50 protein-coding genes and 1 pseudogene (1 of these 51 cut by a window edge) are annotated in these 56,482 nt (G+C 64.4%); 12 read left to right on the forward strand and 39 right to left on the reverse strand.

Annotated features, from left to right (window positions below):
- The first annotated feature begins 39 nt into the window (after positions 1-39).
- Positions 40-1,476: a pyruvate kinase gene (gene pyk, locus EHH60_RS08865; RefSeq protein ID WP_124159094.1), complete on the forward strand. Its 1,437-nt coding sequence runs from the start codon at positions 40-42 to the stop codon at positions 1,474-1,476.
- Positions 1,477-1,625: 149 nt separating this feature from the next.
- On the opposite strand, the gene EHH60_RS08870 is transcribed toward pyk, so the two are convergent.
- Positions 1,626-2,306, reverse strand: a complete 681-nt coding sequence (locus tag EHH60_RS08870) for a TetR/AcrR family transcriptional regulator (RefSeq protein ID WP_124159095.1) — start codon at positions 2,304-2,306, stop codon at positions 1,626-1,628.
- Positions 2,307-2,592: 286 nt separating this feature from the next.
- Here EHH60_RS08870 and EHH60_RS08875 point away from each other — a divergent pair, with 286 nt between their 5' ends.
- Entirely contained in the window at positions 2,593-4,104 is a 1,512-nt protein-coding gene (locus EHH60_RS08875; RefSeq protein ID WP_124159096.1) for a hypothetical protein, read from the forward strand.
- 234 nt (positions 4,105-4,338) lie between these two features.
- Here EHH60_RS08875 and EHH60_RS08880 read toward each other — a convergent pair whose 3' ends face one another.
- Positions 4,339-4,503 carry a Flp family type IVb pilin gene (locus EHH60_RS08880; protein WP_124159097.1) on the reverse strand — a complete coding sequence of 55 codons (165 nt, stop codon included), beginning with the start codon at positions 4,501-4,503 and terminating at the stop codon, positions 4,339-4,341.
- A 389-nt stretch (positions 4,504-4,892) separates the two neighbouring features.
- Between EHH60_RS08880 and EHH60_RS08885 the strand changes: the two genes are divergently transcribed.
- Positions 4,893-6,395 (forward strand): hypothetical protein, encoded by a 1,503-nt coding sequence (locus EHH60_RS08885; protein WP_124159098.1) that lies wholly within the window; start codon positions 4,893-4,895, stop codon positions 6,393-6,395.
- Between the two features lie 7 nt (positions 6,396-6,402).
- On the forward strand, positions 6,403-8,211 hold the full coding sequence (locus EHH60_RS08890) for a hypothetical protein (RefSeq protein ID WP_124159099.1): 1,809 nt from the start codon (positions 6,403-6,405) through the stop codon (positions 8,209-8,211).
- Positions 8,212-8,340: 129 nt separating this feature from the next.
- Here EHH60_RS08890 and EHH60_RS08895 read toward each other — a convergent pair whose 3' ends face one another.
- The gene (locus EHH60_RS08895; RefSeq protein WP_124159100.1) at positions 8,341-9,624 is read right to left on the reverse strand and encodes an APC family permease; all 1,284 of its coding nucleotides are present in this window, start codon (positions 9,622-9,624) and stop codon (positions 8,341-8,343) included.
- Positions 9,625-9,633: 9 nt separating this feature from the next.
- A complete protein-coding gene (locus EHH60_RS08900) occupies positions 9,634-10,473 on the reverse strand; it encodes a universal stress protein (protein WP_124159101.1) in 840 nt (279 codons plus the stop codon).
- A 410-nt stretch (positions 10,474-10,883) separates the two neighbouring features.
- On the opposite strand from EHH60_RS08900, the gene EHH60_RS08905 reads away from it, so the two are divergent.
- Entirely contained in the window at positions 10,884-11,750 is an 867-nt protein-coding gene (locus EHH60_RS08905) for an alpha/beta fold hydrolase (protein ID WP_199751366.1), read from the forward strand.
- 272 nt (positions 11,751-12,022) lie between these two features.
- Here EHH60_RS08905 and ftsH read toward each other — a convergent pair whose 3' ends face one another.
- The 11 genes from ftsH to EHH60_RS08965 form a co-directional block, all read right to left on the reverse strand.
- Positions 12,023-13,945: an ATP-dependent zinc metalloprotease FtsH gene (gene ftsH, locus EHH60_RS08910; RefSeq protein WP_124159103.1), complete on the reverse strand. Its 1,923-nt coding sequence runs from the start codon at positions 13,943-13,945 to the stop codon at positions 12,023-12,025.
- A 277-nt stretch (positions 13,946-14,222) separates the two neighbouring features.
- Positions 14,223-15,311, reverse strand: coding sequence for a tRNA lysidine(34) synthetase TilS (tilS, locus tag EHH60_RS08915; protein ID WP_124159104.1), 1,089 nt, complete (start codon positions 15,309-15,311; stop codon positions 14,223-14,225).
- 169 nt (positions 15,312-15,480) lie between these two features.
- The gene (gene ybgF / locus EHH60_RS08920; protein WP_199751367.1) at positions 15,481-16,539 is read right to left on the reverse strand and encodes a tol-pal system protein YbgF; all 1,059 of its coding nucleotides are present in this window, start codon (positions 16,537-16,539) and stop codon (positions 15,481-15,483) included.
- A gap of 187 nt (positions 16,540-16,726) precedes the next feature.
- Positions 16,727-17,215 carry a peptidoglycan-associated lipoprotein Pal gene (pal, locus tag EHH60_RS08925; protein ID WP_035704649.1) on the reverse strand — a complete coding sequence of 163 codons (489 nt, stop codon included), beginning with the start codon at positions 17,213-17,215 and terminating at the stop codon, positions 16,727-16,729.
- Between the two features lie 244 nt (positions 17,216-17,459).
- Positions 17,460-18,221, reverse strand: a complete 762-nt coding sequence (locus EHH60_RS08930; RefSeq protein WP_124159106.1) for an N-acyl amino acid synthase FeeM domain-containing protein — start codon at positions 18,219-18,221, stop codon at positions 17,460-17,462.
- 158 nt (positions 18,222-18,379) lie between these two features.
- Positions 18,380-20,710: a putative bifunctional diguanylate cyclase/phosphodiesterase gene (locus EHH60_RS08935; protein ID WP_124159107.1), complete on the reverse strand. Its 2,331-nt coding sequence runs from the start codon at positions 20,708-20,710 to the stop codon at positions 18,380-18,382.
- A gap of 257 nt (positions 20,711-20,967) precedes the next feature.
- The gene (gene tolB, locus EHH60_RS08940) at positions 20,968-22,311 is read right to left on the reverse strand and encodes a Tol-Pal system beta propeller repeat protein TolB (protein WP_199751368.1); all 1,344 of its coding nucleotides are present in this window, start codon (positions 22,309-22,311) and stop codon (positions 20,968-20,970) included.
- 41 nt (positions 22,312-22,352) lie between these two features.
- Complete coding sequence (tolA, locus tag EHH60_RS08945) at positions 22,353-23,312, reverse strand: cell envelope integrity protein TolA (protein ID WP_124159109.1); 960 nt, start codon at positions 23,310-23,312, stop codon at positions 22,353-22,355.
- A 3-nt stretch (positions 23,313-23,315) separates the two neighbouring features.
- Positions 23,316-23,765 (reverse strand): protein TolR, encoded by a 450-nt coding sequence (tolR, locus tag EHH60_RS08950; RefSeq protein ID WP_124159110.1) that lies wholly within the window; start codon positions 23,763-23,765, stop codon positions 23,316-23,318.
- Positions 23,766-23,910: 145 nt separating this feature from the next.
- Complete coding sequence (gene tolQ, locus EHH60_RS08960; RefSeq protein ID WP_028180156.1) at positions 23,911-24,627, reverse strand: protein TolQ; 717 nt, start codon at positions 24,625-24,627, stop codon at positions 23,911-23,913.
- A gap of 453 nt (positions 24,628-25,080) precedes the next feature.
- Positions 25,081-25,602, reverse strand: a complete 522-nt coding sequence (locus tag EHH60_RS08965) for a flavodoxin family protein (protein ID WP_158626724.1) — start codon at positions 25,600-25,602, stop codon at positions 25,081-25,083.
- A gap of 249 nt (positions 25,603-25,851) precedes the next feature.
- Here EHH60_RS08965 and EHH60_RS08970 point away from each other — a divergent pair, with 249 nt between their 5' ends.
- Positions 25,852-26,370, forward strand: coding sequence for a DUF2231 domain-containing protein (locus tag EHH60_RS08970; protein ID WP_124159112.1), 519 nt, complete (start codon positions 25,852-25,854; stop codon positions 26,368-26,370).
- Between the two features lie 7 nt (positions 26,371-26,377).
- On the opposite strand, the gene EHH60_RS08975 is transcribed toward EHH60_RS08970, so the two are convergent.
- The 5 genes from EHH60_RS08975 to EHH60_RS08995 all read right to left on the reverse strand — a co-directional run bounded on the left by EHH60_RS08975 (position 26,378) and on the right by EHH60_RS08995 (position 29,674).
- A complete protein-coding gene (locus EHH60_RS08975; RefSeq protein ID WP_124159113.1) occupies positions 26,378-27,142 on the reverse strand; it encodes a serine acetyltransferase domain-containing protein in 765 nt (254 codons plus the stop codon).
- A gap of 232 nt (positions 27,143-27,374) precedes the next feature.
- Positions 27,375-27,866: a DUF2852 domain-containing protein gene (locus tag EHH60_RS08980; RefSeq protein WP_124159114.1), complete on the reverse strand. Its 492-nt coding sequence runs from the start codon at positions 27,864-27,866 to the stop codon at positions 27,375-27,377.
- A gap of 121 nt (positions 27,867-27,987) precedes the next feature.
- Entirely contained in the window at positions 27,988-28,728 is a 741-nt protein-coding gene (locus EHH60_RS08985) for a TetR/AcrR family transcriptional regulator (RefSeq protein ID WP_124159115.1), read from the reverse strand.
- A gap of 128 nt (positions 28,729-28,856) precedes the next feature.
- On the reverse strand, positions 28,857-29,222 hold the full coding sequence (locus EHH60_RS08990; protein WP_124159116.1) for a YciI family protein: 366 nt from the start codon (positions 29,220-29,222) through the stop codon (positions 28,857-28,859).
- A gap of 47 nt (positions 29,223-29,269) precedes the next feature.
- A complete protein-coding gene (locus EHH60_RS08995) occupies positions 29,270-29,674 on the reverse strand; it encodes a YciI family protein (RefSeq protein ID WP_124159117.1) in 405 nt (134 codons plus the stop codon).
- A gap of 260 nt (positions 29,675-29,934) precedes the next feature.
- On the opposite strand from EHH60_RS08995, the gene EHH60_RS09000 reads away from it, so the two are divergent.
- The 3 genes from EHH60_RS09000 (at position 29,935) to EHH60_RS09010 (ending at position 32,100) form a co-directional block, all read left to right on the forward strand.
- Complete coding sequence (locus tag EHH60_RS09000) at positions 29,935-30,723, forward strand: SDR family NAD(P)-dependent oxidoreductase (protein WP_124159118.1); 789 nt, start codon at positions 29,935-29,937, stop codon at positions 30,721-30,723.
- A gap of 124 nt (positions 30,724-30,847) precedes the next feature.
- Entirely contained in the window at positions 30,848-31,285 is a 438-nt protein-coding gene (locus tag EHH60_RS09005; RefSeq protein WP_124159119.1) for a hypothetical protein, read from the forward strand.
- Positions 31,286-31,749: 464 nt separating this feature from the next.
- On the forward strand, positions 31,750-32,100 hold the full coding sequence (locus EHH60_RS09010; protein WP_124159120.1) for a hypothetical protein: 351 nt from the start codon (positions 31,750-31,752) through the stop codon (positions 32,098-32,100).
- Positions 32,101-32,213: 113 nt separating this feature from the next.
- Here the strand turns inward: EHH60_RS09010 and EHH60_RS09015 are convergent, their stop codons facing one another.
- From EHH60_RS09015 to EHH60_RS09030, 4 genes are all read right to left on the reverse strand, one after another.
- The gene (locus EHH60_RS09015) at positions 32,214-32,627 is read right to left on the reverse strand and encodes a VOC family protein (RefSeq protein ID WP_124159121.1); all 414 of its coding nucleotides are present in this window, start codon (positions 32,625-32,627) and stop codon (positions 32,214-32,216) included.
- A gap of 30 nt (positions 32,628-32,657) precedes the next feature.
- Positions 32,658-33,197: an SRPBCC family protein gene (locus tag EHH60_RS09020; protein ID WP_124159122.1), complete on the reverse strand. Its 540-nt coding sequence runs from the start codon at positions 33,195-33,197 to the stop codon at positions 32,658-32,660.
- Positions 33,198-33,390: 193 nt separating this feature from the next.
- The gene (locus EHH60_RS09025; protein ID WP_124159123.1) at positions 33,391-34,692 is read right to left on the reverse strand and encodes an RNA polymerase sigma factor; all 1,302 of its coding nucleotides are present in this window, start codon (positions 34,690-34,692) and stop codon (positions 33,391-33,393) included.
- Entirely contained in the window at positions 34,689-35,057 is a 369-nt protein-coding gene (locus EHH60_RS09030) for a YciI family protein (protein ID WP_124159124.1), read from the reverse strand. Before EHH60_RS09030 ends, EHH60_RS09025 begins: the two co-directional genes overlap by 4 nt.
- A gap of 140 nt (positions 35,058-35,197) precedes the next feature.
- On the opposite strand from EHH60_RS09030, the gene EHH60_RS09035 reads away from it, so the two are divergent.
- On the forward strand, positions 35,198-36,163 hold the full coding sequence (locus tag EHH60_RS09035) for a 2-hydroxyacid dehydrogenase (RefSeq protein ID WP_124159125.1): 966 nt from the start codon (positions 35,198-35,200) through the stop codon (positions 36,161-36,163).
- A gap of 63 nt (positions 36,164-36,226) precedes the next feature.
- Here EHH60_RS09035 and EHH60_RS09040 read toward each other — a convergent pair whose 3' ends face one another.
- The gene (locus EHH60_RS09040; protein ID WP_124159126.1) at positions 36,227-36,871 is read right to left on the reverse strand and encodes a TetR/AcrR family transcriptional regulator; all 645 of its coding nucleotides are present in this window, start codon (positions 36,869-36,871) and stop codon (positions 36,227-36,229) included.
- A gap of 104 nt (positions 36,872-36,975) precedes the next feature.
- Here EHH60_RS09040 and EHH60_RS09045 point away from each other — a divergent pair, with 104 nt between their 5' ends.
- Positions 36,976-37,620 carry a glutathione binding-like protein gene (locus EHH60_RS09045; RefSeq protein WP_124159127.1) on the forward strand — a complete coding sequence of 215 codons (645 nt, stop codon included), beginning with the start codon at positions 36,976-36,978 and terminating at the stop codon, positions 37,618-37,620.
- An 83-nt stretch (positions 37,621-37,703) separates the two neighbouring features.
- Here the strand turns inward: EHH60_RS09045 and EHH60_RS09050 are convergent, their stop codons facing one another.
- From EHH60_RS09050 to EHH60_RS09105, 12 genes are all read right to left on the reverse strand, one after another.
- Positions 37,704-38,471 (reverse strand): substrate-binding periplasmic protein, encoded by a 768-nt coding sequence (locus EHH60_RS09050; protein WP_124159128.1) that lies wholly within the window; start codon positions 38,469-38,471, stop codon positions 37,704-37,706.
- Between the two features lie 39 nt (positions 38,472-38,510).
- Positions 38,511-38,789, reverse strand: a complete 279-nt coding sequence (locus EHH60_RS09055) for a c-type cytochrome (RefSeq protein WP_124159129.1) — start codon at positions 38,787-38,789, stop codon at positions 38,511-38,513.
- A 140-nt stretch (positions 38,790-38,929) separates the two neighbouring features.
- On the reverse strand, positions 38,930-40,648 hold the full coding sequence (locus EHH60_RS09060) for a pyrroloquinoline quinone-dependent dehydrogenase (RefSeq protein WP_124159130.1): 1,719 nt from the start codon (positions 40,646-40,648) through the stop codon (positions 38,930-38,932).
- Between the two features lie 325 nt (positions 40,649-40,973).
- On the reverse strand, positions 40,974-42,278 hold the full coding sequence (locus tag EHH60_RS09065) for a TRAP transporter large permease (RefSeq protein ID WP_124159131.1): 1,305 nt from the start codon (positions 42,276-42,278) through the stop codon (positions 40,974-40,976).
- A 31-nt stretch (positions 42,279-42,309) separates the two neighbouring features.
- Positions 42,310-42,903 (reverse strand): TRAP transporter small permease subunit, encoded by a 594-nt coding sequence (locus EHH60_RS09070; RefSeq protein ID WP_124159467.1) that lies wholly within the window; start codon positions 42,901-42,903, stop codon positions 42,310-42,312.
- Positions 42,904-42,913: 10 nt separating this feature from the next.
- Positions 42,914-43,915, reverse strand: a complete 1,002-nt coding sequence (locus EHH60_RS09075) for a TRAP transporter substrate-binding protein (RefSeq protein WP_124159132.1) — start codon at positions 43,913-43,915, stop codon at positions 42,914-42,916.
- Positions 43,916-43,954: 39 nt separating this feature from the next.
- Positions 43,955-45,613 carry a hydantoinase B/oxoprolinase family protein gene (locus EHH60_RS09080; RefSeq protein ID WP_124159133.1) on the reverse strand — a complete coding sequence of 553 codons (1,659 nt, stop codon included), beginning with the start codon at positions 45,611-45,613 and terminating at the stop codon, positions 43,955-43,957.
- Between the two features lie 2 nt (positions 45,614-45,615).
- Positions 45,616-47,700 (reverse strand): hydantoinase/oxoprolinase family protein, encoded by a 2,085-nt coding sequence (locus EHH60_RS09085; protein WP_124159134.1) that lies wholly within the window; start codon positions 47,698-47,700, stop codon positions 45,616-45,618.
- Between the two features lie 140 nt (positions 47,701-47,840).
- Positions 47,841-48,647 carry an NAD-dependent protein deacetylase gene (locus EHH60_RS09090; RefSeq protein WP_124159135.1) on the reverse strand — a complete coding sequence of 269 codons (807 nt, stop codon included), beginning with the start codon at positions 48,645-48,647 and terminating at the stop codon, positions 47,841-47,843.
- 37 nt (positions 48,648-48,684) lie between these two features.
- Positions 48,685-50,487 carry a cation:proton antiporter domain-containing protein gene (locus EHH60_RS09095; protein WP_124159136.1) on the reverse strand — a complete coding sequence of 601 codons (1,803 nt, stop codon included), beginning with the start codon at positions 50,485-50,487 and terminating at the stop codon, positions 48,685-48,687.
- A 132-nt stretch (positions 50,488-50,619) separates the two neighbouring features.
- Entirely contained in the window at positions 50,620-51,456 is an 837-nt protein-coding gene (locus EHH60_RS09100; protein ID WP_124159137.1) for an SDR family oxidoreductase, read from the reverse strand.
- Positions 51,457-51,527: 71 nt separating this feature from the next.
- A complete protein-coding gene (locus EHH60_RS09105) occupies positions 51,528-52,841 on the reverse strand; it encodes a solute carrier family 23 protein (RefSeq protein WP_124159138.1) in 1,314 nt (437 codons plus the stop codon).
- Positions 52,842-52,984: 143 nt separating this feature from the next.
- Between EHH60_RS09105 and EHH60_RS09110 the strand changes: the two genes are divergently transcribed.
- Positions 52,985-54,313, forward strand: coding sequence for a dicarboxylate/amino acid:cation symporter (locus EHH60_RS09110; protein ID WP_124159139.1), 1,329 nt, complete (start codon positions 52,985-52,987; stop codon positions 54,311-54,313).
- Between the two features lie 147 nt (positions 54,314-54,460).
- Here the strand turns inward: EHH60_RS09110 and EHH60_RS09115 are convergent.
- Positions 54,461-56,073: pseudogene (locus EHH60_RS09115) on the reverse strand (ABC-F family ATP-binding cassette domain-containing protein).
- 171 nt (positions 56,074-56,244) lie between these two features.
- Positions 56,245-56,482, reverse strand: partial view of a RidA family protein gene (locus EHH60_RS09120; RefSeq protein ID WP_124159140.1) — the 3' portion only. 110 nt of this gene lie beyond the right edge of the window; 238 of the gene's 348 nt are visible here — the last part of the coding sequence; its start codon lies beyond the right edge, outside the window; the stop codon is at positions 56,245-56,247.

Consider the following 56,482-nt stretch of genomic DNA (forward strand, 5'->3'; position numbering starts at 1 on the left):
CCTCCCGCCAGCGCCCTCGCCCCCGCCTGGGAATAAGCCATGAGGCGTCTTCGCCGTATCAAGATTCTCGCGACCCTGGGACCGGCCTCTTCAGACCTCGCGATGATCCGCCGCCTGTTCGAGGCCGGCGCCGACCTGTTCCGCATCAACATGAGCCACACCCCGCATGACAAGATGCGGGAGCTGGTGGCGACGATCCGCAACGTCGAGAGCAGCTATGGCCGGCCGATCGGCATCCTGGTGGACCTCCAGGGCCCCAAGCTCCGGCTCGGCGCCTTTGCCGACGGCGCGGTCCAGCTCCAGAACGGACAGACCTTCACGCTGGATTCCGACAAGACGCCGGGCGACGCCACGCGCGTCAATCTCCCGCATCCGGAGATTCTGGCTGCGCTGCGGCCGGGCCATGCGCTGCTGCTCGACGACGGCAAGGTGCGGCTGATTGCGGAGGAGACCTCGAAAGAGCACGCGGTGACCCGTGTCGTCGTCGGCGGCAAGATGAGCGACCGCAAGGGCGTCAGCCTGCCCGACACCGATCTGCCGGTCTCCGCCATGACGCCGAAGGACCGCGCCGACCTCGAGGCGGCCCTCGTCACCGGCATCGACTGGATCGCGCTGTCCTTCGTGCAGCGGGCTGACGACGTCATCGAGGCCAAGAAGATGATCCGCGGCCGGGCCGCCGTGATGGCCAAGATCGAGAAGCCGCAGGCGATTGATCGCCTCGCCGACATCATCGAGGCCTCCGACGCGCTGATGGTGGCACGCGGCGATCTCGGCGTCGAGCTGCCGCTCGAACGTGTGCCGAGCCTGCAGAAGCAGATGACGCGGATGGCGCGCCGCGCCGGCAAGCCGGTGGTGATCGCGACCCAGATGCTGGAATCGATGATCCAGTCGCCGGTACCGACCCGCGCCGAGGTCTCCGACGTCGCCACGGCCGTCTACGAGGGGGCCGACGCCATCATGCTGTCGGCGGAATCGGCGGCCGGCAAATTCCCGGTCGAGGCGGTCTCGACCATGAACCGCATCGGCGAGGAGGTCGAGCGCGACCCGACCTATCGCTCGGTGGTCACGGCCCAGCGTCCCGCGCCGGAATCCACCGCGGGCGATGCCATCGCGGATGCCGCCCGGCAGATCGCCGAGACGCTCGATTTGCCTGCCCTGATCTGCTGGACCAGCTCGGGCTCGACTGCCGTGCGTGTTGCGCGGGAGCGGCCGAAACCGCCGATCGTGGCGATCACGCCGAACATCGCCGCCGGCCGCAGGCTCGCGGTCGTCTGGGGCGTGCATTGCGTGGTGGCGGAAGATGCGCGCGACCAGGACGACATGGTCGGCCGCGCCGGCCAGATCGCGTTCCGGGACGGCTTCGTGCGCGCCGGGCAGCGTGTGATCATCGTGGCCGGGGTGCCGCTCGGCATCCCCGGCACCACCAACATGGTGCGCATCGCCTCGGTCGGCCCCGAGGGCGACGCGAACATGTAGGCCGCCAGGCCACGCCAAACAAAAACGCCGAAAACAACCCCATGCACAGTAGCCGAGGCTTCCGGCGAGTTCGCTGCGGTTTTGCGAAAAGGCCCGCTCAGTCAACGACCTGAGCGAGGTCAGGGCGCCACCTCGGCCGCGCGGCGATTTTACGCCCCCACCAGCGCCTTCGTCGTCGGCAACAGCGTCTGCTGCACCACGAGGCCGCGGGCGCGGGCGTCCATCACGCCGACCGCGCGCAGCGCCAGCAGCGTCACGGTCTGCACCGCGTCGCGCATCTTGACGGGATCGTCGAGATTGTCGGGCGCGAGCGGCCCGACCAGTGCCTCGTGCAGCGCGCCGAGCAATGCGGTGGCGGCGAGCGCGGTGTCCTGGGCCGGCAGGTGACCGGCGCGCACGGCGGCATCGATCCGCGTGGCGATTTCGCCCGCGATCTCGCGCCGGCTGGCAAGGCGCGAGGCACTGACATCGACGTCGACAGGCTCGGCCAGGATGCCCCAGGCCAGCCTGCGCTGCGACAGGGTATGGACCGCCACGGTGGTCACGGCCGCCGCCAGCGCCGAGGACGGCCCCGGCGCGGCGTCGGCTGCCCTACGGATCGCCGCGAGCTCGTCGCGGGAGACCTCGGCAATGAGCTCGGAGATCAGGTCGGCCTTGGAGGGGAAGTAGCGGTAGACCGTTCCGGCCGCGACGTTGGCCCGGACCGCGACGGGCGCGATCTGCACCGCCGCCATCCCGCCTTCCGCCGCCGCCTCCCGCGCCGCCGCCAGAATCGCACTGCGCCGCGCCGCAAGGCGCTTAACCACTTGATGCGTCCGCCGATAAACCATGGCGCGCTTCCTGTCCCACACGCCGGCCGCACGCCCTGCGGCCCAACGCTTCGTCACGTCAAAGATGCAAATCGCCCCGCAAGGACTGAACAACTATTCAGAGTGAATGACAAGATGCAAATGCGTATGCAAGCGCAACGCAACCACGAGCTGCATGTGAGCAGATAGTAAATGCATCATTGCACCGCCTGGTGCGGAAAACCGGTGCGATTTACCCCAGCTTAAAGGCGATCATGCTCAGGTCCCGGTGCGCTGTTGTGCGTGGTCGTTCAACTCCGGGAGTGCAATGTCGATTTCCGTCACCAGCAGCGTTCCGGTCCGCGGCATTGCGCGCTGGGTCATGCCGCTCTGTATTGGCGCCATCGTCTACGTGTTCTTTCTGGGCATCGGCGACATCATGCTGCGCGATTCCGATACGCTGTGGCAGATCAAGATCGGGCAGTGGATCCTCGAACACCGCGCACTGCCCTACAACGACATCTATTCGTTCACGCGAGCCGGCGAGGCCTGGATCTCGAGTTCATGGCTGTCGCAAGTCCTGTTCGCCCTTGTCTACGAGCCATCGAACTGGTCGGGCCCCGTTATCCTGACATCGCTCGCGATCGGCGTGACTGCGGCGATTTTCGTCTACCGGCTCGAGCCCTATCTGGAACCTGCGCGGGCCTTTCTGCTCCTGACCCCGCTGCTCGCGATGTCGGTCGGCCACGTTCTCGCCCGTCCGCACATGCTGGCGCTGCCCGTCATGCTGGCCTTTGTCGGCGGGCTGCTGGCGGCCGCCGATCGGCGTGGCGCGCCCTCCTGGCTGTTGCTGCCCTTGATGGCGCTGTGGGCCAATCTTCACGGCGGCTTCGTCATGGGCCTGGCGCTGATTGGAGCCATTGGCCTTGATGCGATCGCGGCCGCCGATCGCAAGGACCGGCTTGCACTGGCGGCGCGCTGGGCCGTGTTCGGCCTTGCTGCGCTCGCCGCAAGCTGCTGCACGCCCTATGGCTGGAACACGCTCCTGGCGTCGACGAAGATCCTCAGCCTCGGCAAGCTGCTCTCGCTGATCTGGGAGTGGATGCCGGCCGACTTCAGCTCGCTTGATCTGTTTGGAGCCAGCCTGCTCGGCTTGATCGCCATCGGCTATTGCAGCGGGGTGGTGCTGTCATGGACCCGTATTTTTCTGCTGCTCGGGCTGATCTGGGCGGCACTCAACCACGTCAGAAACATCGAGGTCTTCGCGCTGGTGACGCCCCTCGTGCTGGCAAAACCGCTCGCCGAACATTTCGGAGTGACGAGAGCGCTCGCGCTGAAGGGAAGCGAGGCGCGGCCCTCCTTTGCCCTGACCGCAATCGCGGCGCTTGCCATCGTCGCGGCCGGCTGGAGCATCACGCGTTCTTATGCGACGCCGTACCGGTATGCCTTCATTGGCAATCAGAGCCCTGCCGCTGCAGTCGACCTGCTCGAAAAACGGCACGCGCAACGGATATTCAGCACCGCTCCGATCGGCGGTTATCTGATCACGCGCAACATCAAGAGCTTCATCGATGGCCGCGCCGAGCTGTATGGCGAGCAGTTCGTGCTCGACTATTTCGATGCCGTCGAGGGCAAGAACGTGGACACCCTGCTGCGGCTGCTCGAGACCTACCGGATCGACGCGACGTTGCTGAACACCACCATTCCCGCAGCCAGGATCATGGACCATCTGCCGGGCTGGAAGCGGCTCTATGCCGATGATATCGCCGTGGTTCACGTCCGCGACGACGCGCCGGCGCAACTGCCTTCCGCGTCCGGTGAACCAAAACCAGGCCGTTAGCTTCTCGCCGGCCTTCGCGTACGCAAAGCTTGCCTTGAGCCATCCTTCGCGGCATCCGGCTGCGACGGACTCTCAGGCGCTCTTGCAGCGGGACATCCGAGGCTCATCGCGAGGCGGCTGCCAAATCGCACGTCTTGAACCACGCACCTCAACCGATCGTTCGGTGCAGGCGCCCATACGAAAAAGAGCCCCGCCACAGACGGGGCTCTCAAGAAATTCGCAGTTCGTCCAGTCTTACTTGAGGCTGGTCGAGATCGAGCCGAACTTGCCGTTCAGCGTGGTGCCGAGATTGTTGACGACGGTGATGATCGCCAGCGCGATGCCGGCGGCGATCAGGCCGTATTCAATGGCGGTGGCGCCGGATTCATCCTTCACGAAACGCGCGACGAGGTTCTTCATAGAGTGCTCCAAATGGGTACACGAGGCTTACAACTGATCTGGTCTTTTCGGCTTCCCAGCGCCGCCCGACCATGGAACCGAACGTAGAGGCAAAGAATTGCGCCGCAGTTAATTCGACTGCGTAAACATCGAGCGGCTTGCGTGTATCGGCCCATGGTAAATCGAAACCCACAACAATCCATTAAATTGTCTGGACACGAAGCCGGCCCGGCCGGTTTACCCGAAGTTATGACCACCGTGGTCCAATGCCGCCCGCTCGGGCCGAAGCCGATGAGATGAATCGTTCATCGCGCTTCGCGTCTGTTCGAGCATGATCTTCTCGGAAATACCGCTACACGATTTTCCGGATCATGCTCGGCCCGACGAGAACAACAGGACGACGAGGCGGCATGTCCCTTTCCCTTGCCAACAGCATCGCGGTTCAGAGCCACGCGCGGGCTCTGGTGCCGCTGTGCGTGGGTGCCGGCGCGTACCTGTTCTTCCTCTATCTCGGCGACACGCTGCTTCAGGATTCGGACTCGTTCTGGCAGATCAAGATCGGGCAATGGATCCTCGACCACCGCGCCATGCCCACCACCGACTTCTATTCCTTCACGCGAACAGGCGCGCCGTGGATCTCGACGTCCTGGCTGTCGCAGGTAGCGTTCGCCTTCTCCCATGCGCAACTGGACTGGGCAGGTCCGGTCATCCTCACCGCGGTCGCCGTCGCGCTCGCGGCCGCCATCTTCGTCCATCTGCTCGACGCGCAGATCGGGGCTCCGCGCGCCGTGCTGTTCGGGATGCTGGCGCTGCTGCTGTCGATCCATCACGTGCTGGCACGTCCGCATATCCTGGCGCTGCCCGTCATGGTGGCGTGGGTCGGCGTGCTGATGACGGCCGCCGACCGCAAGAGGGCGCCGTCCTGGACCTGGCTGCCGCTGATGGCGCTCTGGGCGAACCTGCATGGCGGCTTCGTGCTGGGCCTCGCGCTGATCGGTCCGATCTCGCTCGAGGCCGTCGAGCACGCCGAGAAGGGACGGCGGCTTGCCCTGTTCATGCGCTGGGTGCTGTTCGGGATCGGCGCGCTGATCGCGAGTTGCTGCACACCCTATGGCTGGCGGACGCTGCAGGGTGCGACCAACATCCTCAGCCTCGGCGAGCTGTTGTCGCTGATCTTCGAATGGATGCCGGCGAACTTCGCCACGTTCACCTCGTTCGAAGGCGCCCTGCTCGCCCTGATCGCATTCGGCTATTATCGGGGCCTCGTACTGTCGGCGCCCCGGATATTCCTGATCCTGTTCCTGACCTGGAGTGCACTGACCCATGTCAGAAGCATCGAGGCATTTGCGTTCCTGGTGCCGCTGGTGCTGGCAAAGCCGCTCGGCGAGATGTTCCCGCGCCCGGCGCTCGAAGGCGCCGGTGCCGACCGCTGGCCGGCCCGCTATGTCACCGCGGCTGGCGCGCTGATGATCGTGGCGGCAAGCTGGACCTCGACGTCGCTCTATCTGGGGCACCACCGCTTCTCTTTCACGATGACGCAGACGCCGGTCGCGGCGGTCGACCTGCTCGAGCAACGCAAGTCGCAGCGCATCTTCAACGCCTACCAGTTCGGCGGCTATCTGATCTCGCGCGATGTCCCTGTCTTTGTCGACGGTCGCGCCGAGCTCTATGGCGAGAAGTTCGTCATGGACTTCTTCAAGGCGACGGAAGGCAAGAAGCCCGAGCTGCTGCCGCGCTTGTTGGACGAGTACAAGATCGACGCGACACTATTGGTGGCTGACGCGCCGGGCCCGCAGATCCTCGACCAGCTCAAGGGCTGGAAGCGAATCTATGCGGACGACATCGCGGTCATTCATATGCGGGACGACGGGCAGAGCGCGGCTGGCGGGTCCACCCCCGCAGCATCAAATTGAGGGCAGTATGATGTCTTCCCCCGTCCTGCCGACCGAGCGAGGATTCACCGCTGCTCCGAATCCTGCGATCGTGCTCACGATCACCTGGGCGGCGATCGTGGCTACGCTCGGGTTTCCCGCGATCAAGACGGGGGTGTTCGACGCGCTGTCGACCGACGACGCGATGCGGCTGGTCGAGGTGCGCGATCTCCTGGCCGGCCAGGGCTGGTTCGACCTGACGCAATACCGGCTCGATCCTCCCGGAATCGCGATGCACTGGTCCCGCATCGTCGATGCGCCCCTGGCCCTGTTGATCCTCCTGTTTCGGCCCCTGCTCGGCCAGCACGCTGCCGAAGCGCTCACGCTGGTCGCATGGCCCTCGCTGCTGATGGGCGCCGCGCTCTGGCTCGCAGCGACGATCGCAAGTCAGGCGAGCGCGCCGGCCGACCGCGCGCGGATGCGGCTCGCCGCGATTCTGGTCACCGCGTTGTCGATCCCTGCCCTGATCCACTTTCGCGCCGGCGCGATCGATCATCACAATGTACAGATCGTGCTGCTGCTCGGCTTCGTCCTCTGCATCACCAGTCTTGAATACTCTGCAGCCAAGGCGGCTCTGGCCGGGTGTCTCGCTGGGCTGTCGCTGGCGATCGGGTTGGAAATGCTGCCCGCGATCGCCGTGGCAAGCGCGGCCGTGATGGGACTGCTGATCTGGAAGGGCACTGAAGCCCTGCGCGCAGCCTGCGCTTTTGGTGCGGGCCTCGCCGGGTCGTCGCTGCTGCTGGCACTGCTGCTGCTCCCGCTGAACAGTCTTGCCAGGCCGGTCTGCGATGCCTTCGGCGGTCCCATCCTGCTGTTGTCCGCGGGCGGCGGCATCGCGCTGCTTGCGGTGGCCGGCGTCAGCTGTCTCCGCCGGTCCATCTGGATGCGGCTCGCCGCGGCTGCGCTCGCCGGTGCGCTCCTGCTGGGCGCGTTCTTCAAATCGTATCCGAGCTGCGTTGCCTCGCCCTATGCGCAAGTCGATCCCCTGCTCGTCAGCTTCTGGCTCGAGCGGGTCAGCGAGACTATCTCGGTGACGGAGCTGGCGCGGATGCAGCCGCAGAAGCTGCTCGCGTATTATGCGTTTCCGTTGCTGACGCTCGGTCTCTGCCTTGCCGCCATCACCCGCGACACGCCGCAGACGCGCTTTCGCTGGATCGTCTCGACCGTCACGCTCGCAGCGCTGTTCGGCGTCAGCCTGTGGGAATTGCGCGGGGGCGCCGCCGCCAACATCGTCGCGGCCCCCCTCTGCGTCATGGCAATCGCGGCGCTTCGCACGGGTGCCGCGGCCAATTGGGGGCTGTTGCGTGCCGCACTGCTCGTATCGCCAGCCACGCTTGGCGGCGTCGGCTTTGCCATCTGGCCGGCATTCGCCGCGGGAACGAGCGGCCACGAGATCGCGATGCCCGACCCCAACGTGTCCTGCCAGACCGTCTCCAGCGCAGCTCCGCTCGCCGCGCTGCCGCCCGGGCGGGTGATGGCGCCGATCGACTCCGGTCCTGCGATCCTGGCTGCGACGGGTCATTCCGTGTTCGCCGGCCCCTATCATCGCAACAACGACGGCAACCTCGTCATGGTGCACACGATGACGGCAACACCGGAAGCCGCGCGCGCAATGCTCCGCGCCCGGCAGGTCGACTATATCCTGACCTGCAACCGCTCCGCCGATCAGGGGGACCTTGTCCGCATCGCGCCGGAGGGCCTCGCCGCACGGCTCGGCCGCGGTGAAGCTCCGGATTTTCTGGAGCCGGTCGAAGCGATGTCGAAACCCGGCTGGACGGTCTGGCGCGTGCGCAAGTGAGAGCGCGCGAGCCGCGCCCAAGCTGCAAATCCAGTCGATGATCTTTTCGGAAACCGCTGCACACTTTTCCGGATCATGCTCCGGAAGCGCACCCACGATTTCAACCCACTTCGGGCTGCTCGCCCGAACTCACGGCGCGCGCCAGCCGACGAGATCGATCAGGAGCAACGCGACGCTTGTAAATAGCCCCGCGACCGGCACCCACGCAGGCGCCAGGAACACGCCGGCAGGCGGCTTCGGTTCGCTCGCCTTGATCCGAAGAAGCGCGAGGTTGACCAGGGCAAAGACTCCAAGCGTCAGCCGCGAAGTCCATTCGGCCAATCCGGTCAGCGGAATGCCGAGCGCGAGGATCAGAATGGCGCCGACCCCAAAGAGGGTTGCAACCACCGGAGCACCGCTTTTGGCATTCACCCTCGCGAGAAGAGACGGAAGACTGCCCCGATCCGCCAGGCCGTACAGGACACGCCCGATCATGATCATGTGAACGATGATGCCATTGAGCGTCGCCACCACCGCAATCGCGCTCAGCACCGAGAGAGGAAGCCCTGTCAGCCGCTGAAATACCAGGGCAAGAGGAGCCGATGAGCGCGCGAGCTCGGCCGGCGGCATGGCGACCACCGCAATCCAGACGACAGCAAAGTAGAGAAGCGCCGTCACGCCGAGGGTGATGAAGAGGGCCCAAGGCAGGGTCCGAGAAGGATTCTTCATTTCCTCGGAGATGTTCACCAAATGCTCGAACCCGATGAACGCAAATACGGCGAGCAGCGCGGTCTGTGCGATCCCCGTCCAGGCTGTCACGTCGGTCATGGGGGCCCACAACTCGGGCAGCCGCGAGACCAGGGCATCGCCCTGGAAGAGGCCGGCTGCTCCGATAATGAGGATCAATCCTCCGATTTCCACGACCGTCATCAGCCCAGCGAAGCTGATGGACTGAACCGCGGACAGGCAGGCGATCGCTCCCATCGCAAGCACGACGCCGGCGACGATCCAGGCCGAAGGCAGCGGCAAGAATACGCCGATATAGCCGGCGCTCCCAACGGTAATGGTTGCACCTGAAATCGTCGCTGCGGCGACCACGAGCAGCCCCGTGGCACCGCCGAGCCATTTGCGGTGAAATGCGGCCTGGACATAGGCCGCCTCGCTCGCCGCAACCGGCAGTCGGGTGCCCAATTCAGCAAAGGTGCCCGCGGTCAGGCCCATCACGACCGCAGCAGCGAGAAACGCCAGAGGCGCGTGCATCCCGCTCCGCGCGGCGGACGCCCCCACTAGGACGTAGATTCCGGCGCCGATCGTCACGCCGAGCCCGTAGAGCACTGCGTGTGTGAGCGTGAGCGATCTGATCAGCTTTGTCGAACCGGGCGACACTCTCCTGATGGCAGGTTGCTGATTGGCATCTATTCCGACGTCCTGCATGGCCAGGCGTCAATGCGAAAACAGAATCGGGATCGGCGGCTTGGCCAGCAGGCCCCTGGTCGCGCCGCCGAGCACGAATTCCCGCCACCGCGGCGTTCCGTACGCGCCCATCACGAGGACGTCGATGCCGCGAGACAGCACGTAGGCCTCGAGGACCTCGGCAATCGGCTTGCTGCCGGCATCGATCTCGTCCAGGACAACCTCGATGCCGTGACGAGCCAGGTTCTTCGCCAGTTCTTCGGCGGAATGTCTGGAATCCAGAGCCTTTTCATTCGTGACAGTCACGACGCGCACATATTTCGCCCTTTCGAGCAGAGGAAGCGCGTCGGAAACCGCTCGCGCAGCGGCGCGGCTGAAGTCCCAGGCCACGCTGACAGCATCGAGCTGGAACGGACGCGATCGCACGGCAGTGGGCAGGATCAGCGTCGGCCGCCCGGACTCGAAGATCACCTCCTCAGCGTGCCACCGATCATGGGATTCCGGCACCGCCATGATCGTGAGATCGCGATGCCTTGCATAGTCGACCAGCAGTGCCGCCTCGCTGTAGGTTGTACATTGCTCGAAGATGGTCTCATGCCGAACGCCGGATTTCACGGCCGACGCTTCGAAGGCCGCGAGCAGCGCTTTTACATTCTGGCGGCTCTTGGCGGCCTCGCGCGCAACAAGGGCGGGTATGTCCAAGATGACATCCCCGAGCAAGCTCCCGCGCACTTCCGCATGGACTTCGCAGGAAATGGCTGCGAGGTGCGCATCCAGGACGGCGGCTATCGAAACCGCATGGTCGATCGCCGAGACCGGCGTCGGTTCCGGATAGCTCGCCAGGGTCAACAGAACATCCTTGAAAGCCATGTATCCTCCTTTGACGAGCCGGAAGCCTAACGCCGTGAAGATCCCCTATCTTGATCGACCGCAACCGATTCAGCCGAGATGGGTGTGGCAAAACGGCCTAGGCTCGAACGATGCCCCCGGAACGGAAGTGCCCTGGTTCGGCGCTGCTCGCTTTGCATGAGGGAGCCAGCGGAATGCCGGCTCGCGAATGCGCGCTTGGCCCATAAAAAGGCGTTGCCGCCGCGTTCTTCAATTCGGTTTGCCGTTTGCGATCAGGCCTGCGGCTGCGGCTCCAGGCCGGGATCCGGATCGGGCCGCGGCCGCCGGCCTGAGCGCAGGGGATGTTCACTTCTCGGTGCGAACTAACTTGCGAGCCGGCACGCCCGTTCTGCCATACGGTACTGTCCGATGCTCGAAGAGGAAGGTGTGTCATGCTGCTTCGCAAGCTCTTCATCGCACTTCTCGTAACGGTCTCGATCACCACGGCGCACGCGGCGCCGCGATGGCTCGGCCTGCCGCCGACTCCAAGCCTGCCCAAGGCGACGCAGAGCGGCTTCGCTCCCGTCAATGGCATCAAGGTCTGGTATGCCGTATTCGGTCGCGGCCAGCCCGTTCTGTTGCTGCATGGCGGCCTCGCCAACGCCAACTACTGGGGCCACCAGGTCCGCGCGCTGCAACGGCATTACCAGGTCATCGTCATGGAAAGCCGCGGCCATGGCCGCAGCAGCCGCAACCAGGAGCCGTATGGCTACGATTTGATGGCTTCGGACGTGATCGGGCTGCTCGATCATCTCGATATCAGGAAGGCCGCTATCGTCGGCTGGAGCGACGGCGCGATCATCGGCCTCGATATCGCCATGAAGCATCCGGAGCGGGTGAGCAGGCTGTTCGCCTTCGCGGCGAACTCGGACCCGTCAGGCGTCGCGGATATTGCGTCAAGCGACGTCTTCAATGCTTACATCGCCAGGGCCGGAGAGGAGTACAAGCGCCTTTCGCCGACCCCGACCGAATATAAGGGGTTCGTCGCGGAGATCACCAAGATGTGGGAGAGCCAGCCGAAGTGGACGGCTTCGGACCTTGCGACGATCAAGGTGCCGACCTGGATCGTGGACGGCGATCACGACGAGGCGATCAAGCGCGAGAACACCGAGTTCATGGCCGCGAGCATTCCGGGCGCCGGCCTCTTGATCCAGCCAGATGTCAGCCACTTCTCGTTCCTGCAGGATCCAGAACAGTTCAACGACGACGTGCTGCGTTTCCTCGCCCGTGGCGCCAAGCCCGGAGCGGCGACGAAGTGAGGAGATCGCAGGCGGGGCAAAGCGGACTTGTCCCGCCGTAGCTCTAGAGCCTTTCCCGTTCCGACCGAATCGGAACGGGGCTCCAGATTCCTGTCTTGACGCGTTTTCTTGACGCGAACCGGCGTCCACTTCGCTCGAAAACGCTCTAACAGCGAAGGTAGAGCCGCGCTGCCTCCGGGGCACGGGATTGAACTTCGAGGCGCAGATCGCCGCCGCCCCAAAAAAAACGCGGCGTTGCCGCCGCGTTCTTCAATTCGGTTTGCCGCTTGCGATCAGGCCTGCGGCTGCGGCTCCAGGCCGGGATCCGGATCGGGCCGTGGGCGCGACTTGCCGGCCGGGGGCACGGCGGAGGCGCGCGGCGTGGCGGGCTCGAGTACGGATTCGCGGTTCGGCTTCTTGCCCTTGAGCAGATCGACGATCTCGTCGCCGGTCAGCGTCTCGAATTCGAGCAGGCCCTTGGCGAGCGCTTCGAGGTCGGCGCGCTTCTCGGTGAGGATGCGGGTGGCTTCCTGATAGCCCTCCTCGACCAGGCGCTTGATCTCGGAATCGATCTTCTGGACCGTCGCCTCGGACGCGTTCTGCGTGCGCGACACCGACATGCCCAGGAAGACTTCGTCCTGGTTCTCGCCATAGGAGACGGTGCCGAGCTCTTCCGACAGGCCCCAGCGCGTCACCATCATGCGGGCAAGGCGCGTGGCCTGCTCGATGTCGGAGGCGGCGCCAGAGGTCACCTTCTCGCGGCCGAAGATCAACTCTTCGGCGACACGGCCGCCCATCATGATGGCGAGCCGCGAGGTCATCTGCTCCAGGGACATCGACAGCTTGTCGCGCTCCGGGAGCTGCATGACCATGCCCAGCGCACGGCCGCGCGGAATGATGGTCGCCTTGTGGATCGGATCGGTCGCGGGCACGTTGAGGCCGACGATGGCGTGGCCGCCTTCGTGATAGGCCGTCAGCAGCTTCTCTTCCTCGGTCATGACGAGCGACTTGCGCTCGGCGCCCATCATCACCTTGTCCTTGGCCTCCTCGAACTCGGCCTGGGTCACCATCCGCTTGTTGCGGCGGGCGGCGGTGAGCGCAGCCTCGTTGACGAGGTTCATCAGGTCGGCGCCGGAGAAACCCGGGGTGCCGCGCGCGATGGTCTTCAGGTTGATATCCGGCGCCAGCGGCACCTTGCGGACGTGAACCTTGAGGATCTGCTCGCGGCCGACGACGTCCGGATTTGGCACCACGACCTGGCGGTCGAAACGGCCCGGACGCAAGAGCGCGGGATCGAGCACGTCGGGGCGGTTGGTCGCCGCGATCAGGATCACGCCCTCGTTGGCCTCGAAGCCGTCCATCTCGACCAGCAGCTGGTTCAGCGTCTGCTCGCGCTCGTCATTGCCGCCGCCGAGGCCGGCGCCACGGTGACGACCGACGGCGTCGATTTCGTCGATGAAGATGATGCAGGGCGCGTTCTTCTTGGCCTGCTCGAACATGTCGCGGACGCGGCTCGCGCCGACGCCGACGAACATTTCGACGAAGTCAGAACCGGAAATGGTGAAGAACGGCACGTTGGCTTCGCCCGCGACCGCACGCGCGATCAAGGTCTTGCCGGTGCCGGGAGGGCCGACCAGCAGCACGCCGCGCGGAATGCGGCCGCCGAGGCGCTGGAATTTGCCGGGGTCACGCAGGAATTCGACGATCTCCTGCAGGTCCTGCTTGGCTTCGTCGACGCCGGCGACGTCCTCGAAGGTCACGCGGCCATGGGCCTCCGTCAGCATCTTGGCGCGCGACTTGCCGAAGCCCATCGCCTTGCCGGCGCCGCCCTGCATCTGCCGGGACAGGAAGATCCAGACGCCGATCAGCGCGATGAAGGGCAGCCAGGAGACCAGCAGCGAGACGAACCAGGGCACGTTGTCGCCCGGCGGCTTCGCGGTGATCTGCACCTTGCTGTCATAGAGGCGCTTCACCAGCGTCGGGTCGTTCGGCGCATAGGTCTGGAAGCTCGAGCCGTTGGTGAAGGTGCCATGGATGTCAGGCCCCTGGATCACGACGTCGCGCACATTGCCGCGGTCAACTTCGCTCAGAAGCTGGGAGAAGGCGATGTCCTGCGAGGATGCCCGCTGACCCGGATTCTGGAAGAGCGTGAACAACGCCAACAGCAGCAAGACAATGATGACCCAGAGGGCGAAATTGCGCAGATTGGCGTTCATCGATCTTCCTTCGTGGTCGCGCGGATCGCGACCCTGATCCTTGGGCAGTGGCTTTGGTCAATGCGAGGAAATCCCAAGGAATCCTCATCGTTAGACGGATACAATTTAGGTGCCGCCCCGGTCGCTGCCAAGGGAACGAGGTGGGACTATTTATCCCATCTTAGCGCGATTCCCGCGCAAATAATGGCGCCCGATCGGGGGTTTTTCCGGCCTGGTTAAGGTGGCCTGACGCTGCGGAGGCGAAACGGCCGGTGTCATGATCCGCCCTCATTCGTGCTCACCTCCCGGTGCGCCGCCGGGCCGGTGCCGGCGCGATGTGGATACGCCCGCCGGCAAGGCTGATCAAGGCTCCCGCGAGGGTCTGCTTCAGGGCCGGCCGGCCGGTCGCGCGGGCGCGGAGACTTGCCGCCATGTCCTGGTTCAATATGTCCTGGTCCAATATGGCCTGGTCCAATGCGGACATCAGGGTTTCGACCTTGCCGAGTTCCGCCGGCCCCTCATGTCCGAGCGCGTTGATGGCCCGCAGCAGGAGCCGCAGCCGGACCTCTTCGGGCAGAGCCGCAAAAGCCGAGGCCTCGAAGCTTCGGACGCCTTCTTGCGGCGCAACGCCGCGATCCCGCAAACGGAGGAAGCGCTCGGCGCCGTCGGCCAGCACCTCGACCGCAGCATTGGCCCGCGCCAGCCTTGCCGCGAGCCGCGCCAGATTTCTGCTATCGCCGCCCTCCGCCGCGAGAAGCGGCAGCAGCGCGCGCAGCCGCGGCCGGGTGAAGGCGGTGTCCCGGTTGGTGGGATCCTCGGCAAAGCCGACCTTCGCCCGCCTCAGGGTCGCGATCAGCTGCGACTTGGGAACATCGAGCAGCGGACGTGCCAGCACGATTCCGTCGCGCTCGCTGAGGGGAGCCATGGCCGACAAGCCGGCAAGCCCGCTGCCGCGGAACAGGCGCATCAACAGCGTCTCGGCCTGGTCGTCGCGGGTGTGGGCGGTCAGCACGTGGCTCGCACCGGCGGCACGCGCGGCCTCGGCGAGCAGGCGGTAGCGGGCCTCGCGCGCTGCCGCAGGCAGCCCCGTCTTCGGCTTTGCGCCGCGCCAGCGCAGGGTCCGGTGAGGCAATCCGAGTTCGGCGGCGAGTCGCTTGACCTCGCGCGCCTCGCGCGCCGCCTCTCGCCGCAGGCCGTGATCGATCGTGACGACGGTGAGAAGCGGGCCGCGCGCGAGGCTGCGCCGCCAGCGTGCCGCAAGCCACATCAGCGCGACCGAGTCCGGCCCGCCGGACACGGCGAGCACCAGCGCGGGCGTAGCTTTCAGGCCGGCGAAGAGCCGTCTCGCCTCGCGCGCCGAGATTGGAGAATTGTCGTCCTCTGACATGACGCGGCCCTGACAGTCGCAGACTGTTTAGCGCAGGGCGATGCGCATTGTCAGCGCCTGGACGCGGCATCGGCACGGGGTAAGCCTTGGTCGGATCGACCCGAGCCGATGGTTCACCTCTCCGGGTGGGGAGAGCTGAAACTGCGGACAGCCGGCGGCGCTCAACTTTCTAGCACTTCACCCGCTTCTGCTCGCGATCGACCGCCGCTTTGACGCCGGTGGAGGCGCGCGGATATTTGCGGCCGACCTCGCCGAAGGCGGCGCAGGCGGCCTCCTTCTCCTTCAGCGCGGCGAGCGACTGGCCGAGCCGCAGCAGCGCATCCGGCGCCTTGGCCGATTTTTCGTATTTGGTGGTGACGGCGAGGAAGGCTTCCGCGGAGTCGCGATATTGCTGGCGCTGGAAGTAGCTCTCGCCGAGCCAGTATTGCGCATCCCCGACGAGCGGGTCGCTCGGAAATTTCTGCGCAAAGTTCTTCATGGTCTGCTCGGCAAGCGCATAGTCCTTGCGCTGCATGTAGCCGATGCCGAGGTCGAACTCGTCGCGCGGCGTCGCCGAGGGCGGCAGGGTGGTCAGGCCGGCGCCGCCGGCCGGCGCAGGATAGCCGGATTGGGCCGGCGGATAGCCGGGCTGCGCGGCTGGCGGCACGCCTTGCTGGTAGCGGGGGCTGGTGTTGGCGAGGTCGAGCGGCTCGCCCGGGTTGCGGCCGCCGGCACCGGCTCCCGCCGGCAGCGGCTGCTGTCCGCCGCCGAGCGCGCGCGGCGCGCCCGGCGCGTTCGGGTTCTGGCTCGGATCGAACGCATCGCCGCGCCGGCGCATGCCGGGTGCACCGGGCACCGGCTGCTCCTGAAGGATCGGCGCCGGGGCGGCGATCTGCGGCTGCTCGTAATTCGGCTGCACGGCCGGCTGCTGCTGGCGATAGCCCGGCGTGGCCTGGGTTGGTGCGATTTGAGCGGGCGGCATCGCTGCAACGTTCGGCGCCTGGGCGGGCGCGCCTTGCGCGCCGCCTTCGAGCGTCCGCAGCCGCTCCTCGAGCTGGCGATTGCGGTATTGGAGCTCCTCGTTCTGTCCGGTGAGCTGGCGGAGCTGGTTCTCCAGCCGCTCGATCCGCATCTCGGGGTCGGCATCATCCGACTGCGCGAAGACCGGCTGCGCAAGTGCGGGCGAGCACAAAGAGAGCAGCGCGGCGGTCGCCACGGTGCCGGTAAAGACCTTGAATCTGGATGACATCTTGCCCTGACGACAAAAGCGAAATGGCCTGCGACGGAACATTCGACGCACCCCACATTGAAGTGGAGTACGCCAAAAATGTGACTGGTACAAAGCGGTTTCTGTCACAGAATCCTGAAACGAAACCGGCGCCCGAGAGGGCGCCGGCATAGTCGATTTCCGAAGCTGAACGGCGCCTGACTGAACGTCAGGAGCTCGCGTTGAGCACCGTGACGGCGCGACGGTTCTGCGACCAGCAGGAGATGTCGTTACAGACGGCGACCGGCCGTTCCTTGCCGTAGGAGATCGTGCGCATGCGGTTCGGATCGATGCCGCGCGAGGCCAGGAACGAGCGCACCGACTGGGCCCTCCTTGCGCCGAGCGCGATGTTGTATTCCCGGGTGCCGCGCTCGTCGGCATGACCTTCGATGGTGAAGCTGTAGCGCGGATAGGTCTGGAGCCACTGCGCCTGCTTCTCCAGGGTCACGATCGCTTGCGGGGTCAGGTCGGTCTGGTCGCTTTCGAAGAACACGCGGTCACCCACGTTGACGACGAAATCCTGCTGGCTGCCGGGCGTCGCCGCATTGGCCATCGCATCCGTCGCGGCATTCTTGTTGGCGCAGGCGCCCATCGACAGCGCGACGGCAAGCACCGCGACCAGCTTCAATCCCTGGAGGATACGCATAGGATGTTTCATTCCGGAGCCTCCACGCTCACGTTTAGTCCACTGCTGTCCGGTCTACAGGGGGTTGGTTAAGCGAACGTTCCGTCAACCTTGACGGAACCTTGCCTCAGCCGCTCAAATGCCCCCAATCAGCGAAAAGCAACCGCCATGGTTAATGAGTTGTAAATGTGGCGCGAGGGTGAAGGCAAGCCGTGCCGGCCGGCAAAAACGCCGGCTTCTGCTGGAATTTTGGGCCGAGACGAGAAGAGTGGTCGCCCTAGTAGGCCGAACCAACTGCTGGAGCCACCACATCCAGGTTCCGCGACGTGGCCAGCAGCGCCGGCCGCGTAGCAACCTGGCGAGGGGTGCTGCGCGTAAACAGCATGCGCCGCTCAAACGCGCTGGAGCGCATGATCGGAAAGCGCGTCAGGATCTTTTCCCGGACCTTGGGATAATCCGAGGCCATGAGCACGGCCTTCTTCGTCGGCCAGCCCGGAAATGAACGCGGCTCAGTGAGCGTCTCGGACAGGAACACGCGGCGGTAGAACGCCTGATGATCGGTCCGCACCATCGAGAGCCCGACATCGGCATTGAAATGCTCGCAGGCAACGAAGGGAAGCCGGACAGTCAGATAAGGCAGTTCGGGGAATCGCTGCTGCATTTCGGGATCGGCAACGAATCGACACGGATCGACAAAAACCTCGCCCCGGTCCAGGCGAGGGTGCAGGACGTCGCCGAACACCTCCGTGGTGTAGGACATCCGCCATTCGGACGTCAGAACGTGGATGCGAACGGCACTGCAGAGTTCGTCGTCGACGTAGACGCCGAAATTCCAGACGTTGGGCGCGTCGTCGAAACGGTCCGTCACCCGCTCCGACTCCGACGGAGGGATCAGTCCGGCCTGCAGATAGGCGCGGTAGCGCATCAGGTACAGGCTGTCTTTGTCCTCGGGAGTTTCGATGAGTCGGTAATCGATGCGGTCAAACAACGCGGCGCCGCGTGGAAGGAGCGCCGCGCTCGGTTCGGCTCCGGACTTCATCTGCTACCTCTACTCCAAGCAACTTCCGCGAGTAGCAGCAGATTAATGGTTCGTTAACGAAATTGCAAAGCCTTAGAATTATTAGGGTTAACTTTACGGGCCCGCATAACTACGGAGCCGCCGAGAACCGACTGCGATGAAGAAGCCGCCAGAAGGGATCAGGCCGATCGCGACGACGCGATGGCGAGCTGGTCGTCAGGCATACGACGGCCATGCGAGGCATTGAGCAATTGGCGGACGCGAACCGCCGGAACGGGCCGGCTGAACAGATAACCCTGCCCTTCGGTCACGGTGCCGTCGGCGCTGATCAGCTCGAGCTGTTCGTTGGTCTCGATACCTTCGACCACCACGGCCATTCCGAGGTCGGCGGACAGCCGCGCGACGCCGCGCAGGAGCGTCAGCGGCCGGTCGGTATCGATGCCTTCGAGGAAGGAGCGGTCGATCTTCACTTTCTGCATCGGAAAATTGTGCAGGTAGCTGAGGCTGGAATAGCCGGTGCCGAAATCATCGAGCGAGATACGCACGCCGAGCGCGCGTAGTTGCGACAGGATGTCGTGGGTGAGCTGGGTGTTGCGCAGCAGCGATGACTCGGTGATCTCGATCTCCAGTCGATGCGCCGGCAGGCCCGACACTTCGAGCGCGTAGCGGATTTCGCTCAGAACGTCGCGTTGGTGGAATTGCTGCGGCGATAAATTGACGGCAACGCTGACGCCGTCCGGCCATTTCATGCATTCCATGCAGGCGCGGCGCAGTATCCAGCGCCCGAGATCGACGATCAGACCCATGTCCTCGGCGACCGGGATGATGTCGACCGGCGACACCGTGCCGCGCACCGGATGATTCCAGCGTAGCAGCGCCTCGCACGTGGTGATCTTGCCGGACTTCAGATTGACCAATGGTTGGTAGAACAGCTCGAATTCCTCGTTGGCGAGCGCCTTGCGCAAGTCGAGCTCGAGGATACGGCGGGCCTCGACGGTCGCCGCCATCTCGTCGCGGAAGAAGCAGAAGGTGCCGCGGCCGTCGGCCTTGGCTCGATACAGCGCCATGTCGGCATTCTTGAGCAGCGTATCGGCGCTGACCTCTCCCGGGGAGGTCAGCGCGATGCCGACGCTGGCGCCGATCTCGACCAGATGATTTTCGATACGATAACGTTCGCTCAGCCGCTCGACGATGCGGCGGGCAAGCGCCGCGGCGTCCTCGGGCGAAGAGATGTTCTGCTGGAAGACGACGAACTCGTCGCCGCCGAAGCGGGCGACGAAATCCTCGGGGCGCAGCATCTCGCGCAGGCGGTTGGCGACCGCACACAGAAGCTGATCGCCGCAGGGATGACCCAGCGTATCGTTGACTTGCTTGAACTGGTCCAGATCGACGAAGAGCAGAGCCGACAGACCTTCCGAATGCCGCGCGATTGCGAGCAAACGTTCGATCTCGTCCCGAAAATTGACACGGTTCGGCAGCGCCGTGAGATCGTCGTAGCGGGCCAGATGGCTGATCCTGGCTTCGGCGTTGCGACGCTCCGTGATGTCCTCGAGCAGCAAGACCGCACCGCCATCGGCCATCGGCTGGACGGTCCATGACAGCGAACGATTTCTGTGCGGATCGGGGTCGGTGGTGATGATTTCGTTCGCCCGCGCGGTTTCGATGTCGGCGATGATCGCCTCGCCGCTGGCAGCCGAAATCGACCCCGCTTCGACGCACGCGGCGATGATGTCGCGCGCAGTCGTGCTGTTCTGGGTGAGATTGTCGGGTAGATTCATCATCGCGCCAAAGCGGTGGTTCATCACGGCAAGCTGGCCGTCGATGCGAAACATGCAGAGCCCGTGCGGCATGTTGTTGAGGGCCGTGTCGAACTGGCCAGCGAGCGCGGCCTCGCGCTCGCGTGCGACAACAGCGCGCAAGAATATCCTGTGCAGGTTGCCGGAGAGGCGCATGACCGAGATGAGGAACGCGGCGCACACTACCGACATCGCCACGTAATAGGGTGTAGCGTGCAGCGCCAGCGCGATCACGGCCGGGCCGAATATCAAGGTGGCTTGCAGACGAAATATCCACTGCCGTCCGTAGGCTCTCCCCGCTCCTCCCGCCACGATTCCGGTAGTGACCGAGAGGGCAATCATGTGAGCGATGGCATCCTCATTGCTCAACAGGGTCGTGGAGCACCATAGACCGATCACCGCGGCCTGGATGAGCGCTCCAATTTGGTAGCGCTGCTGCCAGCGCGCCGCTTGTTCTGCGCTCAGAACCGACTTTCTGGCCTGGTACCGGCTCAGATCGAAGGCGCGTATGGCTCCCGCAAGAATGAGCAGCGGGACGAATACCCAAAGCAGCGTCTGTCCCGTCTTGAGCGCCGTCAAGGAGGCGGAGAACGCCGAGAACACTATGCCGGTAAGTACCGTGCCGGGCGCCTCGAACAGCGAATCGGTCAGCGCCGCCGAAATCGTCGGCGAGGCCTGTTCGTCCTGCTCTCCGCTCTGGCTAGCGAACTGCATCTTGGTTTACGCGCGTCCTGTTTAAGCGCGTAGTTCTACCCCAGCTGAGATGAAGCCTTTCTGAGGGAACATCGTTAAAGTCGAGTTGTTTTTCGGCAATAGCGAACCGATTTCCGCTTGAATATCAAGCAATTAGGCAAACCTTGCCGGGCACAAGGTGAAGGAAGTCTTGCCTCGCGCCACGAACTCGAAAAAATCCGCGCTCTTTTTCGAAAACATCGCGCGTCTGAACACGCGATATTTTAGCTGCACTCTTGTCAGCCCGATGTCGAAGACAGCAGCGGCGACCACGCGGGGTCCGAGGCAAAGCCCGGCGTCGGCACCTTCAGCTCGTTGCGGCCGGAGATATCGACGGAGTACAGCGACGGTCCGCCATTGCCGCCGGGATCGCGGAAGAACATCAGCACGCGGCCGTTCGGCGAGAAGGTCGGGCCTTCATTGTGGAAGCCGGAGGTGAGCAGCCGCTCGCCGGAACCATCAGGCTTCATCACGCCGATCGCGAACTGCCCGCCACCTTGCCTGGTGAAGGCGATGTAATCGCCCTTCGGCGACCACACCGGTGTCGAATAGCTGGCGTTGGTGTCGTCCTTGGAGAAGGAGATGCGCTGCGCCTGTCCTCCGCCCGACGCCATCACGTAGATCTGCGACCGGCCGCCACGATCGGACTCGAAGCAGATGCGATTGCCGTCCGGCGAATAAGACGGAGACGTGTCGATCGCCGGCGTGTCGGTGAGACGCGTGGTCGAGCGCGAGCGCAGATCCATCACGAACAGGTTGGAATTGCCGCCCTGCTGAAGACTCATGATGACGCGCTGGCCATCCGGCGAAAAGCGCGGCGCGAAGGTCATGCCGGGGAAGTTGCCGACGATCTCGCGCTGGCCGGTCTCGATGTTGAAGAGGTAGACTTTCGGATCGCCCTGGCCGAACTCCATGTAGGTGATCTCTTGCGAGTTCGGCGAGAAGCGCGGCGTCAGCACGAGGTCGGAGCCGCGGGTCAGATAGCGCACGTTGGCGCCGTCCTGGTCCATCATCGCGAGCCGCTTGACGCGGCGCTCCTTCGGGCCGGTCTCGTCGACGAACACCACGCGGCTGTCGAAATAGCCCTTCTCGCCGGTCATCCGCTCGTAGATCTGGTCGGAGATGATGTGGGCGATGCGGCGCCAATATTCCGGCGAGGTGAAATATTGCTGTCCCGCAAGCTGCTGGCCGGAGATGACGTCCCACAGACGGAATTCGGCCTTGAGCCTGCCGTCCGGCTGCCGCGTCATGCGGCCGGTGACGAGGGCCTGCGCGTTGAGGGTCTTCCAGTTCTGGAATTGCGGCGCGACATCGATGTTGCTGATGCGCTCGATGAAGGCAGCCTGGTCGATCGGGGCGAATAGGCCCGAGCGTTTGAGATTGTTGGTGATGACCTGCGTGACGCCGTTGCCGACATCGCCGTCGGACGGCGAGCCCGGCACGAAGTTGGAGATCGCGATCGGGATCGGCTGGAATTCGGTGGGATCGATGCGAAGGCGCGGCTGACCCTGCGCGAAGGCGTGTCCGCCGCCGAGCATGGCGAGCGTCGACCCGGTCAGGGTCATGAAGCGGCGGCGGTTCATTGATCGAGCGTCATTCATCGCAAAATTCTTTTGTTCGGATGTCACAACATGTCTTTCAGGCCGAAAGTCATGGGGATGAGCTTCCAGCTCTCGTATTGCTGCTTCGGCATGAAGGAATAGATCTGGCACTGCACGATGGCGCGCTTGGCACTCTCCGCTACCGCCTGCGCGATCGAGCGCGACGGTCCCCTCACCGCGACGACGATCGGCTCGGACGCGAGCGACCCATCGATCTTCATGGGAATGTCGATGTCGGCTTCATATTGATCGGCATCCTGCCCGTTATAGGTGGGCGTGAAGCAGCGCTTGACCGCGCCCTGGAATGCACCGCGCCAGGTCGCAACATTGTTTGCCGCAGTCCCGGTCGCCGATCCCAGCGAAGCCGACGCGTTCAGTGCTGAGCCGGCGAGTTCGTGCCGGGTCGCGGCACGCTTGTCGAGGTCGCGCTGGATCTGCGCGGGATCGAAGGTGCGCTCCTTGGGCTTCGGCTGCTGCTGCGGCTGCACCGCCGCGACCTTCTGCTCCACGGGCTTCGGCGGCAGCTTCTTGGCCTCCTGTTTCTTCATGAGCTCGGCCAACGGATCTTCCTTGGCCGGATCAGGCTTCTTTTCCTGCGGCTTCGGCTCTTCCTTCGGCTTGGCCTCCGCCACGGGCTTCGGCGGCTCCGGCTTCTTCTCGACCGGCTTCTCGACGGGCTTCGGCGGCGGCTCCGGCTGCGAACTGGTCTTGATCAGCTCTTTCTTCTCGGTGACTTTGCCGACGGCGTCTTCCTCCGGCTTCGGTTCCGCGATCTTCTCGACCTTGGGCTTCGGCTCTTCCTTCTTCCCGGTCTTCTGGCCTGCCATCATCTTGGCGAGCTGATCGGTGGAGATGATGTCGACCGGGAGCGACTCCTCCGGCGCGACGTAGGCCTTGCTGCTAAAGGTGACGAGCCCCCATCCAAGCACGAGGACATGGAGGGCCATCGACGCAACGAGTGTCTTGTCGACGTTCACCTTCACCGGTTACCCCTGATCCGCTTCCGTGACGAGGGCCAGCTTTTTGAAGCCGGCGCCGGACAACAGCCCCATGACCTTGGCCACCGTCCCGTAATCCGCCTTCTTGTCGGCGCGCAGATAGATGCGTTCCTCAAGCCCGCCACGTGCATCCGTGATCGCCTTGAGCTTCGGCACCAGCTCGTTCAGCGCGATCTCGGCATCATTGATGAACACCTTGCCCTTGATGTCGACCGACATCTGGATCGGCTTCTGGTCGTTGTTTTCGAGGCTCTTGGCCTGGGTCTGAGGCAGGTCGAGCGGCACGCCGACGGTCAACATCGGCGCCGACACCATGAAGATGATGAGCAGCACCAGCATCACGTCGACCATCGGCGTGACGTTGATCTCGGCCACAACGGGCTTCCGCCGGCCGCGGCGTCCGCCGCCTCCGGATGAACTTGCGACGTTCATGCCCATGGTATGGTGCCCAAATTGCCCTTCACAGTAGAGCCAATTCCGCTCCGATGAAATCGGAACGGGGCTCTGGATTCTTGTCCTGACGCGTTTTCTTTACGCGAACCGGTATCCACTTCGCTCGACAACGCTCCATACATGCCGTCCGTCAGCCCCGCTCGTCGATCTGACGCGAGAGAATGGCTGAAAATTCATCAGCGAAGCCCTCCAGCCGCTGGGCCTGCCGGTTCACCTCGGACGTGAACTTATTGTAGAAAATAGTGGCAGGAATGGCGGCGATAAGGCCGACGGCCGTCGCAAACAGCGCCTCCGCGATACCGGGGGCGACAACCGCCAGAGAGGTATTTTTCGACGCCGCGATCGACTGGAAGCTCGACATGATGCCCCAGACCGTGCCGAACAGGCCGACGAAGGGGCCGGCGGAGCCGACGGTTGCGAGCACCAGCAGCCTGCGTTCCAGCCGTTCGACCTCGCGCGCGATCGAGACGTTCATCACCTTGTCGATGCGCATCTGCAGGCCCGCGACCGACCGCGCATGGCTTTCGAAAGAACGTTTCCACTCGCGCATCGCCGCCACGAAACAGGCCGCCATGGAATGCGTCGGCTTGGCCGAGAGCGTGCGATAGAGCTCCTCGATCGACTCGCCGGACCAGAACGCCTGCTCGAACCGGTCCATCGAGCGCCGGGTGCGCGCGTAAAGAAAGATCTTGTCGATGGCGATCGCCCAGACCCAGACCGAGCAGGACAGAAGTCCCAGCATTACCGCTTTCACGATCCAGTGAGCCTGCCAAAACAGCGCAATCAGCGACACGTCGGCGGAGGCGGCAACCGGAAGGGCTGACTGAGCCACGTCGGCCGGATTCATAAGCAGTATCCTCTCAAGGCGATCGTTACCTAATGTCCTTCGGCCAGCAAATCGCTGCCGGTGTTCCCCAACAGCCGCGCTAGAGCCGGCGCGGCCGGCAAATCCGCTCAAAGCCTTGTTCTTTCTGGGGTGCAGGGCTCGTCCAAAGCCGGCCGCCTGCATTCCCCGCCAAGATGTCAAAACTATGGGCCTCGACACGGCTTTGGGCGCGACTGTCCGCAATTACCAGAGCCCGGCGTTGGTTAATGCGGGGTTACCGGCAGCAAATTTGGCTGCCGGAAAGGCAGGCGGACCAGGGATTTGGCCCGGCAGCCCCGGGGCGGCGGCATCCGGCTGGGACATCGAGGGCAAGACGCGCGGTCCCGGAACCGGGTTTGAGCTCCGCGTGATCCTCACTCGGCACGCGCCCAAAGACCGCTTCCTTGTCTTCCAGACCGCTGAACGAGCATACCCTCAGGCCGCGTTCGTCGCTGCACTGCTGCGCCCGTTCCCAATGGCCCGCTGTATGGCCTCAACGAAAGTGGCGAGCCGCGGTGCGTCATTCGCCGAGGCAACGTCGCGCGCAGTGATGGAAAGACAGTGAAGGGGCTGCTTGCCGACGAGCTCCCGCATCTGGCCGAAGACCTGATCGCTGCCGGCCCCGCCAAGCGTACAGAAGAATGCCACCGCAGGGAGTTTCGGCCTGTTTGCGAGCAAGTAGGCACGGACGGGCGAAGAGAGCGACCAGGCCCAGACCGGCGTTCCGATCACAACGAGATCGTAGAGAGATGGATCCCTGAGGGTCGCGGCGATGCGCGATGGGATCTGCCGTCGCGCTTCCATGGCCGAGCGCAGATAGCCGAATATCCCACTGCGGCTACCAGCCTCGGTGATCTCTTCAATGTCGCAGGACAGCGCAGCCGACAGGGATTGAGCAACTTTGCGCGTCGTGCCGGTCCGGGAATAATAGACCACGAGAATCCTTGCCTTCGCCATCGTCATGCTCCTCGGCTGTGCCTGACGGACTACATCGCGTTCACGATGCGCGCGGCTTGATTCACGTCAACAGGCGCCGAGACGCGTCGATGATGCGTGCCGGGTTTGAAACATCTTGCCGTGCGAGAGCCATACGCCCCGAAGACGCCGCTCCCTCCTCCATGTGGAGGGAACGCATCGCGCGTGCAGGAGGAACCAGCCCCGCACCCGCAGAATTGTCCCGAAAATCACCTTCGGCGAGGCTTTGCCATGACCATCAACCCCAAGACGACCGCCGCTATCGGCGATCACCCGCTCCACCCCATGATCATCCCGTTCCCCGTTGCGTTCCTGGTCGGCGCGCCCATCGCCGATCTGGCCTTCATCGGAACCGGCGACGCGTTCTGGGCACGCGCCGCGATGTGGCTGATCGGCGCCGGCATCATCATGGCGCTCGTTGCTGCCGCGGCCGGCTTTACGGACTTCTTCAGCGAGCCCCGCATTCGCCGGCTCAACGATGCCTGGTACCACATGATCGGCAATCTCGTCGCAGTCGCGCTGGCCCTGGTCAATTTCTATCTCCGCTATGCGCAAGGCACGGAGACCGCGATCACGCCATGGGGCGTCGTGCTATCACTGGTCGTGGTCGGCATTCTCCTGTTCACAGGGTGGAAGGGCTGGGAGATGGTTTATCGGCACCACGTCGCAGTGCTGGATGCGCCGGGCCAGACCAGTTCGGAGCCGGTCACGCCGCATCATGGCGGCGAAAGTCGCCGCCGCGCCGCCTGAGGGCGCCTCAAGCCGCCGTGGCGGACTCGGGACAGTTGGTCAGTCGCGCAGGATTGCCGACTGCTGTGCAGCCGGCGGGGACGTCGCCCGTCACAACAGTGCCGGCGCCGATCTTTGCAGAATCGCCGATGCTGATGTCGCCGAGGATGCTCGCGCCCGCACCGATGTAGACGCCGCGTCCGATGCGCGGCGAGCGCGCCGGCAGTTCGCTGCTGCGGCCGATGCTGACGTTCTGGAGGATGGTGACGTCGTCGCCGATCACGACGTTGGCGCCGATCACAATGCCGGTGGCGTGGTCCAGATAGACGGCGGACCCAATGCTGGCAGCCGGATGAATGCTGACCTGGAGCACGTTCGACGCCTCGTTCTGAAACAGCAGCGCCGCATCGCGATGATCGTGACGCCAGAGCCAGTTCGAGACGCGCCAGGCTTGCAGCGCGATGTAACCCTTGTAGTGCAGCAGTGCTGGCAGCAGGTCGGTGACAGCGGGGTCGCGGCGCGCGATGGACGCCAGGTCCCTGCCGGCAGCTTCGATCAGGCCCGGCTCGCGGTGAAAGGCGTCGCGAGAACAGGAGGTGAAGCGCGCGCGTTCGGCGCCGCTGCCAAGCCGCCGTCCGATCAGATCGGCCAGAGCGGCGACAAAATCGTCATGAGCGAGGATAGCGCCGGCAACAGCCTTGCCGAATACGGGATCGGCAGTTGCCGCACGCCGGGCCTCGCGGCGGATCGCCTGCCAGAGGTCGTCGATCGCGTTCATCGCAGCTTCCGCCACCGTCGCCTCCGATCCGCGTGCATCTGTGACGGCGAATATAGGCGGTCCGGATCAAGGCGCCAGCGGTGCCCACGGGATGCGCGTCCTCTCGCGCGGCTATCCGGCCTCTCCCGCTGGCGCGAACACGCCAAACCAAACCGCCCGCCTGCGGGTTGCGCAGGCGGGCGGCTCGGGGCCATCAGGACTTTGGGGGCATGCGCCTGAAGGCTTTGAGAGGTGTCAGGCTCGGATGTCAGCCCTGCTGCTGATCGGTGGGCGGCGGGGTCGGACGCGTCTTGTGCTGCGCCATGAACTGGTCGAACTCTTCCTTGTCCTTGGCGTGACGCAGACGGGTCAGGAAGTCCTTGAACTCGCGCTGCTCTTCCTCGAGGCGCTGCAGCGTCTCGGCGCGGTATTCGTCGAAGGCGCGGTTGCCGGAGGACGGCGGGCCGAAGCCAAAGCCGAAGCCGCGGCGCTCCATGCGGTCACGCATGCGATCCATCCTGTACTGCATCCGCTCCATCTTGTTCTGCCAGCGATCCTGGTGGCTCCAGCACGACATTCTTCTGCTCCCGAGTGTGAAAAAGAGAAGGGCAAGTCCGATCGGCCACCAGAGGATGAAGCCGAGAATGGTTACGGCAATCCAGCCGGGATGCCAGGGCGTATCGAGCATGCGGGGACGCTCGTACTGTTGGTATTGGTCCGAAGGGCCGCGCCATCGATTGACATCAGCGGTGTAGGCCATTTCCCATCTCCATCACGGCACCAGCGCCGTTGTGAATGTAAATAACATTTACATAGCTAGACCATCCCGCGGTTTTGTCAAGCCGGCCGCCAGACAGGGCGGGCGAATTATTTGCGCAACTTTATTTCGGCTTGCCCCAGGGGCCGCCCGGAGGCACGCCCGAACCGGAGAGAGCCTCCGGCGGCACCGGCGGCGGCTCGGCCCCCTTCGTGGCCGGACGGCGGTCGATCGGGAAGCCGAGCCCGCGCAGATAGATCAGCACCTCGGCCTCTAACAGCTCGTCCGGCGACATCGGCAATTTGCGACGCGCGGCATCGCCGCGGGAGAACAGCGAAGCGACGCCGTGCGACATCGACCAGATGTGCAGCGCCATCATCATCGCCGGTGGACGGGGTGTGCCGGGCGGCGTCAGTGCGGCGAGACGCTCGGCGGCGCCACGGATGATGTTGAAGGCGCGTTCGCTGGCCGCCTGAAGTGCGGCATTGGCATCGACCGGCACGCCCGATTCGAACATCGCGTTGTAGAAGGCCGGCTCCTCGCGAGCGAAGGCGAGATAGGCCTTGCCGACGCGCTCGAAGGCGGTGACCGTGTCGGGCCGCCCGTCGTCCCAGGCCGCCGACAAGCGCGCCTCGAACTGCTCGAAGCCGCGCTGGGCGATCGAGGACAACAGCTCGTCACGGTCGCGGAAATGCCGGTAGGGCGCCGCGGCGCTGACGCCGGCCATGCGCGCGGCATCGGCGAAGGTGAAGCCGGCCGCCCCCTTCTCGGCGATCAGCCCGAGAGCGGCCTGCAACAAGGCTTCCTTCAGATTGCCGTGGTGATAGCCGCGCTCGGCGCGGCCGTGCTCCTTGCGCCAGCTCATGTGAACGACCTTTACATGAGCCGGGCGCGAAGGTCACTAGCGGCGATGAGGCAGGATCAGCCCCGTACTTCCACGGCAATCCCGGGCCGGTGCGTCGGCATCGAGCCCGGAACGGGCTCGCACCGAAGCTACATCTGCGGAATGGGCAGGATGGGCATCACTTCGATCGCCTCGCCCGGAAAGATCGCAAAATGCGGATGGTTCTCGAACAGTTTGGCAGCTTCCTCCTGCGAGGCGGCACGCACCACCGTGAAGCCGGTCAGCGCATTGCTGACCTCTGTGATGCCGCCGGCGTCGATCCTGCGGGTCTTGCCCAGCGGGCCGCCGATCTCGACGATGACGGACTTGTGCTTCTCGACCCAGCCGTGCCAGGCAGCCATGCCCTCCTGCTCCCTAGCCTTCCGTTCGGCCTCCGGCAGGGCACGCCAGGCCGCCATCTTGGTACCGGTCGTGCTGCCGAGATAGACGGCGAGAAATTTGTGTTCGACGCTCATGGATATCTCCTTCGGTTGGTCGATCGGAAAACGCTAGTGGCTGTCGTCTACTTCTTCAGGTCACCAAACCCGGCCACGACCTCCTGCACTTCAGGCGAATAGTCGGCCACCTCCTGCACCTGCCGGATCTCGATGATTTCGTTGGCCGAAGCCGGGCACTTCTTCGCCCAGGCGATCGCTTCCTCGCGCGAGGCGACCTCGATCATCCAGTAGCCGCCCAGCACTTCCTTGGCTTCAGTGAAGGGGCCGTCGGTGACGATGGGCTTGCCGTTCGCAAAAGAGACGCGCGCGCCCATCGATGGCGGGTGCAGGCCGTCGAGCGTGATCAGCACGCCGGCGTCCTTCAGCGCCTCGTTGTAACGCATCATCGCCGCGACGCGCTCCGGATCGAGCTGCACGTCCGGCGGTGCAGCCTCGTATCCGAGCGGAATCATCAGCATCATGAATCGCATGGGATTTCCTCGCTGCTCTCAGTCATTCCGATCTTTCCCGCGGGCGGAAACAGCCGGGCCGCGTTCCCTCTAAGACGAACGACCTTCTGCCGAGCCGACAGCGGGGCGGGAATTATTTGGAGGCGCGCCAGCGCGACTGCGGCAGGGGCATTCGGGCCGAATTGGGCTCGATAGCGCGGTGGGGCCTTTCGTGCCGGAACCAAAGCGAAGTAAAAGGGGCCGGCGCTCGCGCGCCCCCCGGACACAGGACAGATCAGCCAATGCCGCAAGCCCCGCAAAAAGTCGCCCTCGTCACCGGAGCTGCACGCGGCATCGGGCTTGCGACCGCGAAGAAATTCCTGGCCGAGGGCTGGCGCGTGGCGCTGCTCGACATCGAAGGCGACTTGCTCGGCCGCGCCGTCGCCGAAATCGGCCAAAGCGAGTCAACGCTGGCGCTGACCTGCGACGTTTCCGACGCAGCCGCAGTCGCCACCGCGATGACGACGATCGAGCGGCGGTTCGGCCGGTTGGATGCCCTCGTCAACAATGCCGGCATCGCGGTGTTCGCGCCGCTGATGGAGACGTCGGAGGCCGACTGGCGCCGCGTGCTCGAGGTCAACCTCACCGGACCGTTCCTCTGCACCAAGGCGGCGGTGCCCTTGATGCGCGACGGCAATGGCGGCGCCATCGTCAACATCACCTCGATCTCGGCGGTGCGCGCCTCGACGCTGCGCTCGGCCTACGGCACCAGCAAGGCGGGCCTTGCGCACCTTACCAAGCAGCTCGCGGTCGAGCTCGCCTCGCTCAACATCCGTGTCAACGCGGTCGCGCCGGGACCGGTCGACACCACGATGGCGAAGCAGGTTCACACCAAGGAGATCCGCGCCGACTATCACGACGCCATTCCGCTCAACCGCTACGGCCTGGAAGAGGAGCTCGCGGAAGCGATCTACTTCCTGTGCTCGGGAAGTGCGAGCTACATCACCGGCCAAATTTTGGCCGTCGATGGCGGCTTCGATGCAGCGGGTATCGGCCTGCCAACGCTGCGCGGCCAGCGGCGCAACGGGTAGGCACGGATTTGGTGGGTGGGCAAAAGGCGCGCAAGCGCCTACCTACCACCTCTCTGGATTTGCGGTACCATTGGTAGGCACATACGCTCTGCCGCCTTACGATGTCGAGATTTCGGAGAGTGCCATGCGACGCATCACCTTCCTCAAAGCCCTGATGCTTGCATTCGCGCTGCTCGGCGTCACGCCGGCGGCGGCCGAGATCCGCATCATCCAGTCGCCGGGTGGACAGGTCGGGCCGTTCCTCGATCTGTTCGAGAAGGTGCGCGAGAGCGGCGAGCGTGTGGTCATCGACGGCCCCTGTCTGTCCGCCTGCACGCTGGTGCTGAGCATCGTGCCGGGCGAGCGCATCTGTGTCACCAAGCGCGCGGTACTGGGCTTCCACGCCGCGCGCTCGGTCGACCGGCGCGGGCGCTTCTATGCCGAGCCGGAAGCATCGGTCGCGGTGCTTGCCGCCTATCCCGGCCCGGTGCGCGACTGGATCAGCCGCCGAGGCGGCCTGAGCTCACGGCTGCTGCTGTTGAAGGGTCGCGATCTCGCCGCGATCTATCCGCGATGTCGGTGACGATGCGTCGTTGATAGTCTCGCGATCGCTCGCGCCCGACACTGACGACCATTGTTGTCGGAACCGCTGCAGGGCCTCGTCAGAGGGCTCGCCGTCTAGAACAAAGTCTGGACTACGGGCGCGAGCTTCATGCTCACGCAAATGACCATTCCCCAAAGAGCAAAGTTGATTTGTAGCGCCGCCGCCATCGGTCGCTCCCTTCCAAGTCGCCCCGCCCTAGTTTGTAAATTTTATGAAGCGAAGTTAGCGATTCTGTTGTGCAGATCACAGCCCAATATTGCGCCAATTGTTGTGCGGTGCAGTCGGCTTCACGAAGCGGCCTCACTCCGCGCGCAAAGTGATGCGAAATTCCGATTCGTATTCGACCATGCCGGCTCGTCCGTTTGCCTTAAGTTCCATTAGAACGTCGTGATGCGAAGCGCTTCACGCGGATTGCGCGTCGCATATGCAGCAAAGGTCCTGGCATGATTCGATACTGCTTCATCTTGCTTACTTTTTGCACAGCGCTGATTGAATGCGCAGGCGCTCAAGCGCAGGAACGGCGTCCTATCGCATGGGATGGTCTTGGCAAGGATCCGAACCGTCCTCATGTCGCGAAGCGGCGCGTGGCGAATCCCGCACCCGCGGCGCCGGATCCCAATCTGGAGCGGGAACGCGTGCTCGGCACCTTGCAGCCATATTCACAGGCGTGGTGGGCGGTCCATGACGAGATACAGGCGGAGAACGACAGGCGGCTCGGCACCAAGCTCCTGATCTGCCCTCGTTGCGTGGAGCCGTCGCCGCCGAGCCAGAACGTCACCGGATCAATCCGGTGAAAGGACAAACGGCCGATCGGCGCGTGAGGTAAGGAGTCCATGCGTGTCCCCTCTCCCGCAGCATTGGAGAGAGGGGATCGCAACTCAACGGATCGCGGGCGCGGCCGTGCCCGTCACATTCCTTCCGCCGGGCAGTTCACCATCCAGGGAATGCCGAACTTGTCGACGCACATGCCGAAGCCCCTCGCCCAGAACGTCTTGCTGAACGGCATGGTGATCGAGCCGCCATCGGCGAGCGCGTTGAACTTGCGCTCGCCGTCTGCGGGATCCTTGACAGTGAGCGAGATCGAAAAGCCCTGCGGCTTGTGAAAGTGCTCGGCCGGCGCGTCGGAGGCCATCAGCACGCTGCCGTCGGGCAGCGACATCCGCGCATGCATGATCATCTTCTCGCGGCCAGGCGGGGCCGGCACCTCCGGCGGTGCATCCGACGAGCGCATCATTGCATCGATCTTTCCGCCGAGAACCTTGGCGTAATAGTTGAACGCCGCTTCGCAACTGTCCTGATAGAACAGATAGGGATTAAGCATCGTTTCTCTCCTCTTCGTTTGCAGTGAGGCTTATTGCTTCTCGGTGAGCTTCTTCAGGCCGGCGAGACCTGCCTCGAAGTCCTTGCCGATCATGCTGTCCATGTTGATGAACACCTGCATGACCTTCGACAGGAACGGGGCCGGACCGTACATCGCCCACGTGACCAGAGTGGCATCGCCTTGCGGCACACAGGTGAACTCGGCGGTGTTGTGCCCTTCGAATGGCCGCTCGAAATCGAGCTTGATGCGAAGCCTGGAGGGCCCGTTCGCCTCCAGTATCTCCATGTGGCCGGCACCGACATTGTTGTTGCCGTTCCAGGCATAGGTGGCACCCTTTCCCGCCGCGGTTCCGCCGAACGTCCGCTTCATGGCGGGATCGCGCTCCTCGTAGGGCGACCAGGCGGTCCAGCGATGAAAATCAGCAACCAGCGGATAGATCGCGTCGGCCGGAGCTTTCACAGCGAGACTGCGCTCGACGCGGAACGTGTCGGGTTTCGTCAAAGCGAAGATGAGGACGGCGGCAATTCCGGCCGCGAGGACAATAGCGATGACGGCAATGGCTTTCAGCATGAATGGCTCCCCGGGATTCGGAGCCTAGGACGAACGCGGGACGCCCCGGCCGACAATGGGACAGAAATTCTTTGGCGCACTGCCCACCCCACGTCATAGCCGGGCCTGTCCCAGCCATCCACGTTCTTGGCGCGGAGGGAAAGACCGTGGATGCCGGGACAAGCCCGGGCATGACGACGTGAAGCAGACGGGCCTACTTCGCCTTCGCGCCCTGCCTGGCGCCGCCATCGGCCTTCTTCGGCTGGCTGTCCCGGATCAGGCGATCGAGATGCATGCGGATGTGGGCGGCTTCGGCCGAGGTGTTGGCAAGCGCGATGGCGCGGTCGAAGGCGACGCGGGCTTCGTCGTTGCGGCCGAGCTGCATCAGGAATGCGCCGCGGACGCCGTAGAAATGGAAGTAGTTGGCAAGCTTCGGTGCCAGTGGCTCGATCAGATCGAGCGCGGCCTGCGGCCCGCGCACCTTGGAGACCGCGACCGCGCGATTGAGCGTCACCACCGGTGACGGCTGCACCACTTCCAGAGCGCCATAGAGCAGGTCGATCTGCGTCCAGTCGGTCTCCTCCGGCGTCGCGGCCCGCGCATGCAGCGCAGCGATCGCGGCCTGGATCTGATAGGGACCGCTGCGGCGGTGGCGCATCGCCTTGTCGATCAGGGCGAGACCTTCGGCGATCATGGTGCCGTTCCACAAGGAACGATCCTGATCGTCCAGCAGGATCAGCGATCCGTCCTCGGCAAAGCGCGAGGCGCTGCGGGCGTGTTGCAGCAGAATCAACGCCGTCAGGCCCATGATCTCGGGCTCGCTCGGAAACAGGCGCAGCAGCAGCCGCGCCAGCCGGATCGCCTCTTCGCACAGCGGCTTTCTGATCTCCGCGGTGTCTCCACTCGCCGAATAACCTTCGTTGAAGATCAGGTAGATCATTGCTGCGACACCGGCGAGCCGCTCGGAACGTTCGACGGCGCCGGGCGCTTCGAAGGGAACGCCTGCGTCGGCGATCTTTGCCTTGGCCCGCGTGATGCGCTGCTCCATCGCGGCTTCCGAAACCAGGAAGGCGCGTGCGATCTGCTTCACGGTGAGGCCTGAGACGATGCGCAACGCCAGCGCGATCTGCTGCGTCGCCGGCAGCTGGGGATGGCAGCAGATGAACATCAGCCGCAGGATGTCGTCGCGATAGTGCGAGCCGTCGAGCCGCTCGGCGAGCGCACCTTCGGCGTCGTCGAGATCGGAGATCGCCTGATCGTCCTCCGGCAGCGGCTGCTGCTTGCGGGCCCGGCGGACCTCGTCGATCGCGACGTTGCGGCCGACCATGATCAGCCAGGCTGCGGGATCGCGCGGCGGCCCGTTCTGAGGCCAGGTCTTGAGTGCGCGCAAGGACGCGTTCTGAAAAGCCTCCTCTGCAGTGTCGAGATCGCGGAAATAGCGCAGCAGCGCGCCGACCGCCTGGGGTCGCGCCGAGGTCAGCGCAGTCTCGATCCAGGCGGTATCGGCCTCGCTCACGTCAGGTTTCCTCCGGGCCGGAACACGCCGACGGGACGCACCTCGTAGGCACCGCCGGGATTGGCAGCGCCCAGCTCGCGCGCGACGTCGAGCGCATCGTCGAGGTTCTTGCAGTCGACGATGTAGAAGCCGAGCAGCTGCTCCTTGGTCTCGGCGTAGGGGCCGTCGAGCACCAGAGGCGGATCCTCCTTGCGCAGCGTTGCCGCCGCGGTCGTCGGCAACAGCCGTGCCACCGGTCCGAGCCGCCCCTGCTTGCTGAGCTTCTCCTGCACCACGGCGAGCTTCTTCATCACGGCCTCGTCCTGCTCCTTGCTCCAGGAGCCGACGAAATCCTCATCGTGATAGCAAAGAATGGCGTAAAGCATAGGCGACACTTTCCTCGTCTGTTCTGAAGACGCGCCAATATGCCCCGCGCCGACAGGGCTGCGGAAAAAATTTGCAAGAAAAATCCGGCAGATCGTGCCAAGGAGGGGCTTTCTCAAGCGGAACCGACGAGGCACTTCGAATGACCCTGGGCACACTGGCCGTCCTGATCAACAGCACGCAGCAGAACTGGCTTCCCGAGCGCTGGAAGGCCCGGTTCGAAGCGGTCTGCGGGGAGCGCCGCGTCGTGCTGCTGCCGGATGCCGGGCTCGACCCGGCGGAGGTGCACTATGCCGCGGTGTGGAAGCCGGTGCCGGGCGATCTCGGTGCGTTCCCCAACCTGCGCGCGATCTTCAACCTCGGTGCCGGTGTCGATGCACTGATGGCGGACAAGAGCCTGCCCGATGTGCCCTTGGTGCGCGTCGCCGTGCCCGATCTCACCAACCGCATGACCGAATATGTCGTGCTGCACGTGCTGATGCACCACCGCCAGGAGCTGTACCTGCGCGACTCGCAGCGCGTAAAGCGTTGGGCGCCGCTCTATCAATGGCCGGCCAGCGCGGTGACTGTCGGCGTCATGGGCCTGGGGACTCTCGGCGCTGACGCTGCCGATGTGCTGAAGCGGCTCGGCTTCCGCGTCGCCGGCTGGAGCCGCAGCCCGCGGACGATCGACGGCGTCGCGTGCTTCCATGGCGCTGCGCAGATCGATGCTTTCCTGCACACGACCGACATCCTGGTCTGCCTGCTGCCGCTGACGCCTGACACCAACGGCATCCTCAACCGCGACGTCTTCACAAAGCTCAACCGCAACAGCCCGCTCGGCGCGCCCGTGCTGATCAATGCCGGCCGCGGCGGCCTTCAGAACGAAGCCGATATCCTGGCCTGCCTCGACGACGGCACGCTGGGCGCCGCCTCGCTCGACGTCTTCGTGCAGGAGCCGCAGCCGGCGGACAGCCGCTTCTGGAGCCATCCCAAGGTGGTGTTGACGCCGCACAACGCGGCCGACACCGACGCCGACGCGATCTCGGCCTATGTCGCCGAGCAGATCGCGCGGTTCGAGGCCGGCGCAGCGCTGGAGAATGTGGTGGATCGGGCAAGGGGCTACTAAGCCCCTGGATTCGCCAGCACTGGCGCTTCAGGCTCGGTGTCTCCGCTTGCCCGCGACGGCAGCCTACGCTTTCGCGCCGACCATCATATCGATCGCACTCTTCACGATCGCCTCCAGCTCCTTGCGCGGAACGCGGGCGCGCGAACGGACGGCGATGGAGTGCACGGTAGCTGATGCGATCTGCGCCAGCACGGCCGGATCGGCGCTCCCCGGCAACTCGCCCTTCTCCTTGGCACGGCGGAAGCAACCGGCAAAAGCCTTGTCGAGCTCGGTGAGACCGTCGAGCACCATGGCGCGGATATCGGGATCGCTCACCGCCTCGGACGCCGCCGTCACCACCGTGAAGCAACCGCGCGGGCCGGCCTCGCCGGAGAGATAGATGTTCAGCGCGGAGGCGAAGATTCGCTCCAGGCGCTGGCGCAGCGGCATTTCCTCGCGAAAGATCGCGGCCATGGAGGCTCGCGCTTCCTCACGGTAGCGCTGGTAGCTCTTGATGTAGAGCTCACGCTTGTCGCCGAAGGCGCCGTAGAGGCTCGGGCGGTTCATGCCGGTGGCCTCGCTGAGATCGTCGAGCGAGGTCGCGGCAAAGCCCTGCCTGCGGAACAGGTCGAGCGCCTTGCCGAGCGCGACATCAGGCTCGTAGGCGCGGGGACGGCCGCGGCGCTTGGGCTGACTGGCAGCAGCTGGCGGCTTTGATTTTTGTACCATTTTGCAAATTAATCCTTGACCGCGGGTATATTATGCAACACAGTACAAAAATCAATCTCGCCAGGTTGAGCGAAACTCCAGAGAATTGCCCAAGGAGGCTACAGATGGATCTCTATTTCTCGCCGCTCGCCTGCTCCATGGCGACGCGCGTCGCGCTGTATGAAGCCGGCGCCGAGGCGAACTATCTCGAAGTCGACCCGCCGACCAAAACAGTGCTGAGCGACGGCTCCGACTTCCGCGCCGTCAATCCGATCGGCCTTGTACCGACGCTGCGCACCGACGAGGGCGTGGTGCTGACCGAGAACGCCGCGATCCTGCAATATGTGGCCGACCGCTTCCCGCAGTCCGGCCTCGGCACCGCCGCGGGGATCGAGCGCACCCGGCTGCATCAATGGCTCTGCTTCGTCGGCACCGAGCTGCACAAGGGCCTGTTCATTCCCATGCTCGACCGCAAGGCGCCGCAGGAAGCGAAAGCCTACGCGCTGGAAAAGAACCTGTCGCGGCTCGACTATCTCGACAACTATCTGAAAGGCCGCGATTTCCTGCTCGACCATTTCAGCGTAGCGGATGCCTATCTCGTCACGGTCATCAACTGGACCATGGCGACGCCGCCGATCGAGCTTGCGAAATGGCCCAACGTGAAGGCCTATTACGAACGCCTGCGCCAGCGCCCGTCGATCGCCAGGGCAATCGCGGAGGAGTTCGAGTTGTACAAGGCCGAGCTCGCGCGGAAGAAGGCCGCAGCGTAAGGCCAATGCTATCTGCATATTTGGTGCGGCAGCGACGCCGTCCCGGCTCAGTCCGGACAGCGTCGTTCCGTCGCGCAACTCGACTATTTCGGCGCCTGCAGCACGATGCCATAGCGGCCGTATATCCGGTCGATCGTGCCGTCGCTTCGCAGCCGTTCCAGGGCCCGGTCGATGGCTTCGCGTAATGCATCATCCGGGCGGATCATGCCGACGGCGACATTCCAGTTGAGATCGGCGATGCTCTCATCACGATCCAGGATCCGGAGCGGATTGTCCGGATGCGTCAGATTGAAATAGCCTGCCGCAGTGGGTGTGACCGCGGCGGCATCGATCTCACGGTTCGACACGGCCTCCAGGCTGTCGCTCTCGAAGCCGAACGTCGATAGGGGCACGTGCCGTTGGCCGATGATCATGGCGGCGATCGATCCGACCTGCACTCCCACCTTGGTCTTTTCATTGAGACTCTTGAACGAGGTGAGCGGGCTGGATGACGGCACCGCGAGCGCGACGCCCGTGCGATAATACGGTTTCGATATCCTCAAACGTGTTTCGCCTTGCGCCTCGCGATCGGCGATGACGTCCAGGAGAATGTCACAGCCGGCGCTACGCATCTGGTACTGCGTGATGATCCAGTCGAGCCTCAGCGCCACACCGAGCTCGCGCGCCAGCAACTGTCCCAACTCGACCTGAAAGCCGGGCGGCTCGCCGGTCTTGCGGGCAAAGGGAAGCGAGTTGGGATGCGCGCACAGCCCGATCACGCCGCTCGCACGGATCGCGTCCAGGGTTCGCGCCTGCGCCGGTCCCGGCAGCCCGATGGCGGCAGCGACGATGACCGGCACGATCATCTTCATTCCACACCCTCATCTGGACGCATCGGGGTCTTCGCTGATTCAGCCTTCGCGTGGTTTCAAGGCGCGGATGTACTTGACGATCAGATCGATCTGCGCGTCGGTGAAAGCGCCATCGAATGCCGGCATTGCGCCTTGCTTGCCGTGCTTGATGCGGTTGCGAATGAAGTCGTCGTCGCGCGGCGAATTCATCAGTTGCGGCCCCTTGCCGGCAGCCCGTCCGCCGTCGGAGTGACAGAATCCGCAAGTTCCCGCGAACACCTGCTCGACCTCGAACGGCGCATTCTCGGGCGCAGGCGCCGCGGGTTGTGCTTGAGCCATTGCAGCGCACAGCAACGAGGCACCCACCGAGGCTGATCTCAAATGCAGCTTCAACACGTCGACTCCATTCCTGAAGCAGGTGGCCGTTGCGATCAGCAAGGAGCGGGCTTGCACCCGCTCCTGCAGATCGTTTGCGGCGACTATTTCAGGCTGAAGACGACGAGCGCGCCGTCGTCACGTGGCATGCTCTTGTATACGCCGCCGAAGTTCGGCGCATATTCGTCAGCCAGCATGCCGCCGAAGCCGGCGGTCACGGCGATATATTGCTTTCCGCCGACGGAGTAGCTGACGATGCCGCCCTGGTGACCGGTGCCGTTGTTGTGCTTCCACAGCTCTGCTCCGGTTTCGGCATCATAGGCGTGAAGGACGCCGCGGGAGTCCGGCACGAAGACCAGATTGCCCGCCGTCGACAGCACGCTTCCAAGCGGCGGCTCGGGATAGCGGACCTCCCATTTCTTCGCTCCCGTTATGGGATCACGCGCGTCGAGATGGCCATAGATCTCGCCGCCGGGAGGAGGCGTCATCTTGAAATCGGCGCCGATGTTGAGCTGGACCTGGGGCGTCGTAACCGGTGTCGTCTTCTGGATGTCCAGCGTCATGCACCATTCCTGGCCGATCTTGTAGTAGAGGCCGGTCTTCGGGCTGTACGAGCCGGCGTTCCAGCTGATGCCGCCGCCGATGAACGGACACAGAGGCGGTTCAGTGACTTTCCCGACCGAGAAATCGCGGCGGCCGATCAGCGCGCCGGTCTTGGGATCGATATCCTTGACGAAGTTGATGTTCTCGACCAGCCGCCAGACGTTCTTCACCTTGAGATTGCCGTCGTAGACGAAGACGAAGCCGCCCTTGTTCGGATGAACCACGTATTTCTGACCGTCGCGCTCGAGCATCACGAACTCTCCGACGGAGCTGTCAAAGTCCCAGGCGTCGTGCGGCAGTTCCTGATGATAGAATTTCAGCTTGCCGGTATCGATATCGAGGCCGATCACCGAAGTCGTATAAAGATTGTCGCCGGGACGTGCGCCTTGCGTCTTGTAGTCGGCGCCCGACCAATCGTAGAGCGGCGCCGGGTTCGCGGTGCCCCACAGGATGGTGTTGGTCTCGGAATCGTAGGTGCCCGGCATCCAGCCGCCGCCGCCGCCGGTGCGCCAGGACTCGTTGCCCCAGGTCTTCATGGCCTCTTCGGTGCCCGCGACCGTCAGGAATTCCCACTTCTTCTTTCCCGTCGTGGCATCGAGAGAGAAGATCGGGCCGCGGCCCGGCCATTCGCCACCTTGCGAGCCGATGATCACGCTCCCCTTCGCGTAAAGCGGCGCGCCGGTAAAGCCGACCGTGAGCTTCTGCGAGTCGATCAGCTTGGTCTCCCAGAGGACCTTTCCCGTCTTCGCATCCAGCCCGAAGACACGACCATCCATCGTGCCGACGAAGACCTTGCCATCGCCGAGAGCTACGCCGCGGTTGTAGGGAGAGTGGGTCTGCCGGCTGATGAGCGCCTCGTCCAGTTCCGGAAAGAACGACCAGATGACCTCGCCGGTTGCGCCGTTCAGCGCAAAGACGCGGCTGTAAGAGCCCGAGTAATAGAGCACCCCGTCAGCCACGAGCGGCATGGACTGCAGTCCACGCGTCGATCGCCCGGGGATGTGCATCCAGGCCACGCCGAGATTGCCGACGTTGCTCGTGTTGATCTGCGCGATCGGGCTGTAATGGTGGGACTTGTACGAGCCGTGATAGGTGAGCCAATCGTTCTGGCCGGCGGCCTCGATGCGCGCCGTATCAACGGCCTGGGCCGACGCCGCTGACGCTGCAAGTGTCGCAACGACAACGACAGGCAAGGCCGAGCTGAGCCACTGCTTTCTCATTTTCACTTCCTCCCGCTCTTGTATTTGTTGATTGCATCTCGTGAGCGTCGCCGCGAGGGGTGTTTGCAGTTCAGTACGCGTCGATCGTCCTCCATCGGACCAAGTCGCCAACAGATACCCCCTCTTTCGGCGCATCGCGGCGAAAGAGCGACGTTCACTATGTGATTGCTGTTGTACTTCTGCTTGCCGCTGCAGCTTACGACGGATCACAGCGCGTGCAAATACGGAACGCGCGCGAGACGACTTTGACGCACGGGGTGAATTGAAATGGCAGCGGCACTGACCGTTTCGACCTCGATCGCCCCGGTCCCGGAAACGAAACGGCTTATCCGTAGAGCACTTTCGGCAGGATCGTGACGATGCCCGGCCACAGTGTCAGCAGCAGCACGAAGCCGATCATGATCATGAGATACGGCATCGTCACGCGGGCGATGTAGCCGAGGCCGTCATCGGTCAAGCCCTGAATGACGAACAGGTTGAAGCCGACGGGCGGCGTGATCTGCGCCATCTCGACGGCGAGCACGAGGAAGACGCCGAACCAGACCTCGTCGAAGCCGGCGCCCTTCACGATCGGCAGCACGATCGGCAGCGTCATCACGATCATCGAGAAGCCGTCGAGGAAGCAGCCGAGAACGAGATAGAAGACGATCAGCGCCACGATCAGCATGAACGGCGACAGGCCGAGCCCCTTGACGAATGCGGCCACCGCCTGCGGAATGCCGAGGAAGGCTGCGGCATTGCCGAGGATCGAAGCGCCCAGCACGATCAGCGCGATCATCGAGCAGGTCACGACCGAGCCGATCAACACGTCGCGCATCACCTGCTGCGACATCGCGCCTTGCGCCCAGGCCACGAGCGCTGCGCCGAGCACGCCGACGGCGGCGGCCTCCGACGGGGTCGCGAGGCCGCCATACATCGAGCCGAGCACGCAGGCGATCAGGAACAGCGCCGGGGCGAGGTCCTTCAGCGCGGCGAAGCGTTCGCTCCATGGCACCTGCGAGAGCTTGGCTTCCGCTTCCGGCACCATGCTCCGATTGAGGCTCGCGTGCAGCATCACCCAGGCCATGAAGGTCGCGGCCAGCAGGAATCCCGGCAGCACGCCGGCCGTGAACAGCTTCAGGATCGAGACATCGCCGAGCACGCCATAGATGATCATGATGTTGGAGGGAGGGAGCAGGAACCCGAGCGTGCCGGCACCGGCGAGCGAGCCGATCGCGATGTCGCGGGAGTAGCCGCGGCGCAGCAGCTCGTTGAGCGACATGCGACCGATCACTTGTGTGGTCGCGGCCGACGAGCCCGAGATCGCAGCAAAGATGGTGCAGCCGATCACGTTCACATGCAGCAGGCGGCCGGGCAGCAGGCCGGCCCACGGTGCCAATCCCTGGAACAGCGAGCGCGACAGGCGGGTGCGGAACAGCAACTCGCCCATCAGGATGAACAGCGGCAGCGCAAGCAGTTCCTGCGTGGTCAGGATGTTCCAGGCGTATTGCGGCAGCAGCTTGTCGAGCGGGATCGAGCGGAACATCGCGAGCAGCATCGTCGCGGTCAGCGCAAGCGTCAGGCCGATCCAGACGCCGCAGGCCAGCAGCGCGAACAGAATCGCGAACAGTGCGACGACTTCGATGGTCATGCGATCTTGGATCCGGGAATGGACAAAGCGGTCATTCGACGGGCGAGGCCTTCATGCGATGATCCTCCAGGGGCAGGCCGAGCGCGGCCTGGATCGCGCGCGCCAGGAACTGCAGCGTCAGCAGCAGCATGCCGAAGGTGACGACGGCTTCCGGAAACCACAGCGGCGTGTCGCTCGAAGTGGAGACCTGGCCGCGCACGAAGGCGCCCCAGGCAAATTTCGCCATGGCCGAGGTCAGGAACGCCATGAAGGCGAAGCCGGCCGCCGCCGAGAGAATCTCGAGCGCGCGCTGCACCGGCACTGGTGCGTTCTTCAGGAGCAGCACGACGCGGATATGGCCGCCGACACGTAGCGTCATGGCGGCGCCGAAGGTGAAGGACGCCGCCATCAGATAGGAGGAATATTCCCACGCGATCGAGATGCTGGGCGGGAAGAACGGCAGAAAGTTCGACAAGAAGCGGGTTGCGACCTCGCACAACATCAGCAGCGTCAGCATCAAGAGGCAGAAGCCGCCGATCCAGCCGTCGAGCCGGCCGAGGCGATCGATGCCGTCGAGGACGATGCGCAGCGGCGCGGGCGCCGCAGCATTGAGGCTTTGCGGTGCTTCGGGCGAAAGGCTCACCACTATCCCGCCCTCAGCCACGCTTCATTTCGGCGAGATAGGCCCGCACCGGCTTGTCGGCGGCCGGCACGCGCTTGAGGAAGGCATCGAGCTGCGGCGCTGTCTTGGCCCGGATATCCGTCATCATCGCGTCCGACACGGGCACCACCTCCATGCCGCCTTCCTTCAGGCGGTTGAGGCTGTCGACGTCGGCCTTGAGCGAATTGGCCCAGAAGCCCGGCTCCATCTTTGCGGCGATATCAGCGACGAGCTTCTGCTGGTCGGCGCTGAGCGCCTTCCACGAATCGAGATTGACGGTGAGCATCTGCGACGACCAGACGTGGTTCGTCGGGTAGACATATTTCAGGAATTCCCAGAACTTGCCGTCGACGCCCGACACCGACGAGGTGGAGACGCCGGCCACGGCGCCGGAAGCGAGCGCGGGAATCGTCTCGCCCCAGGGGATCATCACGGCCGCCATGCCGATCGCGTTCAGCATGTCGACCGCGTTCTTGTCGGGCACGCGGATCTTGATGTTTTTCAGGCCCTCGACATCCGCCACTTTGGCCTTCAGATGCAGATACTGCGTCGGCCACGGCACGATGTAGAGGATCTTCTGGTTGTTTCGCGCGGCGATCTTCTCGTATTCGGGCCGCACATATTTGTGCAGCACCTTGAGCTCGTCCACCGAGCCGCAGAGGAAGGGAATGCTCTCGACGCCCATGAACGGTTCGTCGCCGACCTGCTGGATGTTGAGGACGTCGGCGAGCGGAACCAAGCCGTCGCGCACGGCGCGCAAGTGCTCGGGGCCCTTGAAGCCGAGCTGACCACCCGCCTTCACGGTGATGTTGACCGTGCCGCCGCTCTGCTTCTTCACCTCCTCGGCGAAGGCAAAGGCGTTCTGGGTGTGGAAATTGCCGTCAGGCCACACCGTCGACATGTCCCAGCTTACCGTCGCCGCCCGCGCGCGGGTGGAGGCATGGCCGGCGGCGAGCAGCGTCGCTGCGCCCGCGGTGAAGTTCCGCCGTGTGATCATTGCACCCCTCCGTTTGCTACGCGTATGACGCCTGAGGCGTCACCGCGAGTACCCATAAACTGCGACCGCCTTCTCGACGGACACGAGGCCGCTTTCGACGTCGTCATTGACTGCCGCGCGCCCGCGCTGGGCGGGATCGCCGATGCCGGCGCCGCCCGGTGTCAGCACCACCAACCGGTCGTCCGGCGGCACCTGCTGAAAGCCTTTCCCTCGCAGCTTCTTTCCGGACTTGAGGCCGACATAGCCGGCCTCGCCGTCCCGGCCGCCGTCGCGTCCACGCGGCGGATGATCGATGCGGTCGAACGCCGCGAGAATGTCGAACGGCGCATCGACGCCGCTGCCGACCTCGATGATCTGGCCGAGACCGCCGCGGGTGCGCCCTGCCCCGCCCGAATCCGGACGCAGCTCCTTGCGCCAGAAGATCAAAGGCGTCTGCGTCTCCGCGATCTCGACCGGCGTGCCGCGCACACCGCTTGGGTAAGCGGTCGCCGACAGCCCGTCCTTGCCGAAGCGCGCGCCGGTGCCGCCATTGGAGGTCACCGCCATGGAGAACCCGTAATTGCCGCCGACGCCGCTTCGCGTCTGGCCGCGCACGTTGAGATTCCACAGGCAGGAGGTGCCTTCCGCAGGCACGCGCTCGGGAATGATCTGGCGCAGGCAGCCGAACACGACGTCGGGCAGCATCTGGCCGATGATGTGGCGCGAGGCGACCGGCGCCGGCTTCGGCGCATTGAGGATCGCGCCAGGGGGAGCCGACACCGTCAGCGGCGACAGCGAGCCGGCGTTGTTCGGGATCTGCGAGGCGACGACGCAGCCGAGGCCGAACACGGTATAGGCGGTGGTGTAGGACAAAGGCACGTTGATGCCGAACTTCGAGGCGGCGGAGGTGCCGTCGAAATCCACGTGGATGCCTTCGTCCGAGATCGTCAGGGTCGCAGCCAGCGTCACCGGCGCGTCATAGCCGTCGACCACCATGGTATTGCGCCAACTGCCCTTCGGCAGCTTGGCGATCTCGGCGAGCACGGCATCGCGCGAACGGTCGCAGATGTAGTCGCCGAGCTCGTCGAGCGAATCGATGCCGAACTCCGTCATCATCTCGATCAGGCGCTCGCAACCGACGTCGTTGCAGCCGGCGAGTGAATAGGTGTCACCTTCGGTGTCGATCGGCAGCCGCGTGTTGGTCCGGATCATCGCCATCAGCGTCTCGTTGACGACGCCCTGGTCGATCAGCTTCAGCATGGGGATGTAGAGCCCCTCCATGAATACGTCGGTGGCATCGGGCCCGAAGCCGATGCCGCCGATGTCCATGAGATGGCTGGTGCAGGAGAACAGCGCCACCGGCTTGCCGTCCTTGAAGCAGGGCGTGGTGACGACGAAGTCGTTGAGATGGCCCGTGCCCATCCAGGGGTCGTTGGTGATGTAGGCGTCGCCTTCCTTCATCGTCTCGATCGGGAAGTGGTCAATGAAATGCTTGACCGATTCCGCCATCGAGTTGACGTGGCCAGGCGTGCCGGTCACTGCCTGCGCCAGCATGCGTCCCTTGAGGTCGAACACGCCGGCAGAGAGGTCGCCGCATTCGCGCACGATCGGGCTGAACGCGGTGCGCAGCAGCACCTGCGCCTGCTCCTCGACCACGGCGATCAGCCGGTGCCACATGATCTGGAGGTCGATCAGGCTCGCGCCATTTGCCTTGCTCATGATCAGGCCGCCTTCCGTTCCATGACGATGCTGCCGGCACCGTCGATGTGGGCATCAAAATTGTTGGAGACGAAGGTCGAGGTCTCGTCCTCCGCGATTACGGCAGGGCCGGCAATGGTGGCCCCCGGCGCCATGTCCTCGCGGCGATAGAGCGGGATTTCGATCACCTCGCCGGCGCGGCCGTCGAAGAATTTGCGGCTGCCGACGGCCTTTCCGGCCGGCTTGCGCGCAACAGAAGCGACGGCGGGCGGATTTCGCGCCTCGGTGGTGGCGAGCACCGACCAGCTCAGCACCTCGATCGCAGCGCCGGGAATCGGACGCTCGAACATGGCTGAATAGTCCGCCTCGAACTTCTGGCGCAGCGAGGCGAGATCGGCCGTCGTCAGCTGACGGTTCGGCAGTTCGACCGAGATCTCATGGCCCTGCCCGACATAGCGCATGAAGGCGGCACGGCGCTCCCGCACCGGCGCACCGGCTGCACCCGGCTCCACCAATGCGCGCGCTTCGGTCACCATCTCCTGCAAGAGACCGGAGACGGCCTCGGTGTCAAAATCATCGAGCCGGACATGACGGCTGCGCACCAGCTCATAGGCGATGGGCGCCGCCAGGAAGCCCACGGCCGAGCCGACACCGGCATTCGATGGTACGATCACGCGGGAGACGCCGATCTTCTCGGCGACGCGGGCCGCATGCAGCGGCGCGGCGCCGCCGAAGGCGATCAGCGTGTGCTGGCCGATAATCTCCCCGCGCTCGACCGCATGCACGCGCGCCGCGCTCGCCATGTTCTCGCAGACGACTTCGTGGACAGCATAGGCCGCGGTTTCCGCGGACAGGCCAAGCGGCTCGCCGACGTCCCGAAGCAGCGCCTGCTTCGAAAGCTCCGGATCGAGCTTGATCGTGCCGGCCGCAAACGCATCGGGATCAATCACGCCAAGCGCGACGTCCGCATCCGTCACCGCCGGGCGCTGACCGCCGCGGCCGTAGCAGGCGGGTCCCGGCTCCGAGGAGGCGCTCTCGGGACCGACGGTGACGCGCTTCATCGCGTCGACATGCGCGATCGAGCCGCCACCGGCGCCGATCTCGACCATCTCGATGACGGGAATGCGCACCGGGAGGCCGGAACCCTTGAGGAAGCGCGCCGCGCGATCGACCTCGAACACGCGCGAGGTCTCGGGCTGGTACTTTTCGATCAGGCAGATCTTTGCGGTGGTGCCGCCCATGTCGAAGGAGAGCACCTTGCTCTCACCAAGACGAGCCGCGATCTGGGCCGCGAAGATGGCGCCGCCGGCAGGACCGGATTCGACGAGACGCACCGGAAAGCGTCGGGCAGTCTCGATCGAGGTCACGCCGCCGCCGGAGGTCACGAGATAAATGGCGCCGCGAAACTGCTCGACCTGCAGGGCATCGGCCATGCGGGCGAGATAGCCATCGATCAGCGGCTGCACATAGGCGTTGGCGACCGCTGTGGATGTGCGCTCATATTCCCGGATCTCGGGACACACTGCCGACGATACAGTCACGGAGATGCCGTGCATTTCATCACTGATGATCGCGGCCGCGCGGCGCTCATGCTCGGGATTGGCATAAGAGTGCAAAAACGCGATCGCGACGCTCTCGACCTTCAGCTCACGCAATCTCGGCGCGAGTGCGCGCACCGCCGCTTCGTCGAGCGGGAGACGAACGGCGCCATGCGCGTCAATGCGCTCGGGCACGGTGAAGCGCAGGCTGCGCGGCGCCAGCGGCTTCGGCTTGTCGATGCTGAGATCATATTGGTCGTAGCGGCTTTCGGTGCCGATATCGAGCACGTCGCGGAAGCCCTCGGTCGCGATCAGCGCGGTCTTGGCCCCGCGACGCTCGATGATGGCATTGGTCGCGAGCGTCGTGCCGTGAATGAAGACGTCGATGTCGCTGATATGCGCACGTGCATCGGCCAGAATGAGGCGCATGCCGTCCAGCACGGCCTGCTCGGGGCGCTGCGGCGTAGTCAGCACCTTGCGGGTTTTGCGATCTTGCCCCACGTCCAGCACGATGTCGGTGAACGTGCCACCGATATCAACGGCAAGCCGCACCTCGGCTCCCTCAAGCATTCCAAATTCTCCGTGCTGATCGTCAAGATTGGGGTCAAAAGCGCAGCAATTTCCATGCCATGGCGACCAGGAGAATGCCGCTCCCGGCTATTCTGCTTGGCACCTATGCAATAGGCAAGGCGCGTTCGCCGCCTGTACGATCAGAGCAGGAATGCAAGCGCTGTCTCGCAGCGCTCCTCGATCTTGAGCGTCAGAAGATCGTCGGCACGGGTACGGCCAAAGTTGACCGCCGCAATCGGAATATTGCGGCGCGCGGCGGCCTGGACGAAGCGGAAGCCGGAATAGACCATCAGCGAGGAGCCCACGATCAGCATGGCGTCGGCTTGCGTCAGATGATCCTGCGCGGTGGCGACGATGTCGCGGGGGACGTTCTCGCCGAAGAACACGACGTCAGGCTTGAGGACGCCGCCGCAGGCTTCGCATGGCGGCACTTCGAAGGAGGAAAAATCCTCGTGCTCCAGATCGGCGTCGCCATCAGGTGCATCCGCGGCATCGAGCGTCAGCCATGCCGCATTCGCGCGGCCAAGTTCGCGCTGAAACTCGTCGCGCGGTGTCTTGCGGTCGCAGCCCATGCAGCGGACAAGATCGAGCCGGCCGTGCAGGTCGATGACCTGCCGGTGGCCGGCCGACTGATGCAGCCGATCGACGTTCTGGGTCAGCAGCATCCCGCACCGGCCGTTCGCCTCGAGCCGGGCCAGCGCATGATGCGCATCGTTCGGCTTCGCCTGGCCGAACCGCCGCCAGCCGATCAGGCTGCGCGCCCAATAGCGCCGGCGCGTCTGCTCGTCCGATATGAAGGCCTGGAAATTGACCGGCTGGGTCCGCTTCCAGTTGCCTTGGCTGTCGCGGTAGTCGGGAATGCCTGAATTGGTGCTGCAGCCGGCGCCGGTCAGCACGAACAGACGTTCGTGCCGGCCGACGAAATCCTGGAGCGGAGCGTTTGACATAGTACCAGATGTAGGTCGCGAGGGCGGTTTTTCCAGACTACCGTCGGCGGGACGGGCCTCCTGCGATAGCTGACGGGTGAGATTTCTCCTGGTTTGCCGTGTGGGCGGCTTGCTGCAGCATCCGCCGAAACTCGTCACGCTTTTCGTGCACCGAGGCTATCGCATGCCCGACCTCGACTCCGAGGCCGACCAGCGCGGCTTCTGAAAGCTGCAGGCTCGCCTCGATGGTTTCCGGCACCGCGTCGGTGGCGCCGATTGCATAGAGGTGACGGGCATGATCAGCGTCGCGCGCACGTGAGACGATCAACACATCCGGCCGCACCGAACGGATCCGCTCGACGACGGCATCGATCGCCGTTCGCGACTGAATCGTAATGATCACGCCGGTCGTCTGCATCAGGCCGCAAGCTTCGAGAAAGCCCGGTTCTGTCACGTCGCCAAAGAAGACCTTATGGCCGCCGCGGCGGTCGCGCGCCACGGCGATCGGATCGTGATCGACCGCGATGTAGTCCACGCCATGTGTGGTAAGCAGCGAGCAGACCACTTTTCCAACGCGGCCATAGCCGACCACGATGGCCTGCGTTCGGCCACTGGGCGGCCGAACCGCGAGTTCCGGATCTGGCGGGCGCTCGCTATCCAGCTCCGCGGCCAATCGTCGTCCGACCATGCCAAGAAGCGGCGTCAATGCCATCGTCACGGCGGTGATGGCGACGACAAAGCTCGACACGCGAGGCTCGATCAGGCCGCCGGCCGACGCCATTCCGATGCTGACGAAGGCAAATTCCCCGACGGGACCCAGCAGGAAGCCGATCTCGATCGCCGCCGGCCATGAGAGCCTGAAGAGGCGCCCCAGAATGATGAGCACGATCGCCTTGCCGACGAGAATGCCGACAACGGCAGCCAGCAGCCAACCGGGCTCGCGCATGAACACGCGGAAGTCGATGGCCATGCCGACGGTGAAAAAGAAGATGCCGAGCAGCAGGCCCTTGAACGGCTCGACGGTGGCCTCGATGGCTTTGCCATACTCCGTTTCCGCCAGCATCAGCCCTGCAACGAACGCCCCGAGCGCCATCGACAGGCCGGCCTGGTGTGCGGCAAGCCCTGCGCCGACGATGACGAACAGGGTCGCCGCGACAAACAACTCCGTCGAATGGGTGCCCGCAACCATCTGGAAGAGCGGACGCATCAGCAGCCGTCCGATCAGAATGAGAAAAACGACCGCCACGACCGCCTTCAGGATCGCACTGGAGATGTGCGTCACGACCGAACCAGCGCTACCTGCACCGAGGACCGAAACGAAGACGAGAATGGGGACCACGGCGAGGTCCTGGGCCAGCAGCACCGAGAAGCTGGCGCGCCCGGCTGTGGTCGCAAGCCGTCTCTCGGCGGAGAGAATCTCGAGCACGATGGCCGTCGAGGACAGCGCAAGGCTCGCGCCAATGATAACGGCGGTATCGGAGTCTTGCCCGAATAGAAGCGCCACGCCGAATATCAAGGCGGACGTTGCCACCACCTGCAGGCCGCCAAGCCCGAACACCAGCCGTCGCATCGTGACGAGCCGCCTGAAAGACAGCTCGAGCCCGATCAGAAATAGCAGAAAGACGATGCCAAGATTGGCGATACCCTCGACGTTCTGCGCATCCGTCACCGTAAACCAGTACAGGAACGGGATTTCTCGAACCACCGAGCCGAGCCCGAGCGGACCGAGAATGGCGCCGGCACCGAGATAGCCCAGCACCGGATTGATACCCCAGTGGCGGACGATCGGCACCACGACGCCGGCAGTGCCGAGGACCACCAGCGCGTCACTGTAGGCATTGATGTTGATGGTTGTGGTCACGAGCCCGTCACGTGTCGGCGCTTGCCAATAGCGGCCGCGGCGCCCGTGGTCGATAGCACACGGCGCCGCAGCCCCCAACCCGCCTTGGTTTCTCCGTGCGGGCAGTGGCGGCCGCCGATGCGGATGGGACGTTCAGCTGGCCCAATTCTCCCGGAATTCAGGGAACAGCGTCAGGCCTCCGCAGGCATAGAGCGTCTGTCCAGTGATGTAGCTCGCGTCCTCCGAGGCAAGGAAGGCGAACACGGCGGCGATCTCTTCCGGCGTGCCGACGCGGCCCAGCGGAATGTGGCTGGTAACGACGCCGCGCTTTTCGGGGTCACCGGTCCAGGCCACGTTGATCGGCGTGTCGATAGCGCCTGGTCCCACCGCGTTGACGCGGATGCCCCGGCTGGCAAATTCGAGCGCCAGCGTCCGCGTCAGATTGGCCATGCCTCCCTTGCTGATCGAATAAGCGAGATAGCCGGGTTTTGGAATGATCTGGTGGACGCTCGAGCAGTTGATGATGCTGCCGCCTCCGCCGCGTGCGACGAAGTGAGCGAGCGCCTTCTGCGCGCAGAGCACGGCACCGTTGAGATTGACGTCGATGATCCGGCGATAGGTTTCGACGTCGAGGGCCTCGCTCGGCGATTCCTTTTGGAAGCCGGCATTGTTGACAAGGCAATCGAGACGTTTCCAGCGGGAAAAGATCGCCTCGAACATCGCAGCAATGTCCTGCTCATCGCCGACATTGGCCTTGACGATGCAATGATCGGGCTCGCCGTGGCCGCGCGAGCGCGAAGCTGCCCGAGCGAGCGCGAGCGTCTCCTCGGCCCGCTCCACGTTCTCGAAATAGTTGATGGCGACGGTTGCGCCTTCCTGCGCGAGCCGGACGGCGACGGCGCGGCCGATGCCTTGCGAGGCACCGGTCACCAGCGCGTATTGGCCGACAAGGCGCGAGGGAAACGAGGTTGAACGTTCGGTTTGCGGCATGGGTTCTCTCCGGAATGCTCATCATCGGCAGAAGCGCATTTTTGTTCCATCCATCAGCGCATCGCAGGGCTTCATTCGGCGCGCCGCACCGCTGACGAGGTCAGGATCTGGTAAAGGATGATGGCCCCGAAGGTCGCGGTGCCGATCCCGCCGATCGTGAACCCGCCGAACCTGAGCGTGAGGTCACCAGCGCCCGCGGTCAGCGCCACGGCGACGGTGATCAGGTTTGCAGGATTGGCAAAGTCGACCCTGTTCTCGACCCAGATTCGTCCCGCCATTGCAGCGATCAACCCGAACAGCACGATCGAGAGGCCTCCGATGACTGCCCCGGGGATCGACAGAATCAGCGCGCCGAATTTCGGCGAGAAGCCGAGCATGATCGACACCGCCGCGGCGAAGGCAAACAGCAAGGTCGAATAGACCTTCGTCGCCGCCATGACCCCGATGTTCTCGGCATAGGTGGTGACGCCGGTGCCGCCGCCGCAGGCCGCGACGATGGTCGCAAGACTGTCGGCGAACAGGGCACGGCCGAGATAGGCATCGAGACTGCGGCCCGTCATGGCGCCGACGGCCTTGATGTGACCGAGATTCTCGGCGACGAGAATGACCGCAACCGGCGCGATCAAGACAATCGCATCGGCATGGAAGCTCGGCGCGGTGAAGCTCGGCAGGCCGAGCCACGGCGCGGCCGAGAGTTGCGCAAAGTCGATCGGCTTGCCGAAGCCGAGGCCGTTCGCGAACAGCAAGTACAAGAGATATCCGCCGATCGCGCCGAGAATGATCGGCAGGCGGCGCCACAGGCCTGGAGCGGCAACGGCCACGACGCCGATGATCAGAACGGTCGCGAGCCCGATTCCCGTGTCGAACGCATTGGCGCTCACCGCCTTGACCGCCACGGGCGCGAGGTTGAGGCCGATCGCGGCGACCACAGCGCCGGTGACGGCCGGCGGCATCAGGCGCTCGACCCAGCCGACGCCCGACCACATCACGATCAGGGCAATCACGCCGTACAGCACCCCGGCTCCGACGATGCCGCCGAGCGCCACCGACAGATTCGGGTTCGGCCCCTGCCCGGCATAGCCGGTGGCCGCGATGACGACGGCGATGAACGCGAAGCTCGAGCCAAGATAGCTCGGCACGCGCCCGGCGACGATGACGAAGAAGATCAGCGTGCCGATGCCGGAGAACAAGACCGCAACATTCGGATCGAACCCCATCAGCAGCGGCGCGATGATCGTCGAGCCCGACATTGCGACGCAATGCTGGAGGCCGGACACAGCAGTCTGGCCCCAGGACAGCCGCTCCTCGGGCATGATCACGCCAGAGGTCTTCAACGTCCAGCGCGGAAAATAGCCTTGCTGGTCCGAGCCCGTTGCAGTCGACATGTTTCCCCCAATTGCGGGCGCAACGACCCGATCTTCGTGCGAACAGACAAAAATGTGATTGTCGCTTCTGCTGCGGCCATCACATGATGCAGCTCATGCAAGATTCAAATCCTGCAAGATCAATGCGTTCCGGGGCTCACTCTATGACACAAGTCGCGATCCAGCCAGCCATCCATCGCCGGCACCAGCCCTGGTACAAGATCCTCTACGTGCAGGTCTTGATCGCGATCGTACTCGGCGTGCTCATCGGCTATTTCTATCCTGATCTCGGCAAGGCCTTGAAGCCGCTCGGCGACGGCTTCATCGCGTTGATCAAGATGATGATCGCGCCGGTGATCTTCTGCACCGTGGTGCACGGCATCTCCTCGATGGGCGACCTCAAGCGCGTCGGCCGGGTCGGGCTGAAGTCGCTGATCTATTTCGAGACGGTCTCGACCGTCGCGCTCGCGGTCGGCCTGCTGGTCGGTGAGATTCTCCAGCCCGGGCGCGGCTTCAACATCGATCCCGCCACCATCGATCCAAAATCGGTCGCGACCTACGTCACCAAGGCCAAGGAAGAGGGCATCGTCGCCCATCTGATGGCGATCATCCCCGACAGCTATCTGGGCGCAATCGCGCGCGGCGACCTCCTGCAGGTGCTGCTGATCTCGATTCTCTCCGGCTTCGCCATCGCCTTCCTCGGCAAGGCCGGCGAGCCCATTGCGGACGCGATCGACAAGGCCGCGAAGATGTTCTTCGGCATCATCCGCATCATCGTCCGCGTCGCGCCGATCGGCGCCTTCGGGGCGATGGCGTTCACCGTCGGCGCCTACGGCCTCGGCTCGCTGCTCAACCTCGCGGCGCTGATCGGCACGTTCTATCTCACCAGCATTCTGTTCGTACTGATCGTGCTAGGTGCGATCGCGCGGCTGGCGGGCTTCTCGATCCTGCGCTTCATCGCCTACATCAAGGACGAGCTCCTGATCGTGCTCGGCACGTCTTCCTCCGAGACGGTGCTGCCGCAGATGATCCAGAAGATGGAGCATCTCGGCGCCTCGCGCTCGGTGGTCGGCCTCGTGATCCCGACGGGATACAGCTTCAATCTCGACGGCACCAACATCTACATGACGCTGGCGACGCTGTTCCTGGCGCAGGCGACCAACACGCATCTGACCATCTGGCAGGAGCTCGGCATCCTCGGCATCGCCATGATCACCTCGAAGGGGGCCTCGGGCGTGACCGGAGCCGGCTTCATCACGCTCGCGGCGACGCTCTCGATCGTGCCTGATATTCCGATCCAGTCGATCGCGATCCTGGTCGGCATCGACAAGTTCATGAGCGAATGCCGCGCGCTGACCAATCTGATCGGCAATGGCGTCGCCTGCGTCATCATCAGCATCTCCGAAGGCGAACTCGACCGCGACGCGCTGCACGAGACCATGGCCCACCCGCTGGAGATCGGCGAAGCGCTGGAACCGGGCGGAGGTGCGTAGATCGAAGACAGGCGCAGCCCAATTCCGATGCGGTAGTTTCCCGGAGTGGAAAATCGGCAGGATAAGCGTCACAAGAAAGCATTGGAATCACGGACTGATACTCATCTTTTTCACCCGACGCGCTGGGGGCAGGGCGTCGGGTTTTTATTATTCGAATGATGAGCCTTTGGAATCACGTCCGCCGGCAAGATCGAGCCGCCGCGTGACCCCGATTGCCCGCAGGAATGTCTCGTCATGACTGACGACGAGCAGAGCGCCGTCATAGGCTCTCAAGCCTGCCTCGACGGTTTCGATGGACTCGACATCCAGATGGTTGGTCGGCTCATCGAGAATCAGCAGGGACGGCGGAGTCAGCCCGCCAAGCACACAGGCAAGGCCTGCACGAAACAGCTGCCCGCCGCTCAGGCTTCCGACGATCTGCAAGGCAGCATCGGCGCGAAACATGAACCGCGCCAGTGCGGCGTGGCATTCATTCGCACCCGCCTTCGGATTGAGACGCCCGAAATTGTGCAGGATGGAGATCGCGGGATCGAGTAGCCTGACCTTCTGGTCGAACAACGCGAAGTCCGGCCTGACCCGCACGGTGCCGGAGAGCGGGCGCAGCTCGCCCGCGATCAGTTTCAGCAGCGTCGTCTTGCCGGAGCCGTTGGGACCAACTAGCGCGACGCGCTCCGGACCGACGATCGTGAGCGATAGATCGCGGAAGACCGGCCGCTCAGGCCGATAGCCTACACTGACGCCGTCGAGCCAAAGCACCTCCCTGCCCTCCGGCAGGCCGGTCGCGGGCAACTTGACCGACAACGGCTGAAGAATCTCGATGCGCCGGCGCGCCCCATCCACAGCATCGATCGCGTCTGCGCGCCGCCGCTCGGCGATTTGTGCGTTCTTGCCGCCGCTGTCCTCGCTACGGTCCTTGCGTGCACCGGCCAGGATCCGCGGCATGTCGCCCTTGGCGCGTTTCTTCCTTCCGCTGCCGTCCTTGCGCGCTTTCCTTTCCGCAGCCTCTTGGGCCTTGCCGTCGATCTCGGAGAGACGCTTTTCGGCATGCGCGAGGTCGTGCCGGACGGCCGCAAGCTCGACGGCCTTCTGCTCGCGATACCGCCTCCAATTGCCGCCGTATCGCGTAGCTCCGAGCGAGGTCAGTTCGACGATCGCGTCCATGGTCTCCAGCAAGCTCCGGTCGTGGCTGACGACGATCGCGCCGCCGCGCCAGGCGGCGAGCAGATCGGTCACCGCTTTGCGTCCGTCCTTGTCGAGATTGTTGGTGGGCTCGTCCAGGAGCAGGAAGTCGGGCTCGGCGAAAATCAGTGCGGCGAGTCGAACCCGGGTGATCTGGCCGCCGGACAGGCAAGATAGCTCCGTGTCGGGAGACGAATCGAACCCGAGGCGCGCCAGCGCGGCTTCGAGCCGCGTCTCGAGCGTCCAGTCGATCGCAGCGATCTCATCGGCCGAGGCATCGCCTCGCTCCGCACGGCGAAGCAGGTCCAGTGCCAGCCGCGCGCCGAACAGGTCGGCCACGGTCGCGCCGGCAAGGACCTGCACATCCTGACGCAACAGGCCGATGGTCCCGTTGATCAGAACGCGCCCTGACTGGGGCGCGGATTCCCCGGAGATCGACGCAAGCAGCGTCGTCTTCCCGACTCCGTGCGGCCGACGAGACCGGTCCGCTCGGCTGCGAATGTCAGATCGATGTTGGAGAGAAGAGAACGGCCGTCAGGCGTGGACAGCGACAGGTTCGAGAGAACGATTGAGGCAGACATGGAATTCCCCGTGAGCAAGGCAGGTGGGCTTTGCGGTCGGGCTCATATCCATGGCTGCAAGTATCCTGATTGAGGAACTCTCCAAATAGTCCCATCGAACGGCGAGATCAAGGCACGCCGCGAGGAGACGACAGCGCGGGAGGCGCTGTCGTCCTTCGTCGCCGTGTGCGGTCAACCCTTCAGGGCGGTGACCACCACCTCGATCAGTGCGCCGCCGCCGAGATCGGCGACGCCGACGGTGGCGCGGGTGGGGAGATTGTCGCCGAAGAACTCGGTCCAGGCGGCATCCATCTCCTTCTTCTTGGAGAGATCGGTGACGAAGATCGAAGCGCTGACGACGCGAGACTTGTCGGTGCCGGCCTCCTTCAGATAGCCGGCGATCTTGCCGAGGATGTTGCGGGTCTGCTCG

The sequence above is a fragment of the Bradyrhizobium sp. RP6 genome, from assembly GCF_003837805.1.
GTDB lineage: Bacteria > Pseudomonadota > Alphaproteobacteria > Rhizobiales > Xanthobacteraceae > Bradyrhizobium.

What these genes read in the sequence shown, in the direction of transcription:
- pyk (WP_124159094.1), top strand. Translation starts at nt 40, where the DNA reads ATGAGGCGTCTTCGCCGTATCAAGATTCTCGCGACCCTGGGACCGGCC.
- EHH60_RS08870 (WP_124159095.1), bottom strand. Translation starts at nt 2,306, where the DNA reads ATGGTTTATCGGCGGACGCATCAAGTGGTTAAGCGCCTTGCGGCGCGG.
- EHH60_RS08875 (WP_124159096.1), top strand. Translation starts at nt 2,593, where the DNA reads ATGTCGATTTCCGTCACCAGCAGCGTTCCGGTCCGCGGCATTGCGCGC.
- EHH60_RS08880 (WP_124159097.1), bottom strand. Translation starts at nt 4,503, where the DNA reads ATGAAGAACCTCGTCGCGCGTTTCGTGAAGGATGAATCCGGCGCCACC.
- EHH60_RS08885 (WP_124159098.1), top strand. Translation starts at nt 4,893, where the DNA reads ATGTCCCTTTCCCTTGCCAACAGCATCGCGGTTCAGAGCCACGCGCGG.
- EHH60_RS08890 (WP_124159099.1), top strand. Translation starts at nt 6,403, where the DNA reads ATGATGTCTTCCCCCGTCCTGCCGACCGAGCGAGGATTCACCGCTGCT.
- EHH60_RS08895 (WP_124159100.1), bottom strand. Translation starts at nt 9,624, where the DNA reads ATGCAGGACGTCGGAATAGATGCCAATCAGCAACCTGCCATCAGGAGA.
- EHH60_RS08900 (WP_124159101.1), bottom strand. Translation starts at nt 10,473, where the DNA reads ATGGCTTTCAAGGATGTTCTGTTGACCCTGGCGAGCTATCCGGAACCG.
- EHH60_RS08905 (WP_199751366.1), top strand. Translation starts at nt 10,884, where the DNA reads ATGCTGCTTCGCAAGCTCTTCATCGCACTTCTCGTAACGGTCTCGATC.
- ftsH (WP_124159103.1), bottom strand. Translation starts at nt 13,945, where the DNA reads ATGAACGCCAATCTGCGCAATTTCGCCCTCTGGGTCATCATTGTCTTG.
- tilS (WP_124159104.1), bottom strand. Translation starts at nt 15,311, where the DNA reads ATGTCAGAGGACGACAATTCTCCAATCTCGGCGCGCGAGGCGAGACGG.
- ybgF (WP_199751367.1), bottom strand. Translation starts at nt 16,539, where the DNA reads ATGTCATCCAGATTCAAGGTCTTTACCGGCACCGTGGCGACCGCCGCG.
- pal (WP_035704649.1), bottom strand. Translation starts at nt 17,215, where the DNA reads ATGAAACATCCTATGCGTATCCTCCAGGGATTGAAGCTGGTCGCGGTG.
- EHH60_RS08930 (WP_124159106.1), bottom strand. Translation starts at nt 18,221, where the DNA reads ATGAAGTCCGGAGCCGAACCGAGCGCGGCGCTCCTTCCACGCGGCGCC.
- EHH60_RS08935 (WP_124159107.1), bottom strand. Translation starts at nt 20,710, where the DNA reads ATGCAGTTCGCTAGCCAGAGCGGAGAGCAGGACGAACAGGCCTCGCCG.
- tolB (WP_199751368.1), bottom strand. Translation starts at nt 22,311, where the DNA reads ATGAACCGCCGCCGCTTCATGACCCTGACCGGGTCGACGCTCGCCATG.
- tolR (WP_124159110.1), bottom strand. Translation starts at nt 23,765, where the DNA reads ATGGGCATGAACGTCGCAAGTTCATCCGGAGGCGGCGGACGCCGCGGC.
- tolQ (WP_028180156.1), bottom strand. Translation starts at nt 24,627, where the DNA reads ATGAATCCGGCCGACGTGGCTCAGTCAGCCCTTCCGGTTGCCGCCTCC.
- EHH60_RS08965 (WP_158626724.1), bottom strand. Translation starts at nt 25,602, where the DNA reads ATGGCGAAGGCAAGGATTCTCGTGGTCTATTATTCCCGGACCGGCACG.
- EHH60_RS08970 (WP_124159112.1), top strand. Translation starts at nt 25,852, where the DNA reads ATGACCATCAACCCCAAGACGACCGCCGCTATCGGCGATCACCCGCTC.
- EHH60_RS08980 (WP_124159114.1), bottom strand. Translation starts at nt 27,866, where the DNA reads ATGGCCTACACCGCTGATGTCAATCGATGGCGCGGCCCTTCGGACCAA.
- EHH60_RS08985 (WP_124159115.1), bottom strand. Translation starts at nt 28,728, where the DNA reads ATGAGCTGGCGCAAGGAGCACGGCCGCGCCGAGCGCGGCTATCACCAC.
- EHH60_RS08990 (WP_124159116.1), bottom strand. Translation starts at nt 29,222, where the DNA reads ATGAGCGTCGAACACAAATTTCTCGCCGTCTATCTCGGCAGCACGACC.
- EHH60_RS08995 (WP_124159117.1), bottom strand. Translation starts at nt 29,674, where the DNA reads ATGCGATTCATGATGCTGATGATTCCGCTCGGATACGAGGCTGCACCG.
- EHH60_RS09000 (WP_124159118.1), top strand. Translation starts at nt 29,935, where the DNA reads ATGCCGCAAGCCCCGCAAAAAGTCGCCCTCGTCACCGGAGCTGCACGC.
- EHH60_RS09005 (WP_124159119.1), top strand. Translation starts at nt 30,848, where the DNA reads ATGCGACGCATCACCTTCCTCAAAGCCCTGATGCTTGCATTCGCGCTG.
- EHH60_RS09010 (WP_124159120.1), top strand. Translation starts at nt 31,750, where the DNA reads ATGATTCGATACTGCTTCATCTTGCTTACTTTTTGCACAGCGCTGATT.
- EHH60_RS09015 (WP_124159121.1), bottom strand. Translation starts at nt 32,627, where the DNA reads ATGCTTAATCCCTATCTGTTCTATCAGGACAGTTGCGAAGCGGCGTTC.
- EHH60_RS09020 (WP_124159122.1), bottom strand. Translation starts at nt 33,197, where the DNA reads ATGCTGAAAGCCATTGCCGTCATCGCTATTGTCCTCGCGGCCGGAATT.
- EHH60_RS09030 (WP_124159124.1), bottom strand. Translation starts at nt 35,057, where the DNA reads ATGCTTTACGCCATTCTTTGCTATCACGATGAGGATTTCGTCGGCTCC.
- EHH60_RS09035 (WP_124159125.1), top strand. Translation starts at nt 35,198, where the DNA reads ATGACCCTGGGCACACTGGCCGTCCTGATCAACAGCACGCAGCAGAAC.
- EHH60_RS09040 (WP_124159126.1), bottom strand. Translation starts at nt 36,871, where the DNA reads ATGGTACAAAAATCAAAGCCGCCAGCTGCTGCCAGTCAGCCCAAGCGC.
- EHH60_RS09045 (WP_124159127.1), top strand. Translation starts at nt 36,976, where the DNA reads ATGGATCTCTATTTCTCGCCGCTCGCCTGCTCCATGGCGACGCGCGTC.
- EHH60_RS09050 (WP_124159128.1), bottom strand. Translation starts at nt 38,471, where the DNA reads ATGAAGATGATCGTGCCGGTCATCGTCGCTGCCGCCATCGGGCTGCCG.
- EHH60_RS09055 (WP_124159129.1), bottom strand. Translation starts at nt 38,789, where the DNA reads ATGGCTCAAGCACAACCCGCGGCGCCTGCGCCCGAGAATGCGCCGTTC.
- EHH60_RS09060 (WP_124159130.1), bottom strand. Translation starts at nt 40,648, where the DNA reads ATGAGAAAGCAGTGGCTCAGCTCGGCCTTGCCTGTCGTTGTCGTTGCG.
- EHH60_RS09065 (WP_124159131.1), bottom strand. Translation starts at nt 42,278, where the DNA reads ATGACCATCGAAGTCGTCGCACTGTTCGCGATTCTGTTCGCGCTGCTG.
- EHH60_RS09075 (WP_124159132.1), bottom strand. Translation starts at nt 43,915, where the DNA reads ATGATCACACGGCGGAACTTCACCGCGGGCGCAGCGACGCTGCTCGCC.
- EHH60_RS09080 (WP_124159133.1), bottom strand. Translation starts at nt 45,613, where the DNA reads ATGAGCAAGGCAAATGGCGCGAGCCTGATCGACCTCCAGATCATGTGG.
- EHH60_RS09085 (WP_124159134.1), bottom strand. Translation starts at nt 47,700, where the DNA reads ATGCTTGAGGGAGCCGAGGTGCGGCTTGCCGTTGATATCGGTGGCACG.
- EHH60_RS09090 (WP_124159135.1), bottom strand. Translation starts at nt 48,647, where the DNA reads ATGTCAAACGCTCCGCTCCAGGATTTCGTCGGCCGGCACGAACGTCTG.
- EHH60_RS09100 (WP_124159137.1), bottom strand. Translation starts at nt 51,456, where the DNA reads ATGCCGCAAACCGAACGTTCAACCTCGTTTCCCTCGCGCCTTGTCGGC.
- EHH60_RS09105 (WP_124159138.1), bottom strand. Translation starts at nt 52,841, where the DNA reads ATGTCGACTGCAACGGGCTCGGACCAGCAAGGCTATTTTCCGCGCTGG.
- EHH60_RS09110 (WP_124159139.1), top strand. Translation starts at nt 52,985, where the DNA reads ATGACACAAGTCGCGATCCAGCCAGCCATCCATCGCCGGCACCAGCCC.